The organism is uncultured Thiodictyon sp., from assembly GCF_903828115.1.
Taxonomy (GTDB): Bacteria; Pseudomonadota; Gammaproteobacteria; order Chromatiales; family Chromatiaceae; genus Thiodictyon.
Window position 1 is genome coordinate 1 of sequence record NZ_CAIKKU010000692.1, and the last position, 43,100, is coordinate 43,100.

33 protein-coding genes and 1 pseudogene are annotated in these 43,100 nt (G+C 65.4%); 18 read left to right on the forward strand and 16 right to left on the reverse strand.

Annotated elements, in window-relative coordinates:
- Window positions 1-116: 116 nt before the first annotated feature.
- The 3 genes from QZY48_RS26065 to QZY48_RS26075 all read right to left on the reverse strand — a co-directional run bounded on the left by QZY48_RS26065 (window position 117) and on the right by QZY48_RS26075 (window position 4,173).
- A complete protein-coding gene (locus QZY48_RS26065) occupies window positions 117-1,763 on the reverse strand; it encodes an ATP-binding protein (RefSeq protein WP_295436443.1) in 1,647 nt (548 codons plus the stop codon).
- A gap of 443 nt (window positions 1,764-2,206) precedes the next feature.
- Entirely contained in the window at window positions 2,207-2,881 is a 675-nt protein-coding gene (locus QZY48_RS26070; protein ID WP_295436445.1) for a hypothetical protein, read from the reverse strand.
- A 467-nt stretch (window positions 2,882-3,348) separates the two neighbouring features.
- A complete protein-coding gene (locus QZY48_RS26075; RefSeq protein ID WP_295436446.1) occupies window positions 3,349-4,173 on the reverse strand; it encodes a hypothetical protein in 825 nt (274 codons plus the stop codon).
- A gap of 679 nt (window positions 4,174-4,852) precedes the next feature.
- Between QZY48_RS26075 and QZY48_RS26080 the strand changes: the two genes are divergently transcribed.
- From QZY48_RS26080 to pnp, 8 genes are all read left to right on the forward strand, one after another.
- Window positions 4,853-5,068, forward strand: a complete 216-nt coding sequence (locus tag QZY48_RS26080; protein ID WP_295436447.1) for a hypothetical protein — start codon at window positions 4,853-4,855, stop codon at window positions 5,066-5,068.
- 167 nt (window positions 5,069-5,235) lie between these two features.
- A complete protein-coding gene (rimP, locus tag QZY48_RS26085; RefSeq protein WP_295436448.1) occupies window positions 5,236-5,727 on the forward strand; it encodes a ribosome maturation factor RimP in 492 nt (163 codons plus the stop codon).
- Window positions 5,728-5,788: 61 nt separating this feature from the next.
- Window positions 5,789-7,297, forward strand: a complete 1,509-nt coding sequence (gene nusA / locus QZY48_RS26090; protein WP_295436449.1) for a transcription termination factor NusA — start codon at window positions 5,789-5,791, stop codon at window positions 7,295-7,297.
- A 12-nt stretch (window positions 7,298-7,309) separates the two neighbouring features.
- Entirely contained in the window at window positions 7,310-10,210 is a 2,901-nt protein-coding gene (gene infB, locus QZY48_RS26095) for a translation initiation factor IF-2 (protein ID WP_295436450.1), read from the forward strand.
- Window positions 10,207-10,692, forward strand: a complete 486-nt coding sequence (rbfA, locus tag QZY48_RS26100) for a 30S ribosome-binding factor RbfA (RefSeq protein ID WP_295436451.1) — start codon at window positions 10,207-10,209, stop codon at window positions 10,690-10,692. The genes infB and rbfA overlap by 4 nt, the downstream gene beginning before the upstream one ends.
- A complete protein-coding gene (gene truB, locus QZY48_RS26105; RefSeq protein WP_295436452.1) occupies window positions 10,689-11,615 on the forward strand; it encodes a tRNA pseudouridine(55) synthase TruB in 927 nt (308 codons plus the stop codon). The genes rbfA and truB overlap by 4 nt, the downstream gene beginning before the upstream one ends.
- 292 nt (window positions 11,616-11,907) lie before the next feature.
- Window positions 11,908-12,177, forward strand: a complete 270-nt coding sequence (gene rpsO, locus QZY48_RS26110; RefSeq protein WP_295436453.1) for a 30S ribosomal protein S15 — start codon at window positions 11,908-11,910, stop codon at window positions 12,175-12,177.
- Between the two features lie 235 nt (window positions 12,178-12,412).
- Window positions 12,413-14,512, forward strand: coding sequence for a polyribonucleotide nucleotidyltransferase (pnp, locus tag QZY48_RS26115; protein ID WP_295436454.1), 2,100 nt, complete (start codon window positions 12,413-12,415; stop codon window positions 14,510-14,512).
- 424 nt (window positions 14,513-14,936) lie between these two features.
- On the opposite strand, the gene QZY48_RS26120 is transcribed toward pnp, so the two are convergent.
- On the reverse strand, window positions 14,937-17,063 hold the full coding sequence (locus QZY48_RS26120) for an AAA family ATPase (protein ID WP_295436455.1): 2,127 nt from the start codon (window positions 17,061-17,063) through the stop codon (window positions 14,937-14,939).
- The gene (locus QZY48_RS26125) at window positions 17,042-17,974 is read right to left on the reverse strand and encodes a hypothetical protein (protein WP_295436456.1); all 933 of its coding nucleotides are present in this window, start codon (window positions 17,972-17,974) and stop codon (window positions 17,042-17,044) included. The genes QZY48_RS26120 and QZY48_RS26125 overlap by 22 nt, the downstream gene beginning before the upstream one ends.
- A gap of 614 nt (window positions 17,975-18,588) precedes the next feature.
- Here QZY48_RS26125 and QZY48_RS26130 point away from each other — a divergent pair.
- The 3 genes from QZY48_RS26130 to QZY48_RS26140 all read left to right on the forward strand — a co-directional run bounded on the left by QZY48_RS26130 (window position 18,589) and on the right by QZY48_RS26140 (window position 19,626).
- Window positions 18,589-18,753: a hypothetical protein gene (locus QZY48_RS26130; RefSeq protein ID WP_295436457.1), complete on the forward strand. Its 165-nt coding sequence runs from the start codon at window positions 18,589-18,591 to the stop codon at window positions 18,751-18,753.
- A 311-nt stretch (window positions 18,754-19,064) separates the two neighbouring features.
- Complete coding sequence (locus QZY48_RS26135) at window positions 19,065-19,373, forward strand: BrnT family toxin (RefSeq protein ID WP_295436458.1); 309 nt, start codon at window positions 19,065-19,067, stop codon at window positions 19,371-19,373.
- The gene (locus QZY48_RS26140) at window positions 19,366-19,626 is read left to right on the forward strand and encodes a BrnA antitoxin family protein (protein ID WP_295436459.1); all 261 of its coding nucleotides are present in this window, start codon (window positions 19,366-19,368) and stop codon (window positions 19,624-19,626) included. The genes QZY48_RS26135 and QZY48_RS26140 overlap by 8 nt, the downstream gene beginning before the upstream one ends.
- A gap of 4 nt (window positions 19,627-19,630) precedes the next feature.
- Here the strand turns inward: QZY48_RS26140 and QZY48_RS26145 are convergent, their stop codons facing one another.
- Window positions 19,631-19,849 (reverse strand): AbrB/MazE/SpoVT family DNA-binding domain-containing protein, encoded by a 219-nt coding sequence (locus QZY48_RS26145; protein WP_295436460.1) that lies wholly within the window; start codon window positions 19,847-19,849, stop codon window positions 19,631-19,633.
- A 239-nt stretch (window positions 19,850-20,088) separates the two neighbouring features.
- Window positions 20,089-21,771, reverse strand: a complete 1,683-nt coding sequence (locus QZY48_RS26150) for a HAMP domain-containing sensor histidine kinase (RefSeq protein WP_295436461.1) — start codon at window positions 21,769-21,771, stop codon at window positions 20,089-20,091.
- A gap of 119 nt (window positions 21,772-21,890) precedes the next feature.
- Here QZY48_RS26150 and QZY48_RS26155 point away from each other — a divergent pair, with 119 nt between their 5' ends.
- The 5 genes and pseudogenes from QZY48_RS26155 to QZY48_RS26175 all read left to right on the forward strand — a co-directional run.
- Window positions 21,891-22,649, forward strand: a complete 759-nt coding sequence (locus tag QZY48_RS26155) for a response regulator (RefSeq protein ID WP_295436479.1) — start codon at window positions 21,891-21,893, stop codon at window positions 22,647-22,649.
- 195 nt (window positions 22,650-22,844) lie between these two features.
- Window positions 22,845-23,555, forward strand: coding sequence for a PEP-CTERM sorting domain-containing protein (locus tag QZY48_RS26160; RefSeq protein ID WP_295436462.1), 711 nt, complete (start codon window positions 22,845-22,847; stop codon window positions 23,553-23,555).
- Between the two features lie 61 nt (window positions 23,556-23,616).
- Window positions 23,617-30,339, forward strand: coding sequence for an RHS repeat-associated core domain-containing protein (locus tag QZY48_RS26165; protein ID WP_295436464.1), 6,723 nt, complete (start codon window positions 23,617-23,619; stop codon window positions 30,337-30,339).
- 106 nt (window positions 30,340-30,445) lie between these two features.
- Window positions 30,446-31,105, forward strand: coding sequence for a PEP-CTERM sorting domain-containing protein (locus QZY48_RS26170; RefSeq protein WP_295436465.1), 660 nt, complete (start codon window positions 30,446-30,448; stop codon window positions 31,103-31,105).
- A 71-nt stretch (window positions 31,106-31,176) separates the two neighbouring features.
- A pseudogene (locus tag QZY48_RS26175) lies at window positions 31,177-31,571 on the forward strand (KH domain-containing protein); the annotation flags it as partial.
- Window positions 31,572-31,625: 54 nt separating this feature from the next.
- Here QZY48_RS26175 and QZY48_RS26180 read toward each other — a convergent pair.
- From QZY48_RS26180 to QZY48_RS26215, 8 genes are all read right to left on the reverse strand, one after another.
- Window positions 31,626-33,074, reverse strand: coding sequence for a hypothetical protein (locus QZY48_RS26180; protein WP_295436466.1), 1,449 nt, complete (start codon window positions 33,072-33,074; stop codon window positions 31,626-31,628).
- Window positions 33,052-34,362 (reverse strand): ArsA-related P-loop ATPase, encoded by a 1,311-nt coding sequence (locus QZY48_RS26185; RefSeq protein ID WP_295436467.1) that lies wholly within the window; start codon window positions 34,360-34,362, stop codon window positions 33,052-33,054. The genes QZY48_RS26180 and QZY48_RS26185 overlap by 23 nt, the downstream gene beginning before the upstream one ends.
- A complete protein-coding gene (locus QZY48_RS26190; protein WP_295436468.1) occupies window positions 34,359-34,790 on the reverse strand; it encodes an SAM-dependent methyltransferase in 432 nt (143 codons plus the stop codon). Before QZY48_RS26190 ends, QZY48_RS26185 begins: the two co-directional genes overlap by 4 nt.
- Window positions 34,791-34,903: 113 nt before the next feature.
- Window positions 34,904-35,386, reverse strand: coding sequence for a Crp/Fnr family transcriptional regulator (locus QZY48_RS26195; RefSeq protein ID WP_295436469.1), 483 nt, complete (start codon window positions 35,384-35,386; stop codon window positions 34,904-34,906).
- Window positions 35,387-35,494: 108 nt separating this feature from the next.
- Window positions 35,495-37,003 (reverse strand): AAA family ATPase, encoded by a 1,509-nt coding sequence (locus tag QZY48_RS26200; protein ID WP_295436470.1) that lies wholly within the window; start codon window positions 37,001-37,003, stop codon window positions 35,495-35,497.
- Window positions 37,004-37,173: 170 nt separating this feature from the next.
- Window positions 37,174-37,467, reverse strand: a complete 294-nt coding sequence (locus tag QZY48_RS26205) for a hypothetical protein (RefSeq protein ID WP_295436471.1) — start codon at window positions 37,465-37,467, stop codon at window positions 37,174-37,176.
- Between the two features lie 204 nt (window positions 37,468-37,671).
- On the reverse strand, window positions 37,672-38,799 hold the full coding sequence (locus QZY48_RS26210; protein ID WP_295436472.1) for an FAD-dependent oxidoreductase: 1,128 nt from the start codon (window positions 38,797-38,799) through the stop codon (window positions 37,672-37,674).
- Window positions 38,800-38,913: 114 nt separating this feature from the next.
- Window positions 38,914-39,561 (reverse strand): arylesterase, encoded by a 648-nt coding sequence (locus QZY48_RS26215; RefSeq protein ID WP_295436473.1) that lies wholly within the window; start codon window positions 39,559-39,561, stop codon window positions 38,914-38,916.
- On the opposite strand from QZY48_RS26215, the gene QZY48_RS26220 reads away from it, so the two are divergent.
- Window positions 39,560-40,249 (forward strand): ABC transporter ATP-binding protein, encoded by a 690-nt coding sequence (locus QZY48_RS26220; RefSeq protein ID WP_295436474.1) that lies wholly within the window; start codon window positions 39,560-39,562, stop codon window positions 40,247-40,249. The two genes, QZY48_RS26215 and QZY48_RS26220, sit on opposite strands and share 2 nt — an antisense overlap.
- 211 nt (window positions 40,250-40,460) lie before the next feature.
- The gene (locus QZY48_RS26225; protein ID WP_295436475.1) at window positions 40,461-42,956 is read left to right on the forward strand and encodes an FtsX-like permease family protein; all 2,496 of its coding nucleotides are present in this window, start codon (window positions 40,461-40,463) and stop codon (window positions 42,954-42,956) included.
- Here the strand turns inward: QZY48_RS26225 and QZY48_RS26230 are convergent.
- Window positions 42,905-43,100, reverse strand: a 196-nt coding sequence (locus QZY48_RS26230; RefSeq protein ID WP_295436477.1) for a hypothetical protein, incomplete at its 5' end; no start/stop codon positions are given. The genes QZY48_RS26225 and QZY48_RS26230 overlap by 52 nt on opposite strands.

The window sequence follows — 43,100 nt, forward strand, 5'->3', positions numbered from 1 at the left end:
CGGCCCCCCGGCCGCGACGGGTTGCCGCAAGGGCGCGTGGCCGGAGTGATGATCAGGGCCCGTAATGGCCTCATCAGGGGATTACCAATGGTTCGCATGGGCTCGGTGGGCAGCCGTCAAGCCACCGCCGCCCAATCGGCCTGCACCAGATTGCGGGCCTGACTGTCGAACACCAGGCCGACCTCGAACAGGCCCTTGCCCGGCAGGCCGCGATATTTGGCGCTGTAGCCGCGGGCGCGGATCTGCGCCAGGGCGGGGTTGGCGCCCTGGCCTGGATCGGGGGCGCACTCACCCTCCGGTATCGCTTCGGCCGACGGCATCGGTCTGGACGGCTCGCGCGGGGCCTGACCGCGTATCAGCTTGATCTCGATTACATAGATGTAATCGGCCAGCTTGATGGTCAGGTCCACCTGGCCCTGGTTGCTGATGTCTTCCGGGATGATCTCGGCGTTGAGACTGGCGAAGAAGGCATAGAGCACGCTGGCGTAATAGCCCTCGGCCTCGGGCAGGCTGTTGCCGGTGAAATTGCGCCAGGGAATGCCGGCAAAAAGCCGACGGATCGCGTTGAACAGACCATCGACATCGCCCTGGCTGAGGCAATCATAGAGTGCATCCTGGGGCGCGTCGCGCCCACCCGGCAAGGTGCCCAGATAGCCGTCGATGAGGTGATCGGCCAGGGCCATCTTCACCTCCTGGTTGGGCAGCCGCAGCCGGTAGAGCCGGCGCGAACGGCGCCAGCGGGTGTCGGCAATGGTCAGATAGCCGGTCTGAAACAACAGCGTCACCGGGTCGATACGCTCGAGGTCGAAGGAGTCGAGGATCTCCTCGCTGGCCTCGATGCCGTCCAGCTCGGGCAGGAAGGCCCGGCGCTGTTGCAGCAGCTTGATCAGAAAGCTCGGGCTGCCGGTCTCGAACCAGTAGTTGCGGTACACCTGGCCCTTATCGATGAACAGCAGGATGTCGAAGGGGTTGTAGACCGGCTCGCCGAGAAAGTTGTAGCCGTTGTACCAGCGCTTGAGTTCATTCCAATCGACACCGGCCAGATGTCCGCCAAAGGTGGTCGTAAGGTCCGCCTGGGTGTAGCCGCAGAGGGTGGCGAAACGCTCATCGAGCGTCAGGTCGTTGAGTTGGTTCAACCCCGAAAACAGGCTGACCTTGCTGAATTTGGTCACGCCAGTCATGAGGACGAACTGGATGTGGGCATCCTGCGCCTTCATGGTCGAGTAGAGGTTCTTCAATCCCTCGCGCAACTCGGCCGCGCGCTCGATTTGATCGATGTTGTCGAGGATCGGCTTGTCGTACTCGTCGACCAGGATCGCCACGCGGCCCCCGTGGGCGGCCTGGGCGGCGCGGATCAGGTCGCCGAAACACCCGGGGATGTCGTTGTTGGTCCAGTCGCAGTCCACCCCGAGGCGTTCGGCATTCTCCCGCAGCAGCCGCCCGATGCGCAGGTCGAGCGCCGCGCGCGTCTGCACCACCCCGCCGGCGAAATCGAGCCGGATCACCGGATGGCGACGCGACCAGTCCCAGTGGGGGTGGATGGCGAGCCCGCGAAACAGGGCCTCGCGGCCCTCGAACAGGTCCTTGAGCGTATCCAGGAACAGGCTCTTGCCGAAGCGGCGCGGGCGCGACAGAAAATAGTATTTGCCCCCGTTCGCCAGGGCCAGGGCGTGCGCCGTCTTGTCGACGTAGGCGTAACCCTCATTGATGATTTCGCTGAAGGTCTGGATGCCGATCGGCAGTTTCTTGAGGGGCGGGCTCATGATATCTTTGACGCAACCGGGCGAAGGATGTCATGTCGCTTCCCGTAACGGCTCAAGTAACAGCCAGCATCCACAATCCAATATTCGAACGTGAATTGCCTCTGCATCGCGCTACCCCTAATTTCAGCTACAAAACCGTGAGTATCCCGTTTGCTCTACAATCCCTGACATCCAGGCCAAGCAGTGCGCGACCGCATGAAGCCTGCCGTTCGCGTATTCTCAATGTCAGGCTCCACATGGCCTCGGACCCCGGGGAGTACCGGCACCACTTCCCGCGGCGCGATACCGGTTGTCCCGGAGAGTCAAAGCCGTCGGCACTCACCCACCAAAATTTTCGGGGCTCAACACCCTCAGATCGGCTCAACCCGTTACCGTTCGCGCCGCAAGGCTCGATACTGGGCTCGTGCCTAGCGACTCCCCAGGTTAGATTTCTACCCACTAGACTACGCGACATTGCCAAGCCGCACTGGCAACTTTTCCTGCCTTGGGGACGAGGCGATTGCAACATAGGCATTGCCATTTGCCTGATGATGCGAGATGAAACAGAGAAAGTGAGTTCGGTTTGAAAATGACGCAATATGATGCTGACTCAAAAGGATCAAGAACTTCTGCCCCCAATCTAAAACCTTCTGAACTTGAGGTGGCTGCTTCGGGTTCGTTGAACTAAACATTCTTGACAAACTACCTCGATGTAGATGCTCACCACATTCATGGTAAAGATTCAGCAACTCGACCTTGGTCAAAAAACCGGATTCGATTCTATCGAGATGAATACTGCCTGGAGAAAATGTGCAGGCAATCGGATGGGGATAGAAATCAGGGTGAAGCCGTTCTAAACGAGTGATTATTTGGTCGGCGGCGTACTCCTTTTGCAGCTTCTTGCTGCCTGTCTCTTCGATATCACCGTGAGCAATCAGGCACCCAAGGGCGACGAGTTCGCACAGCATGCGCAATTGTATGTAGCCAAGTTCAGCAGTAAGCCACGGCGGCAAAGCTGCTGTTCCACTCACGATTGTATTGATGCCAAGAATTCGAGTTCGCGCCTCGTCAAGAATGTTGGCGTACGCCGTCATCGCAGCTTGTTGATCGTGGGAATGACCCCCTTGATGTATTTCCATGCAAGACCTTCGATTCGACCCGGTAGGTAGAAGCACCTAACGTAAAGGTGCATTGCAGCGACCGACGCTGGGTCAAAAGCCCCAGCCTGTACTTGATGTCAAGTTTACCGGAAGGTTAGGCATGTTGTTAAGCCCCAGCCTTCCACTATCGCCGACTCATAAATATGGACAACCGAACGTCGCTCGGCGTGATTTTTTCCTTATTTGTCAGGTTACTAGAAAAGGGTTGCCAACGTGACTGTCCGGATATCAAATAACTTGTCGATATCGTCGAGTCATGGCAGCATTTTCACAGTTTACTAAAAAATAAGGAACAATTTGTGCCGAGCGACTCTTCGATTCACTGAATTCGCGCCGCTACAATCTCATTCTTTCAGCTTTGAAATCGCCCTTTTCTCTCAAATAATCGTCAACCCGCCGCCCCGCAGCTCCAGCCTGTGGGCGCTAGTTGGCTTGCGTTCATTTGTTCATTTTGCGAAATTTTCTGGGGCGCTGCCAAATTGTGCTATAAGGCCATTCTGAACTACATACCAAATAGTGGCTCCATTCTTAGCCCATACTGCGGTACATTTCCCATCTTCTGTACAGTCAGCAAGTTCTGGTTTAGACTTGTCACATGTCAAATTCTCTGTTAGGCAATTACCATAAATTTCGTTATTGATAAATTTCTTGCCGTTGCTGGATAGCCGTCCCATCTTTATCAAAATTGGCCGCATTACCAAAGGCGCAGGAGTCCAGTGGAGACTTTCAACAACTCTTCGTGTCTCCTCGTAAGCTTTCCCTATGTTTTGCGGCGGTTCTGGCTGTTGCGATTTGCATTCGCCTTTATGGCAAATTGTATTGCTTCCGTCTTTGTTTTGAATAATATATTTGCCTTCCGTGTTCTTGCTAAATGCCTTTTCCAAATCAACAACATAGAAATCTCCTACTTCCTTTTCAGGATCAAACATACAGCGTCTTTCGTAAGCATCCTTAATTGCTACTATTTCCCCAGGTGAGGATACCGATGGTCTCAATACATCGTATACATATTTTACAATCCGACGAATTAATGCTTCACTTTCCTTCTTCTTCAGATTTTGGTTTATGGTCTGTTCAATCACGTAATCCACAGCACCTTGTTGTGACCGGACTCTTGCACCCCTCGCTTGGCTGCTATAAACATCAATCGAAAGTTGAATAAAGGTAGATCTAGCACTACATTCGGCCTGGTTTCGATTGGCGCCAATTTCTTGCTTAGATTGAGCCCCTACCTGATTACTTACCACCATTACGATGATCAGAATGGGCACCTTAAGCCTTACGATTGCCCGTCTTTGGAACATTACAAACCCCCCTATTCTACGTTTATCCGATGCCTAATTCTAGTGGCTCGTCCTGCGTTTCGGACAGCTCCCCCGGAAGTGACCAGGCGCAGGTGCGACGGCACCCGGCTGCGTATCGTAACCGAGGAATGACAAAAGATCTTTGCTTTCCTTTCGCCCCCGTTTGGCGAGGATTAGGCGCAGCCGTCCGAAACTTTTGTGGATCGCAGGTGATCGCGAGCGCAGGCTGCGGGCGACCTGTCCGCAATGACCGGTGAGCGCGGGCGCCTAGCCGCGGGCGACCATCGTCATCAACCCCCGACCACGCAGCAGCGGGGCTAGTGCACGGTCACATGCAGCCGCCCGCTGCGGCACTTGGGGCGCGGATAGCCGCCAAAGGTTGCGACGATCAAGATTTCTGTCCGGCATCTCAACTGTTACGTGGTTCTGTCGGCCTTCCGCTCGGTTCTAGGCAGGTCCATCAGTCCGCGATCGTCGTTCCGGCCGCAAGGAGACAGGAGGGCGAGCCCAGGATTCCGGCGGTCCCAGCAGGTTCGATCGCCCCCCGGCCGACGGGTGCGATCAGAACTGATGTGTTAACGTACATCTCGTAGGGTACGCATCGCGTACCCGCCAAGCTGCAGCGACCGCCGGCGCCGTGTACGCGATGCCTACCCTAACAGCTACCGGACGTTCCCACGGACCGGGTGTCGTTGTCGTTGTCGTTGTCGTAATCGTGGTCGGATTGTTCGACTACGACAACGACAGCGTACCCGGGTTCTCGGTCACGACATCAGTTCTGATCGCACCCCCTGCCGACAACGGCCTTGCACAATGGGCGCGAAGGACCTACACTTCCGGCGCTAAATCTGTGACGGACTAAGGCCCCCCAGGAAGGTTCGCGATCCTCGAGGTTCCCCGTCATGAACCCCGCACCCGGGGTTTTTTTGTACGTCACGAGGTAGGTCGCCGATCCGCGGTCAACCGTGAGATCGGCGCACCAACGCAGTGGGCCGCTGGCCCATTTTTTGTTTTTGGACGATTTTTTCCATGCAGCCGGTTGACAGCACCCTGACCCAGTTGGCGCGCCGCGTGGTCGAGCCCATGGGCTACGAACTGGTCGGGGTGGAGCATTTCCAGCGCGGCGGCGGTGCCTCCACCCTGCGCATCTACATCGACCACGCCAACGGCGTCACCCTGGATGACTGCACCCTGGTGAGTCACCAGTTGAGCGGCGTCCTGGACGTGGAGGACCCCCTGCCGGGGCACTATGACCTGGAGGTCTCTTCGCCCGGGCTGGATCGGCCCCTGGTGTTTGCGGAGCACTTCGTGCGCTTCGCCGGACAGCGGATCAAGGTCCGGCTGGCCGAGAAGGTCGAGGGCCGGCGCAACCTGGAAGGCGTGCTGCTCGGCCTGGGACCGGCGACGGGGGGAAACGCGGTGGTCCGACTGGAGGCGGAGGGCCGCACCTGGGACCTGCCCCTGGCGGCCCTCGAATCCGCCCGTCTGATCCCTGATCCTGCAGCGGGCGCGCACCCTTGAGCCGCGGTCACCGCCGACATCACTGCTGAAAATATGGCACAGCGCTTGAGTATGGGAAGGTATGAGCAAAGAGATCCTGCTGGTCGTTGAAGCCGTATCCAATGAGAAGGATGTCCCCGAAGATGTGATCTTCGAGGCCATCGAGGCCGCGCTTGCCTCGGCCACCCGCAAGAAGCACGGCGGTGAGATCGATGCCCGCGTGGTCATCGACCGCAAGACCGGGGACTATCGGACCTTCCGCCGCTGGGAGGTCATGGAGGACCCGCAGGCGGGCGTACTGGAGGCCCCGGAGCGCCAGATCACCCTCTCCGCCGCGGAGATGCTAGAGCCCGGGCTCAAGGCCGGGGACTTCATGGAAGAGGAGATCGACTCCGAACTCTTCGGGCGCATCGCCGCCCAGACCGCCAAGCAGGTCATCGTGCAGAAGGTGCGCGAGGCGGAGCGGACCAAGATCGTCGATACCTACACGGAGCGCAAGGGCGAATTGGTCACCGGCATCGTCAAGAAGGCCGATCGGGGCTCTATCCTCCTGGACTTGGGCAGCAATGCCGAGGCCCTGATCCCCCGCGAGCATGTAATCCCACGCGAATCGGTGCGCGCCGGCGACCGCATGCGCGGGTATCTGTTCGACGTGCGCGCCGAGGCCAAGGGGCCGCAACTGTTCGTCAGCCGGACCGCGCCGGAACTGCTGATCGAACTGTTCAAGCTCGAAGTCCCCGAGGTCGGCGAGGGCATGATCCAGATCCTGGGTGCCGCCCGTGACCCGGGTGCCCGGGCCAAGATCGCCGTGCGCACCAAGGACCCACGCATCGACCCGGTGGGCGCCTGCGTCGGCATGCGCGGCTCGCGCGTCCAGGCAGTCTCAAACGAACTCAACGGCGAACGGGTGGACATTATTCTTTACGACGACAACCCGGCCCAATACGTGATCAACGCCATGTCACCGGCGGACGTGGTCTCCATCGTCATCGACGAGGAGGCGCGCAGCATGGACGTGGCGGTCAAGGAGGAGAACCTCTCGCAGGCGATCGGCCGCGGCGGTCAGAACGTGCGACTCGCGAGCCAACTGACGGGCTGGGAGTTGAACGTCATGAATGAGGAAGAGGCGTCCGCCAAAAGCGAGCAGGAGGCCCACCGCTCGGTCCAGAGCTTTATGGACCAACTCGGGGTGGACGAGAATCTGGCCTCCATCCTGGTCGACGAGGGCTTCACCAGCGTCGATGAGGTGGCCTATGTGCCGCTCGCCGAGATGCAGGCGATCGATGAGCTGGACGACGCGACCATCAATGAGTTGCGTGAACGCGCCAAGGACATACTGCTCACGCGCGCCATCGCCACCGAAGAGGTGGTCGGCGGTGAGCCGGCGCAGGACCTGCTCGACATGGAGGGAATGGACGAGGGCCTGGCCTTGGCCCTGGCCGCCGCCGGGATGGCGACCGTGGAGGACCTGGCCGAACAGTCGGTCGATGAATTGATGGAGATCGCAGGCATGGACGCGGAGCGGGCGGCGCGCCTCATCATGAAGGCACGTGAGCCATGGTTTGCCGATGCGGGCGGGGAATCCCGTTAGGAGGTTCGTTACATGAGTGAAGTGACAGTGAAACAACTCGCCTCCACGGTCGGCATCCCAGTCGAACGTCTCCTGACCCAGCTCAGTGAGGCCGGCATCAGCGCCGGCGACGCCGATTCCACCCTGACCGAGCAGGAAAAGGTCCAACTCTTGACCTTCCTGCGCCGCAGCCACGGCCGCGGCGGGTCCGAGGGCGGCGCCGACCCCAGCCAGGTGACCTTGAAGCGCAAGAGCGTGAGCGAATTGCGTCAGCCGGCCGCGACCCCGCGGGTACCGGGCGCCGGGGGCGGAGGCGGGGGCGGGAGCAATTCCCGGCCGACACCGGCCGCACGCGCCAAGACCATCAGCGTCGAGGTCCGCCGCAAGCGCACCTATGTGAAGCGCGGTGACGAACCGGCGGCGGCACAAACGCCGACGCAGGCGCAGACGGAGGCCCCGACGGAAGCGGCAGCCACGACCGCGCCGCCGCCCGCCCCGGCGGTGAGGCCCGCCGCCCCGGCCTCACGTCGGCCCGCCGCACCACCGCCGCGCCCCGCCCGCGAACGCCAGACACTGCGCAGCAGCCCCATGGACGACGGGCGGCGGCGCATCGAACTGGCCTCCATGCGCGCCGAGCAGGAGGCACGCCGCCTGGGTGAACTGGAAGACCATGAGCGTCAGACCCGTGAGGCCGCCGAGCGGCAGCGCGAGGCCGAAGAGGCGCAACGCCGTGCGGAGACCGAGGCCGAGGCGAAACGCCTGGCCGATGAGGCCGCACGCCCGGTCGCGGAGCCGGACCTCAGCGAGGCCGAGGCGGTGGTCGAGACCGCCCCCGTCGCCGCGGCCGCGGCCGTGGTCCCCGCGCCCCTGGTGATGGTCGCCGATGAGGTGGAGGCGGTCGTGCGCCGTCGTGGCGAGGCCGCCAAGCCCGCCAAGAAGCCGCCGCCGGTCGTCGTCGCCGCCAAGAAGCCGCCGGAACTCTCCGAGAAGGAGAAATCGGTCAAGAAGGCCGGGCGCAAGGACTCACTGCGCGGCCGGGACCAGGAGGCCCCGCGGGTGGAATATGAAGAGGTGGACGGCGACGCGGCCGGCGGGCGGCCGCGCCGCAAGCGCAAGACCACCAAACCCCAACTGCAGGATAAGCACGTCTTCCAGCGGCCGACCATGCCGGTCATCCGCGAGGTGGCGCTGCCGGAGACCATCTCCGTCGGCGAACTGGCCAGCCGCATGTCAGTCAAGGCCGGCGACGTCGTCAAGGCCCTGTTCAAACAGGGGATGATGGTCACCATCAACCAGATGCTGGACCGTGACACCGCCGTCCTGATCGTCGAGGAGATGGGACACACGGCCGTCATCGCCGATCTGCGTACCACCGAGGACACGTTGATCGAGGAGGCCGACGAGCAGTCCGGCCTGGCCGAAGCCCAGCCGCGCGCCCCGGTGGTCACCATCATGGGTCATGTCGATCACGGCAAGACCTCGCTCCTGGACTATATCCGGCGCACCCGGGTCGCCTCCGGCGAGGCCGGCGGCATCACCCAGCACATCGGTGCCTACCATGTGGAGACCAACCGCGGGGTCATCTCCTTCCTGGACACCCCCGGTCATGCCGCCTTCTCCGCCATGCGGGCGCGCGGCGCCAAGGTCACGGACATCGTGGTGCTGGTGGTGGCGGCGGACGACGGCGTCATGCCCCAGACCATCGAGGCGATCGCCCACGCCCGCGCCTCCAAGGTGCCGATCGTGGTGGCCGTCAATAAGATGGATAAGCCCGATGCCAACCCGGACCGGGTCATGCAAGAGCTGTCCCAACACGAGGTGCTGACCGAGGCCTGGGGCGGCGACACCATGCTGGTCAAGGTCTCGGCCAAGACCGGCGAGGGGATCGACGACCTGCTCGATGCCATCCTGCTGCAGGCCGAGGTGCTGGAGCTCAAGGCCCCGGTGGACGGCCCCGCCCGCGGCACCATCGTCGAGTCGAGCCTGGACAAGGGCCGCGGCCCGGTGGCCACCATCCTGGTGCAGGCGGGCACGCTGCGGCGCGGTGACATGATCGTCAGCGGCGGCGAATACGGCCGGGTCCGCGCCATGTTCGACGAGGCCGGCAATCCGGTCGAGGCCGCCGGCCCCTCCATCCCGGTGCAGGTCCTGGGCCTCTCCGCCCCGCCCGATGCCGGTGACGATGTCCTGGCGGTGGTCGATGAGCGGCGCGCCCGTGAGGTCGCGGAGTTCCGTTCTTCGCGGATGCGCCGCTCCAAGCTCGACGAGAACCGGGGTGTGAGCCTGGATCAGATCTTCTCCCAACTCAAGGACGGGGAACTGAAATCGGTCAACCTGATCGTGAAGGCGGACGTGCAAGGCAGCTTGGAGGCCCTGCGCGAGAGCCTGCTCAAGCTCACCAACGACGAGGTCAAGGTCATCCTGGTGGCGACCGGGGTCGGCGGCATCACCGAGTCCGATGCCAACCTGGCGGTGACCTCCAGTGCCATCATCCTGGGCTTCAACGTCCGGGCGGACGCGGCGGCGCGGCGGGTGGTGGAGGAAAAGGCGCTCGATCTGCGTTACTACAGCATCATCTACGAGCTGATCGACGACGTGAAGAAGGCCATCTCGGGCCTGCTCAAGCCGGTCATCACCGAGGAGATCATCGGCATGGTGGAGGTGCGCGATGTGTTCCGCTCCTCCAAGTTCGGCGCCATCGCCGGCTGTATGGTGGTCGACGGAATGATCAAACGCAACAATCCGATCCGCGTCCTGCGCAACCACGTCGTGATCTACGAGGGCACGCTGGAGTCGTTGCGCCGCTACAAGGATGACGTGGCCGAGGTGCGGGCCGGCACCGACTGCGGCATCGGGGTGAAGAACTACAACGATGTCCAGGTCGGCGACCACATCGAGGTGTTCGAGCGCACCGAGCGGGCGCGGGTCCTGTGAAGGAATTCGACCGTACCGAGCGGATCGGCGCCGAGCTCAAGCGGGAGCTCTACGAGGTGCTGCGCGACGAGGTGCGGGACCCGCGCCTCGCCGATCTCACCATCCATGAGGTCCGCGTGGTCAAGGACCTGTCCCACGCCAAGGTCTTTTTCACCTGCCTGCCGACGGTGGGCGACGCCGCTGCCGGCCTCGACACCGGCGATGCTCACGGGGTTGCACAGACGCGGCTGCTCAATGGTCGGCTCGCCGGCTTTCTGCGCCATGCCCTGGCCCAGCGAGTGCGGTTGCGCACCATGCCGGAACTGCATTTTGTCTATGACGAGTCCATCGGTGCCGGGATGCGCCTGTCGGCCCTCATCGACCATGCGGTCGAAGGGCTCGCGGACCCGGCGGACGCCGACCTCGATGACGACACGGACGGCGGCGCGGATGAGCAGGGGGACGCACCGGCACCCGGAGCCGCCCCGGAGCAGCCGCGATGATGGGCGGCAAACGGCGCAATCCGGGACGTGACGTCACCGGTATACTGCTGTTGGACAAGCCGCTCGGGCTCACCTCCAACGACGCCTTGCAGCGCATCAAACGCCTGTATCGGGCCGCCAAGGCCGGGCATACGGGCAGCCTGGACCCTCTGGCGACCGGGCTCCTGCCGGTGTGTCTGGGGGCGGCCACCAAGTTCTCCGCCTTCCTGCTGGACGCGGACAAGCGTTATCGGGTGCGGGTACGGCTCGGTGTCACCACCACCACGGCCGATGCCGAGGGCGAGGTGGTGGAGACCAGGCCCGTGGTGGGGGTCGACGAGGCCCGGGTGCGCGCCGTCCTGGAGCAGTTCTTAGGCCTGATCGACCAGCTCCCGCCGATGTATTCGGCGATCAAGCAGGGGGGCGAGCGGCTCTATAAACTGGCCCGCCAAGGCGTGGAGGTGGAACGCGCCACGCGCCCCATCCATATCTTCTCCCTGGATTTGCTCGCCTGCGAGTGGCCGGAGATCGAGCTCGATGTGCACTGCTCCAAGGGCACCTATGTCCGCACGCTGGCCGAAGACATCGGCCGTGAACTCGGCTGCGGCGGCCATGTAAGCCGGTTGCGCCGTACCGGGGTCGGACCCTACGCGGAGAACGTGGTCGAGTTCATCACCCTGGATCAGGTGCGTGACCTGGCGGACCAGGAGGGCGCGGCGGCGCGGCTCGACGCCCTGCTGCTCCCGCTCGACTCGGCGCTCGGCCATTGGCCGGCGGTGCGCCTGAGCGCCGATGCCGCCTTCTACCTCCAGCAGGGCCAGGCCGTGCTGGTGCCCCAGGCGCCGACCGAGGGCCTGGTGCGGCTATACGACGTCTCCAAGCACTTCCTGGGCGTCGGCGAGATCCAGGACGACGGGAAGGTGCAGCCGAAGCGATTGGTATAATGATTGAGTGAGGGGTGAGGAGTGAGGAGTGAGGGGTGAGGGGTGAGGGGTGAGGGGTGAGGAGTTGTTAGCCCGGCAATGGGTTCCGCCTCGCCCCACCCGTCTTATCAACTTTTGACTCCTAACTCCTAACTCCTAACTCCTAACTCCTAACTCCTAACTCCTAACTCCTAACTCTTAACTAACCACGGCCCGATCCCCTGATGTCATTGTCGGGGCGGTCAGCGACGGCAGGTGCCGCCGCGCCAGGGCCCACACCCTCAAGTCCCCACTACGAATCAGGAGACCCGCAATGACTATGACTGCCGTCCAGAAGAAAGAAGTCGTCACGGCCTATGCCCGTGCCGAGAATGACACCGGTTCCCCCGAGGTGCAGGTCGCGCTCCTGACCGCCCGCATCCAGGGTCTGGCCGACCACTTCAGCACCCACAAGCACGACCACCACTCGCGCCGCGGCCTGGTGCGGATGGTCAACTCCCGGCGCAAGCTGCTCGACTATCTCAAGGGTGAGAACCTGGACCGCTATCGCGAACTGATCGCGCGTCTGGGCCTGCGTCGCTAAGGCGAGCCCCACGGACCGGCGACGGCGGTCGTCCGGTCCCGGGTCCCGCGGCGCGACGCGCCGCCCCGGGGCCCTACACCCTAGGTGCCGCCGCGAGGACGGCGCCCCCGAGATCCCGACGCACCAGGACGCTTGAAGCTGCGGTGACTCAACACCCGAGGCCCAAACCAGCGATCGACGGCCGGGGAACCGGACCGGCGATCCAGGCCCGAGGCACAGACCCGAGGTAAGACCCGTGATTCCCACGCCAATCGTAAAGCAATTCCAGTTCGGCAACCAGACCATGACCCTGGAGACCGGCGAGATCGCCCGCCAGGCGGACGGGGCCGTGCTGGTCAACATGGGCGGCACCGTAGTGCTCGTGACCGTGGTGGTGCAGAAAAAAGCCGGCCCGGAGCGTGACTTCCTGCCGCTGACCGTCGACTACCAGGAGAAGACCTACGCCGCCGGCCGCATCCCCGGCGGCTTCTTCCGCCGCGAGGGCCGTCCGAGCGAGAACGAGATCCTCACCTCGCGCCTGATCGACCGGCCGATCCGTCCCATGTTCGCCGATGGTTTCACCAACGAAGTCCAGATCATCGCCACGGTCAAGTCACTGAACCCGGCGGTGAACCCGGAGGTCCCGGCCCTCATCGGCGCCTCCGCCGCGCTGGCCGTCTCCGGCGCCCCCTTCAACGGACCCATCGCCGCCGCCCGGGTCGGCTACAAGGACGGCGAATACACCCTGAACCCCGCCGTCGTCGGCCTGGGACCGGACAGCGATCTCGACCTGATCGTGGCCGGCACCGAGCACGCCGTCCTGATGGTGGAGTCCGAGGCGCGCGGGCTCTCCGAGGAGATCATGCTCGGGGCCGTCCTGTATGGTCATGAGCAGATGCAGGTCGTTATCCAGGCGATCCGGGAACTGGCGGCGGCCGTCCACAAGGCGCCCATCGTCTTCAATCCGGTCAAGCCCGACCCCGCGCTGGAAGAGGCGGTCAACCGGTTCGGTACCAATCCGATCGCCGAGGTCTACACCATCAAGGACAAGATGGCCCGCTACGGCGTCCTGGACGCGGTGCGCGCCGATGTCGTCGAGCGCATCCGCGCCGTCGAGAACTGCCCCTGGAGCGAGGCGCAGGTCCAGGCCGCCATCGAGCGCATGGAGAGCCGCATCGTGCGCGGCAGCATCCTCGAAGGCCGCCCGCGCATCGACGGGCGCGACTCCAAGACGGTGCGCCCCATCACCATCCGTACCGGTGTCCTGCCCCGTACCCACGGCTCCGCGCTCTTCACCCGCGGCGAGACCCAGGCGCTCGTGATCACCACGCTCGGCACCGAGCGCGACAGCCAGATCATCGACGCCCTGGAGGGTGAGCGGCGCGAGCACTTCATGCTCCACTACAACTTCCCGCCCTTCTGCGTCGGGGAGATCGGGCGCGTCGGCAGCCCCAAGCGCCGCGAGATCGGCCACGGGCGCCTCGCCAAGCGCGGCGTACTGGCCGTCATGCCCGGCATCGAGGCCTTCCCCTATTCGGTGCGCGTCGTCTCCGAGATCACCGAATCCAATGGTTCAAGCTCCATGGCCAGCGTCTGCGGCACCAGCCTGTCGCTGATGGATGCCGGCGTCCCGATCAAGGGCGCGGTGGCCGGGGTCGCCATGGGCCTGATCAAGGAAGGCGACAAGTTCGTCGTCCTGACCGACATCATGGGTGATGAGGACCACCTGGGCGACATGGACTTCAAGGTCGCCGGTACCGCCGAGGGTATCAACGCCCTGCAGATGGACATCAAGATCGAGGGTATCACCCGCGAGATCATGGAGGTCGCGCTGGCCCAGGCCAAAGTCGGCCGGCTGCACATCTTAGGTGAGATGAACAAGGTCATCACGGTGCACCGCTCCGAGATGTCCGAGCACGCCCCGCGCATCATCGAGCTCAAGATCCACCCGGAGAAGATCCGCGACGTCATCGGCAAGGGCGGTTCCGTCATCCGCGCCATTACCGAGGAGACCGGCGCGACCATCGACATCAGCGACGACGGCATGGTCAAGATCTTCTCGGTCGAGAAGGCCGCCGGCGAAGAGGCCAAGCGCCGCATCCGGCTCATCACCGCCGACGTGGAAGTGGGCAAGATCTATGAGGGCAAGGTCGCCCGCATCATGGACTTCGGTGCCTTCGTCACCATCCTCCCCGGCCGCGACGGTCTGGTGCACATCTCCCAGATCTGCGAAGAGCGGGTGCAGTCCGTCACCGACAAGCTCAAGGAGGGCGACGTGGTCCGCGTCAAGGTGCTGGAGGTCGACAAGCAGGGGCGGATTCGGTTGAGCATGAAGGCGATTGAGTTGGGCGAGTGATTGCCTGATCGCCACAATTCCGGCCATTCGTGGCCGGCCGTACGAGAAGAGGGGGCCGAATGGCCCCTTTTTCTTTGGCACCGAGCCAGGATCGGCGAAGTGCGCGCCGGTTGCCACGAATGCGGCGAGTGCGGCGAGTGCGCTGAGTGTCCGTCGTCCCGGCCGGGATGCCGGGACCCAGGCCATGGACGGTAGATCGCCGATCCGCGCTACCCCGCTCTGGTTACGAAGCGCCGCTTTGTAACCCGCCTTCGCCCTCGTGACACCGCTCCAGAGCAGACATTTCGCCCAAGTCGGCCCCTGTGCACCCACCGACACGATGACGTGGAGATCGTCGACTATCACCTGATCGTCGCCGAACAGTCATTGAGCACCCGACTGGCCCAAGAGGTTCGGCCGCGCGCCGCTTGAATCCGACCCTTCCTCAAAGCTCCCGCATCAGAAAGGCCCCGAGCACCGGGATACCCAACCCGCCCGCCTCCGTGACCAGCCCGCGCCGCCGCAGATAGCGGCGCGTGGGCCGGTCCAGCGCCTCGAAGTCCACCGATTCGCCGCGCGCCAGCGTCTCCAGCACGCGCAGCGCCGGCGCGGGGGCCGCCTGGACCAACTGGCTCAGATACGCGGAGGCCGCGCGGTCCAGGACCTGGGGCTCCACCGCCGCGCAGTCGGCGACCTCGGCCTGGCGGCGCCCGGCATCATTCAGGCGCTCGACGATCAACTGACCGAACAGTTGGGTGAGATAGGGCTGGCCCAGGGTCCGCCCCCAGACCGCCTGCGCCACGGACTGCGGGAGCGCGTCCGCGGGGAAGCCCGGGCTCGGCCGGGTCAGGAGCCCCAGCGCCGCCGCCTGGTCCAGGTGACCGATGGTGATGGTGCGCAGGTTGACGAAGTGGTCGCTCCAGAGCCCGTCCAGTTCATCGAAGCGGGCGGCCCCGGAGACCAGGATGCGCACCCGCCGCCGGTGCTGGATGGTCGCGCGGATCAGCCCCAGGAACTGCAACAGGGCGCGCCGGTCCCCGGGGAACAGGGCCTCCCAGCGCTCGAACTCATCGAAGCAGAAGAGGATGCGCCCGATCGCCGTCAGCCCGTCGAGTCGCTCCAACCAACCCGCCAAGGCCTCCAGCGGCGCCCCCGCGGGCAACTCCGGCAGGACCAGCCGGCGGTCCCGGCGCGCCTGTTCCTGGGCCACCCGCACCAGGGCGGCGACCAGGGTGGCGGGCGAGTCGACCGGATGGGCCTGGACATCGAAGAAGACCACCTGCGCGTCCGGGAGCTTGAGCGGCAGCATCTTCAGCAGCGAGGTCTTGCCGCAGCGCCGCGCCCCGATCAGGGCCATGGATGCACCGCGGGCCGGGTCGCCCAGGATGGACTCGATCTCCGCCACCTGGGGCTCGCGCCCGCGAAAGACCTCGCGCCCGAACTCCAGGTCCAGGGGGTCGCCGGGGCGGAAGGGGTTGGGCAGTTCGCGGTCCGCCTCCGCCTGGGCCTCCCTGGTCAAGCGCTCGACCAGACGGCGCCAGGGTGCCAGGGCGGCGCGGTAGATGGGCGACTCCAGGTCCCGGCGGCCCAGCAGGGCATTGTCGAGACCGCGCAGGCGCTCCGCGGCGGCACCCAGTTGCTCCAGGCGCTGGCTCGCGATCAGGGTCAACTCGGCCGAGCGCAGGTAGCGCCCGACCTCCGCCAGGGCGGAGAAGGTGCCGTCCGCTGACGCGAGGTCAGGGAGCCAGTCGCCGCGCAGGTCGCGCAGGGATTGGAAGGCGTGTCGTTCGGCCAAGTCCTCGAGCTCCCGGGCACGCAGCAGGGCGAGTGCGCGACGGCCGGCGCGGCGCTGGCCGGGGGCGATGGCGCAGGCGTCGAGTGCGCGGCGGGCGAGGGCCTGATCGCGCGGGGCCGTGTCGAGGATATGCCGGGTGAGAGTCGGCAGGGGGACATAGCTCAACTCGTGGTGGAGCACTGGGGACTGGGCCAGGGTGATGCGGCCGGTTGTGCGCTGGATGGCGAAGGCGAGGAGTTGCCAGGGGAGTTCGATGGCGTAGATGGGCAAGCGCAGGTAGCCTGCGCTGCCGGCCACGCCGACGGCCACGCCCCTGGCCAGGCCGCTGACCACGCCGCTGACCACGCCGACGCCTACGCCGACGGGCACGCCGAAGGCCACGCCGCCGGCCACGCCGAGGGCCACGCCGAAGGCCATGCTGCCGGCCACGCCGAGGGCCACGCCGAAGGCCAGGCCGCCGGCCACGCTGAGGGCCACGCTACGGGCCACGCCGAAGGCCACGCCGGAGGCCACACGCCCCATGTCGATCTCGAATCCCGGCGCGGCCAGCAAGACGCTCGTCAGGGCGGCAAGGACCGGCGTGCCCAGGAACAGCAGGACCGCCATCCGCGCCAGATAGACGCGCTCGACCCGACTGCCCAGCAGGCGCCACGGCCGGGCGGCAGGGTCGATCCGAAGCCCCAGCAGCCGCCGATGCAGACTCACCGGCCGCATCAGCATCCACCACCCCAGGGCCCAGGTCCCGGGCAGTTCGTCTAGTGGGTCTCGTTCAGCCATTGCGTCAGCACCCGTGCAAAAGGCCGGTTGTCCTGGGTCAGCAGACCGCGCTCCCGCCACTCGGCGCCGTCCACGGACTCACCCGCGGCAGCACGGCGCAGCGCGGTGCGGGCGCCGTCGTCCAGCGCCGCCCACCAGGGCGCGAACTGCTGATTCACGGCCTCGTCGCGAAAGTGATCCAGCACCCGCTCGCGCGGCTCGCCATCCCCGCGGGCGTCATAGAGTCCGCGGGCCAGCAGGCTGAGATAGAAGGCCTGGGTCCCGGCCCAGTCCAGGAGCCAGTCGGGGTCGTCGTCCTGCCAGCGGTCGGCGCCGCGGGCGATCAGCCCCCGGGCGGACGCCTCGTCCAGCAGGGCGACGCGCCGCAGTTGCAGCGCATTGGCGAAGGGCGAGGTGCGGCCCTGCTCCGCATAGAGCGCCGGTAGGGTGCGGCCGGTGGCGACGGCGAGGGACAGTTCGCGCTCGGTGAGCAGCCCGCGCAGGCGCACCAGAAAGTCCCGCTCGCACCGGACCAGGAACGTATCCGCCTCGTCCAGCAGCAGGATCGGGCGCCGCCCGCCGCTCGCCGCCCGGGTGCCTCGGCACCAGTCGGCCAGCCGGTCCGCCGCCCCGTCCGGGGACTCGGGGAGCGCGCACTGCTCCGCGGCAGCGAGGCCGGACCCGGCACCCGCATCGACCGCGGGCCCGGCGATCACGGCCGCCGTGAATTCGCGATGGCCCAGCCGCTCCGGCCCCTGGCCCGAGAGCAACCGCACGGTGTAGCCCAACTCCGCGGCGCGCCCGGCCCAGGTGCAGAGCAGCGAGGTCTTGCCCATGCGCCGCTCCCCGACCAGCGACAACCCGAACCCCTCCAGCGCGGCGCGCTCCAACTCGCGCAGCAGGCCGGTCCGCCCGATGAAGGCCGGCGGCACGGCGGGGCCCAGGGGAGGAAGGGGTTGTCGGGGTCCGCAGCGCGGCCGGCGGACCCGGCGCCCGGGGGCGCATCCGGGGCAGCGACGGGAGGGCGAGGTCCGGCCGCGACGCCGCCCGCGAGGTCCCAGAGCTGACCCACTCAGGTCCGCGAACTCCTTCGGGTTCTTGCGCTTGAGGGCGTCCACCAAGGCCAGCACGGTGTCGCCTCGCGGCCGGTTGCCCTTATTGCGAATCCGGTCAAAGGTCCGCCGATTCACGCGCGCTTCAACGGCCCACTGGTCCCACGACCAGGCCGCGCGCCTGCACAAGGCTTCCAAGTCTTCAACTCTGAATCGCGCTGTCATGCCCGTTTCCCGTTGACCCTGATCCACGACGCCGGTGAATTGCCGCCCGAACGCCCGGCGCGCCGGCCAACCCGGGCACGAAGGCCCCGCGGTGCCGCGGCAATGCCGGGAGAATGCCGCCCCCTTCGCCGCCGGCCCGGAGTCGGGCCTCGATTGCACCCCCAAGGTGCCCATAAGCGGCCGTTTTCGCGCGTCTTTGCGTGCCGTGTGAAGGGCCGGCGGGCTGTTCCAGACTGTAGCTGTCTCCACCAGCACCCCCGAGGTCCGTCATGCTCTCACTTAGCATCATCAAGGTCATCTGCTATTTCGGCCTGGCCCTGGCCCATGGCCTGCCCCCGCGCCTGCCGGAGCACCAGCACCGGGTCCTCATCGCCCTGCTCTATCTGGGTGTGGCCATCGGGCTCTTGGGCGGCGCCTTGGTCGCACCTTGGTAACCGGCCCGGGTCCGCGTGGGCTGCAACGGGCTTGATCATCGTTCCGCCCGTAGGATGGACAAGCGCAGCGCAGTCCACCGAATTTGGCCTTGCCGCTTGTCCCTGATTGCCCCGCGCACGATGCGGTTCTTGCTGTCGGACAGCGACTGGGCGGCGGTCGGGCGATGGACGACATAAGTCTGACCAAGCGCAGGTTCTCTGGTTACGAAGCGCTGCTTCGTAACCGACCGCCCGGATCGTCCGCTTCACGATCTACAAAACGCATCTACATTTTGCTCGACATGCCGTAGCAACGCATCTACACTTTGCGAATGCTGACCTACGATGAAGCCAAGCGCGAGACGAATATCCGCACCCACGGGTTCGATTTCGTAGGCAGTGATGCCGTGTTCGCGGGCTTCACGATCACTCGCGAGGACGGGCGCGACGCCTATGGCGAGATGCGCTTGCAGACCCTGGGGCTCTGGAACGGCGTGGTGGTCTTCGTGGTGCACACGCCACGCGGTGACAGCGACCACCTACTCTCGATCCGAAAGGCAGAGAAACATGAAGAACATATCTACTGGAGAAACGCCCCCGGTCGACCGCACCGACTGGCCGCGCGTGCACGCCATGACTGACGCCGACATTTCTCACGACGAGGACAGCCCCCGCACCACGGCTGCCGATTGGGAGGGCGCCGTACTCAAGCAGGATGGCGTCGTCGTCGGGCGTGCCAAGACCCGCGGGCCAAACCGCCGACCGACCAAAGAACAGGTGGCGGTCCGCTATAGCCCGGAGGTGCTCGCCGCGTTCCGCGCCACCGGGCGCGGCTGGCAGACGCGCATGAACGAGGCGCTGAAGGATTGGCTCAAAGATCACAGTCCGGCGTAGTTCACTATCGGACCAGTGAGGTTCGCCACGCATCAATTCCCGCAGCGCCATGGTCGGGATAGTTCTCGAACCAGCCGACCCGGGCCGGTTTGACTGGACTGATGATGATTCGGCCATCCTCCACGGACAGCTCGATTTGATCCTTGATCTCACACTCCGCAAGCAATGGAGCGGGGATGATGATGGCGCGGTTGTGACCGATCCTATGTAGGGTGGATTTCATGGCATATCGTCCGTCCAAGATATTCGAGGTCGATGACCATCAGTGCGGCAGGCGGGGTGGCGACCCGCTCGGCGATGCGTCCGCTCCATCGACTGCGGCGACACCACCAGGCGCGAGGGGACGACGACATCCTCGGGAGTTGGGCGAATAGGCGACCGGTTCGCTTAAGCCCGGCTTTCCGCGGATGGCTGGGCAAGAACAAGGGGCCTTCGTGGCCCCTTCTTCTTGCGCCTTGATCGCTAGCGGATCGCGGCCGGCACCCACAATTCAAAGGAGACCTCGCTGTCGGTCGACAGATAGTGCAGCCGACCACCAAGGAGTCGCGCCAGACTGAACGCCAGGTACAGGCCGAGGCCCGAACCCGTTTTGCGGTGGGCCCCGGGGGCACGGTAATATTTCTGGAACACCCGGCGCTCATCGGGGAAGCCTGCCGACCCCACGGCATTCGTCACCGTGATCGCCACGCCGTGCTTACCGACGCGGGCCTTGGGGGAGGCGGCGATGCGCACGTCCTGTCCTGCTGCCCCGTATTTGCCGGCATTATCGATGAGGTTGCTCAGGACAACCCGTATGAGCGGGAGGTCGGTCTTGCACTCCGGAAGGTCGGAGACCTCCAGCACCGTCCGGTCCGCGAGCGCGCCGACTGCGCACAGCTCGCGCAGGACCGCCCCCAGATCGCAGCGCTGAAGGTCCAGCGACACGCGGCCGTGACGGAACCGATCGGCCAGCAGACAACGCTCGATGACGCCAGTCATATCCTCGACCGAACGCATCGCTTGCAGTCGCGCGGTGCGGTACATGGCCTCGGACCCGAGGGCCATGCGCAGCGCGGACAGGGGGGTCTTCAATTCGTGACTCAGCATCGCGATGAAGCGCCCCTGCTCGTCACGCTCACGGATGACCCTGGTGAGTATCACGGCCAGCATGACGATAACGATCTCGGCAAGCGCGGCGCTGAATGCGATCGGCCGGATGCGTTCGACCGCGCGGCGGCCCGCCAGGGTGTCGACCTCCGTCACCACCGCAACCCGGTGCTCGACGCGTGCCTCACTGACGAGTGCCGCGCCGGTCTGCAGGCGCCTGTCTTCATCCTGGTAGAGGGCCTGATAGGTGATACCGACCTCGCTGATGATCCCGACCGCCAGAATCACCACGGCACTCCATAGCAGCAGCAGGTTGTCGCGGGTCGCCGCGGTCGCACCCAGGAGATGGCCGCGCGCCTGGCCATAATCATCTCGCGCGGCCTGGAAGCGCTCGACCTCCATCCAGATGACGCAGACCGCTATCAGTGACGTCAGGACGATATACCAAAACACTGTCACCCAGGCCGTCGGGTTGGCGCCGCGATGTTCCACGGGCACTGGGGCGGCAGTCAGCAGAACCAGGCCGCGGACGCCCATCCAAACCGACAGCGCGGCAAACAGGACGCCAAGCACCGCGACCGGTACCCCGCCCGATTTCTGTATGAAAAATCGCCCCAGACGCAGGGCCGTGCGGCCGTTGACGGCCGTGATCGCGAAGGATAACAACACGGTTCGGTAGATGCCGTTGGGCTGCACCAGCCCCCAGTACCAGAACGGGACCGCGCTCAGTGCGACGATGGCCCACCCGCAGCGGTCCGGAGTCGGCGGGCGCTGCGCACAATACGCGGCAACGCCGGAGTGCAGGACCGCCACCGCCGCGATCAGCAGCAGATTGGTGCCCACGACCGTCCAACTGGGCAGTAAGGGGGCGTAACCGGCCGCGAACATGGCGACGGCCGCCATCAGAATCGCGGTGGCCGCGGCGCGGGTCACCAGGGTGGCCGGGCGCAGGTAGGAGAATGTCAATAGGGTCAGACTAAGGCTGAAGTTCAGTCCGGCGGCGATCACGTAAAATGTCTGGGTGTTCGGGTCCATGACGCGCAATTGAGCTATAGTCAAGTCTCGGGCAGTGATCGGAAGGTCCCGCTGCACCAGAATCCGGCGCCATGTTTCGGCGTCGCCCAGCGTCAGCGGCGGCCCCGCGGTCGATCCATCGCCAACGAGGTCAGTTGCCAGCCGTGACTTGCCGTTTGAGTGTCATCGTCATCGAAGACCACGACGATTTGCGCGCGGTCACCGTGGCCGCCTTGCGCGAACTGGGCCACAGCGCCCGCGGCCTGCCCGACGGGGAGGCGCTGGACGCCGAACTGCGGGCGGCGCGCACCGACCTGCTCGTGCTCGACCTCAACCTCCCGGGGGAGGATGGTATCAGTCTCGCCCGCCGCGCGCGCGGTGTCCAGCCCGATATCGGCATCATCATCGTCACGGTGCGCGAGCAGCTCAGTGACAAGATCGCGGGCTATGACAGTGGCGCCGATATCTATCTCACGAAGCCAACCTCGATCGAAGAGTTGGGTGCCGCTATCGCGGCCCTGGCGCGGCGCCTGCGTCCCCCCGGCACGGGCACCGAGCCGCCGGAATTGGACTTCGCCTCAGACGTCACCTCCAGCCGGGACAAGGTCCGCGCACTGCGTGATTACCTGATCGGCGTCACTGGCAAAGTGCCGACGCTCGCTGGACTCGCCGGTCAGTTCGGTCTCTCGCTGCGGCGGTGCAACGACGTCTTCACGCAGGAGTACGGCAGTTCCATCGCCGCATACGTCAGCGGGTATCGCCTGGAGCGGGCCAGGGAGGCCGTCCTGACGACCAATGTTCCCCTCAAGGTGATCGCCGAGCGCCTCGGCTACACCCATGTCAATCACTTCAATGCCGCGTTCAGCAGGCGCTTCGGCTACCCCCCGGGAGCTTTACGGAAAAATCGCAAGGAATCACTCTGAATGCCTGCGTGATTGCCGGAACGCGTATAAATCGGTCCGTTTCGCATATAAAGCTGGCGGTGGCGGGGCAGGATAGTCCGGCGCTCGTATAAATCGGGCGTTTTCGCGTATCGCGCGCGCGTTGCACGCCAACCGCCCCAGGCGGATAATCCCCAAGGCGGTACTCGCCGCACGCACAATCTTGAGGTTAAGATCATGACGCACGTCCGATTCTGTATTTATTCCCTGCTCGCCTTGCTGATCGGCGGCAATGCCCAGGCCTCCGTGATCAATTGGTGGGTATCGGGATTGAACCTGTCTAACGCCGCCAACTCCGGTGTTGGTATTTCCGGCACAAGCTACAATGGCAATTCATCGAAAGGGCTCATTTTCACTGCCGGCCAGGGCGGGCACAGCGTTGACACCATCGGCTTGAGGCTGATTGGCATTAACCCTTTCAACCAATCGTCCACACTGAAGCTGACAATCGCCGGTGTGAATCCGAACAACACATTGTCCAGCGTGCTGGCGACCGATATCGTGAGTTATATCTCCCCACCCGGCAGCGCTTTTGCAAGCTCCTTAGAATACACGTTTGGCCCGTCTGTCCTGACCAATATTGCCCAACTCAATTTCACTCCCGGCACCAAGTATGCCATGACCGTCTGGGGTGGCAATGCCTCAATCGCCACCTTGGCCTATTCCAGCACCTATCAAGCGAGCGTCTATACCGACTCCCAGACCGGCGACTTTGCATTCGCAGCGCTGGAGACTGCAGGTACTGTTACGACCAGTGCCAGTTATTTTCTGGCAATAGGAAAAACGCCGACGGACGTGCCCGAACCGGGTGTGCTGGCATTGATGCTGATTGGACTGGCAGGCGTGGGCTTGAGCCGGTCGAGCCGCAAGGCCGCGCTCTGGGCTTGAAGTCTGTTCCTAAGGACGCCCCGGGCGATGCCCCCCGTCATGATAAAAGAGGTCAATGATAATGAACAGATCCCTTCTGCGACGCATCATTCTCATCATCCCCGCGCTACCCATGGCGCTCCCCGTCGCCCTCGCCGACGGCAGCGGGTGGGGCCCGGTGTCCAACAGCACGGTCTCCATCGGCGGAGACCAGTTTTCGGTGGACCCCCGCGAGGGCGCGCTGAACTACGGCTACACCTTCTTCCAGGGCAATGTGAATTACGGCCAGACGCCCTTTTCCCTCGCCCTGCAGTATCAACAGGGGGCCGCCGGGACCTATGTCGGCACCTTCACCGACAGTAACAGCCATGCCCACCCCTTCGGCGCCAGCGCCTACCTGCCGACGGCCCTGCCGGAAACCACCCAGCCCAATTCCGGCAACAACGACGACGCGGGCGGCGTCTGGGACCTGAACCTGCCGGTGCTGTTCATCAACACGGCCTACGCCTCCGATTTCTACGGCAGCCACGCGGGGTCCAACGATTCCGATACGCACCCCTATGTCACCGCCGCCCTCAACCTGGGCGACACCACTTACCAATACCTGACCCCGATGGCCTGGTTCAGCACCGATACGGTCAGCCCCGTACCCTGGGATGTCTGGAGCCAATCCTTCGTCGGCCACGCCCGCCCGCTGTACAGCAAGGACACGGCGTTCCTGACGATTCAGGTCTTCAATCTCGCGGACTTGGGGAGCGGCGATCCGGCGACGGGCAAGCAGCAGGGCATCCTGGTGCAGGACAAGGACGGCACCACCTATTATTTCGCCCCGGCGGTACTCTACGGCTGGGAGGGCCACAACGTCTACAAACCGAGCTACAGCCCCAACAACAACTCCACCACCCCCAAGATGGACCAGGTGTTCGTCTACCGTATCGCCCGCATCGTCTACCCGACCGGGCTCTTCCTGAATTTCACCTATACGGACGATTTCAGCCACAACACCAGTCACACGGTGTCCATCACCGGCACCGACGGCAAGGCCATCGCCGAGGTGGCCTACAACGCGAGCGTCGGCACGGTGAAGGTCGCCGACGCCACGGATACCTTGCAAGACCTCTACCAGATCAATTTCACCGGCGCCGATTTCCGCGTGAAGTCGATCGTCAATCTGTCAAACAGCCGGCAGGTGGAATACAGTTACGTCACCAACCAGTCGGTGCCTTATGTCTGGAACAACCAGACTGTTCTCAGCAGCATTACCAACAAGTACACGGGCTATACCACGGCCATCGCGTACCAACAGTTCAACGCCCATGTCTACGATGCCGGCTGCAACAAGTTCCTGCTGGGCCAGGTGGCGGTGGACACCGTCAAGAACTACGACAATAACGGCACCGAGATCAGCAAGGCCAGCTACGACTTCGGCTTCAGCGACGACAGCAAGTCCAACTTCATCATTCCCCAGAAGTCGGGGGACAAGACCTATGGGTCCGGGCTCGCCCACTGGCTGGACGCCCTCTATTACCACGAGAACCACGACAGCAGCGGCTGTTCGTCCTCGGACACGGTCAAGCCGACCGGCCTGACCTATGGCACCACGATCACCACCACCTACCCGAATGCCGACCGCAACCGGACCCAGACCCTGGTCTACGACGCCTATGGCCGCACGCAAAGCGAAGCGGTGACCGCGAGCGGCGGGTGGAACAGTAGCCAGCCGATCACCCTGACCAGTTACAGTTACGCCCAAACCCCGGACCAGTTACAGGCGCTGGGCACCTATTCCGCCCTGCCGATGGCCTTCGCCTCGCCGGCCTCCACCGCCAGCGGCATGAACTTCTGCACGCTCAACGGCAGCCTGCTCTCCAATCCCACGGACACCCATGGCTGCATGATCAATCCCACCCAGAGCTGGGTCTACGACGCCGCCGGCAACCCCACCCAGGAAACCTCCCGCCTGGGGCAGTTGACCGAGTACAGCTACCTTCCGGCCAGCCAGACCAACCCGCCCAACGAACGCCTGGCGGTCACCTCGAAGCTGCACAGCATCGGCCTCGCCGGGGCGTCCTATGTCCTGCAGACCCAGCAGTTCCAGACTATCGCCGTAGCGCCGGCGGCCGGCAGCCTGCCCGGGGCGCTGACGCAGATGACGCTGCCGGTGTCCAATACGGAGGTACACTTCGACGCCAACCAGAGCAGCACCTATACCTACCGCACCGACACCATGGGCGGCTATGTCACCGGCAACACGGCCCAACCGGTGCTGAACGGCATCCTTACCCAGCGCACGCAGCAGGACAATACCGGCGTGTCCGACGTGGTGTCACTGACCACCCAATACGCACCAACCATGACCACCGCGGCCGGGGGCCAGGGCGTGCTGGCCGTGACCTCGACCCTGACCGGGCAGGCCCAGGGCGGCATCGGCGGCTACCGCAACCGCGGCGGCGCCCAGATCTCGTCCATGGGCTATCCCATTGCGGAAACGGACGGTCTCGGCCGCACCACCACCCACGCCTACGACGCCTACGGCCGCAGCGTCGCCCAAACCTATTTGCCGGGCACGTCCTACCAGCAGGCCAGCGCCACCACCTACGACGATGCCTTGAGCTTCACACCCCAGCCGATCGATAACCAGGCCGCGGCGGCGACGCTGTTCAGCGTGCGCACCACCGACCCCTACGGCAACGTCACCATCAAGACCTACGACGCCCGCCAGCGTCAGACCGGCACCTTCGAGCAGCGGGTCGGCTCGGCCATGGTGCAGACCGACGGCTATCGGTACGAGAGCAGCTCCGACGACCGGTTGGCCACGGCAGTGCGCTATGGCGACGGCTGGCAGAAACAGGAGGATTATTACTACGCCCACGGCGCCGCGCTGCAGGTCGCCACCGTGCCCGATGTCGGCCTGGCCGACGGCAAGCTCATCGACGGCATCAATGGCAACACCCTGACCTTCAAGTATGCCCCCGGGGCCACGCCGACCACTATCGGCACCATCTACGGCCCGGTGAAGATCGTCCACGCCGGCCTGCTCAACCATCTGGTCTTGGCCGAGGCACAGATCGACGCCGGTGCCGCCACCGCGGCGCTGGCCGGCGTCGACCTGGCCAACCTATTCGCCGGCGGGGGCATGGTCACCGACGACTACAACCTCTGGACGAGCAGCGGCAATGGGATCCCGGCGATCCTCGACCCGTTGTACACGGCCATCGGCAATCTCCCCGGCAATTCGATCACACCGGGCAATGCCGACAACCTGCTCGAATACACCAGCTACGGCTATGACGAGTGGAACCGGCAGGTTTCCAGCACCCTCTACACCTTCTTCAACGCCGGCACCGACCCCAACAACGCCGCCCAGGTGCTCTCGAAAACCACCACCGCCCGGACCTACAATACCGGGCAGCGTGCGGTGACCATCACCTATCCCCAGGGCCAGCAGGAAACCCGCACCTATAATCTGCTGAGCGGCCTGCAGAGCGCCCAATTGGCGGTCAACTACGCGGTCACCGATCTCGGCCGCCTCATCCATGACGGCCTGGGCCGCGTCGTGCAATACGACGATACTCTCAACGGCGGTACCAGCACGGCCACCTATGCAGCGGGCACCGGACTCCTGACCACGGCCACCGATGCCTATGGCAATCAGGCGGCCTACACCTATGATCCGAGCAGCTTCCTGCCGACCCAAACCGTGCTGACCCCCGCCGCGGGCGGGGCCGCGATTACGGTCAACCGCACCTATGACAACCATCTCAAGCCGACCGAGACCGCCGACAGCCAGGGTGCCATCTATGCGCGGTCCTATGCCGGCGACGGCTCATTGGTCACGGCGACCATGCAGTACATCAGCGGGACGCCCAACGGCAGCCGACTCTACTACGACGCCTACGGTGACCTGACTGCGTTCACGGATTCCTATCTGCCCCCCGTGCAAGGGGGTAATTGCGAGCAGCTCTGGCTCTCGCCGTCCTATTACGCGCTGAGCCGCGACGGCTTTGGGCGCCTCGCCAGCCTGTCCCTGCCGCCGGATGAGGGCAACTTCGGCAACGCCGGCTACTACGGCGTGGTGCGCAGCCGTACCTACGATGCCGTCACGGGGTTGCTCAGCGGGGAAACCAAGGCCCAACTGCCGAGTCAGCTGAACTGTGATCCGTACAATGTCGGCAACCTGAGCCTGACCACGGCCCTGCGCTATGACCAGAACCTGCGGCCCATTCTCAAGTCCGTGACCCGCAGCGACCTGGCCGGCACGGTCCCGGACCTGCCCGACGCCGTGGCCGATCTGGCCCTGACCGTGACCACCGCCACCAAGGCACTGACCAACAAGGATCTGAGCTACAGCATCACGGTCAAGAACAAGTCCCCGCGCTTCGGCGGCCGGCCCGCCACCGGTGTGACCTTGAGCTTCGTCCCCGCCGGGGCCGCCGCCGCGGGCCTGGCCTACACCAGCATCCCGGCGGGTTGCACCGCGGACGGCGGCGGCCTCTCATGCACCCTGCCGGACCTGAGCGGTGGCCAGCAGGTCCGCCTGACCCTCAAGGTGAGGCCCAGCACCACCGGGGGCCTGACCCCCACCATCCGCGCCCGTTCGGCGGCCCTCGACCCCAACGGGCGCAACCATGCCCTGACCGCGGCGGCCAAGGTCTGTGCCACCAGCACCTGCGCGCCCGGCGCCGGCATCGCCTATCTCACCGACAGCGGCACCGGCGGCAGCGGCCCGGTGGGGACCGCGGTCTTCGCCGTTACCTACGACGCGGCCAGCCACATCGCCCAGAGCACCCGCCAGGACTTCGCCGGCACCAGCCTGACCGAGAACTTCACCTACGACCTGCAGACCGGCGCGCTGGTGGGCTACGCCAACGACGGCGGCTCGGCGGTGCCCAGCACCCGCTGGCCGGGGCTCATGCCAGTGAACGCCGCCTCCTATACCTACGATCTCTACGGCAATCTGACGCAGAAGGTCTACGCCCTCATCGGCCTTTCCAACGGCGGCGTCTCCGTCACCCTTGCGCCCGATGCCGACAATCCCTTCCGGCTGGCAAGCGTGGTGGAGAACTGGTTCGACCCGGCCGGCGCGGGCGGCCCGACGGCGACGGAAGGCTTCGTGAACGGCAGCTACACCTACGACATCGCCGGCAACGTCACCGCCGACCCCTATGGCCGCACCTACAGCTACGACGCCCACGGCCTGCTCGGCAGCGTGACCCGCGCCGACGGCGGCTCGCAGGTCCTGCTGCGCGACGGGCTGGGGCACATCATCCAGCGGCAGGCCACCTGGCTCGCCGACAGCGTGCTCGATTACGGCCACGCCCGGTCGAGCAACCACCAGTGGCAGGTGGGCTTGAGCGCCGGCACCACCTATTTTCCGGATGAACTGTTCTTCGCGAACACCCAGCCCAACACCCTGGCCGTGACGGACCTGCTCGGGCGCCCGGTCAACACCCTGACCTACGGTACCAACCCCGCCGGTTTCGGCGTGCTGGCCAATACCAGTTACCTGCCAGAGGGCATCGCCACCAATCTCATCGCCGCCAGCGCCGGTTTCCCGGCCGGGATCGCCGACACCACCCGGTATCCCGAGGGAGCGATGGGCACGGCGCTCGGCATCGACGTCGGCACCGGGCTGGAATTCAAAGGCGGCTACCGCGCCTACGACCCCGCCGTCGGCCGTTTCCTGCAATGGGATTGGCTGTCGCCGCTGGGGCGCGGCGGTCTGCACGGCTACGCCTACGCGGGCAATGACCCGGTCAACTTCGATGATCCGACCGGTCAGTACCGGGAGGCCAAGACCCGCCGCTACGGCCCCAAGCCGCCCCATGCCCATCACGAGGGGTTCTGGCAGGGTCTGGCGGCGGGCTTGAAGGCCGGGGCCGAGTCGATCTACCTGGGGCCCTACCATTGGGGCAAGACGATGGAGCAGGACCTTGCCAAGGGCAACTGGGTCGGGCTCGGCAAGATGCAGGCCGGCCAGGACTTCGACTCGGCGGTCAGGGCGGCACTCGGACCCTACTCGATGGTGTTCTCCGAGTTTGTGAGCACCAACGGGTCGGCTCTCATGTCCGGCAAGGACCCCTTCAAGGCCCATGTGCCCTTCACGGGCAACTCCTATCAGATCGGCTATCAGTTGGGCGATCAAGGCGCCTCAGCGGCCGAAATGGCCGTGATCGCCTTGATCACGCTCGGGGCGGGCGCAGCGCTCGACGCCGCCGTCGTCGAGATCGAGTCCCTGAGCGTCGATGCCGACGTGGTCGCGGACGGCGCGCAGGCCGGGGATCCGATGCTCGGCTCGGAACGCGTCGCGGCGCAGGCCGAACAGATTTCGGTTAGGTCCGATAGCTCGATCACGTTGTTTGATGCCGACGACTTTTCGGATCTCGACTCCGACACCCCGAGTTCGGACCCCGCGAGTTCCGGCACCGGCAAGCCCGATACCATGAAGTATGGCGATCTGCGCCAATTGCGAATGGTGGTAGAGAAAGAGCAGGGGGCCATGAAGACATGGACCCAGGGCGAGCGCGGCAAGTTCAATGACCTGTTGAACACCAAGTACCGCGATCCGCTGTCGAGTAAGTTCGAGTTCCAAGGCTCAGGTAGGCGATTGGACTTCGCTTCGGCCATGGACAGCACCCCCAAGTCCGTCTATTACCTGAAGCCGGTGGAGATCCTGAGTCACTTCGCCTTAGAAATCCAGGAGTCCAACGTCGGGGACGCCCAGGCGGCACCAGGGCCCAACCCGAACGACGATGCGGCCTCACGCGCACCAGGGGCGGCGTCGCCGCCCGTGCCCTACCAATGAGTCCGCAGACGTAATCCGTGGTGCCGGGCCCGTGCGGCAGCCGTCCATGGCGGCCGACGGCCCGGCGCAGCCTTCCAACCGCCACCCAAGCGAAGACCTCCTGACCATGAAACCACAGTCTCATTTGGCGATCCTGTCCCTGCTCAGCGCCTGCGCCCTCGCCGCGACTGCCCAGGCCGGCGCACTCGTCGTGGACGGCGGTGAGCCGGACCAGTTAAGCGCCTTCCTGGCCGATTCCAGCCACGACTTCGCCGTCGCCGCGACCCGGTTCACGCTGGCGGATGCGGTCACGGTGAATCACCTGGAGTGGTGGGGCATCTACTTTCCCACCGGCGCGGTCGCGGTCACGGACGACTTCACGCTCGCGATCTACCCCGATGCCGGCGGCCTCCCCGGCGCTGCCCTAACCAGTGTCCACCTGGGCAATGTGCAGCGCGAGGCCACCGGCCAGACCGTCGTCCTCTGGCCGGAATACGCCTACACGGCCTTGTTCCCGGCGATCATCCTGGCCGCCGGCGACTATTTCCTGGGCCTCGGCAACGATCCCGCCGGCACCGAGCTCTGGGGCTGGGAGACCACTGCCGGGGGCTTGCAGGCCGGCGGTGTGTCCTACCATTCCGCGTCCGGCACCTGGCAGGAGGATGCCGCCGAAAACCTGGCCTTCCGCCTCTCCGTCCCCGCCCCCGGCAGTCTCGCCCTGCTCGCCATCGGTGGCGCCGGACTGGTCCGCAACCGCCGCCGGGCGCAAAGCGCGCGTAGCGCGTAGGACGGCGCGCTTGTGGTACTTCATGCCTCACCCGGTCTAGCCGCGAGGTCACTGGTCCGCACAGCGGACCCTACAAGTTCCCGCCCTTCTGCGTCGGGGAGATCGGGCGCGTCGGCAACCCCAAGCGGCGCGAGACCGGCTACGGGCGGCTCGCCAAGCGCAGCGTGCTGGCCGTCATGCCCGGCATCGAGGCCTTCCCTTATTCGGTGCGGGTCGTCTCCGAGATCACCGAGTCCAATGGCTCAAGCTCCATGGCGAGCGTCTGCGGCACCAGCCTGTCGCTGATGGATGCCGGGGTGCCGATCAAGGGCGCGGTGGCCGGGGTCGCCATGGGCCTGATCAAGGAAGGCGACCGGAGAAGATCCGCGACGTGATCGGCAAGGGCGGCTCGGTCATCCGTGCCATCACGGAGGAGACCGGCGCCACCATCGACATCAGCGACGCTGGCATGGTCAAGATCTTCTCAGTACCCCGAACTGGACGACGAAGACATCCGTCAAGCGCGGCGTGGTTCCGGGATTTACTTGAGCGGCTTGACGCCCCCACGCCGACCAAGCCCAAACCCGACCCGGTACAGGTCCGGCAAATTCACGCGGCCATCTCTCATCGTCTCAAAAATACCAAGCCGTTCAAGATCGTTGCGAACCCCAGGCCAACTGCGGTCGACATGTTGCGGCGGCAGTCTTTCGTCTGACGCGGATTTCAGACCACACGGGAAATGGTCGGCCCAACGCGATTCAATAACATCGAAGCTGCATGGTACGGTCAACCCCTGCAGCGGGTCCATGAGCCGCGTGACCCATGGATAGTCTTCGGCCATTTCCGCCACGCGGATTTCCGACGCCTTCTGCACGCCCCGCTTGATGCTCTCATAGTGGAGCGCATACAAATGGTCGGGATACTTCTCGAACGAATCCTCGGCCGCGGCGCGAATAGCAGCGAGAAAGGAACGGGGCGAGGTGCGCCCTCGCCCATCGGCCAGATGGCTCACCGACCAGACATAGGGAACCCCGCGGCGGCGGTCGCGGCCCATCCAAGGTCCGGACAGCGCCTCGAACAATCCGCGCTGTGTGACGCTGTCGCGCTTGACCTCCTCCGCGAGACGCCATACAGCCCCATACTCTGGCGGCGGCAAACCCACGACCTCCTGGTAGACTTCGCGCAGACGAGCGCCATGTTCACCGGGTGCATTGCAGAGCATTTGCCACATCAAGCCGTGGAGATCGTGTGGCGCCCAAGTCAGTTCAGCTTTGGTGGCAAGGAGCTTCGATGCATCGGGAAAATCAGTGATCGTGCGGGCCGATTGGTCCTCGCGCAGGAATACCTTTGCGTGCAAACAGGGGTAGGACTTGAGCCAGAGCACAACCCTGAGCAAGTCGCGCACGATGCTGTCCATCGTTCGCCAGTCACTACTCGTGCGATCGAGGGCGTCAAAAACAATCAGCCCGAAGCGCTTCTTGTCCAGGAAATAGCGGTTGGCCTGTTCCATCAACTCGGCGAGCCGCTCGGGATTCGCCCGGCCCCAGGAAACTGTATCGCTCCAAGTGTCTTTTGGAATACCCCCCCCGATGACGCTCATGAGCCAGCGGGCAACGACGGCGCGCCAGATGTCGTATGGCTCGCTACCGCCCTCTCTCAGTCGCGACAGCGACTCGCCGTCGGGAAAAGCTGCGATGTTCGGGGTAACGGCAAACCCGATATGGACATCCGTCCGTTCCAATTCGGGCACCGAGGTTCCGAGTGACGCACGCAGTTCGCTTGACCCGAGTGCAGCCGTCCAAAACGATTTTCCCACCCCGCGCGCACCAATGACCAGGTTGCACTCCAGTCGCAGCGCCTTGATATGCGCCGGCGGTACATACATGTGCCGCTGATTGGGTACTTCACCGTGGTTCGAGGTCGTGAGCGGTAGCGCCTCGATGATGGCCTGACGGACGTCCTGTAACTCACGCATGATTCGCTTCTCCATCACCGCACATGAGATCCAACACTCCCTCAACGACAGGACCGAAAATCGCTTCCACTTCTCTCGCATCGACGCTTTCGATGCGGTCATGCAACGAGCGCAAGGCCGCGAAACCGCGATGCCAGCGGATTGGCCAGGGGTAATGGGGTGCACCCTCGTCGGACTCGTCGAAGCTCCAAGTAGTGCCGACGGCCAACTCACCGGCAGCGACCTCGTCGTAAAGCTCCTCGGCAAAGACGTTCCAGGAACGTTCACGCAAGCCATCGAAATAGGCGGCCCCGTCCACATCGGGGATCATTGCGCCAACCAACTGCAGGCGTTCGCGAATGTCACGTACTACACCGGTGGTACGCCAATGCCGGAATAGGATTCGATAACCTGACCAAGTCTGATCGCCGTCAATGGCGCAGAGCAAGATCAGGTTCGCGCCGAGATCGGTTACGCAGGCCGACGCCACCTCGTCGATTCCGGCGCGGGAATCGATCAGGACCACGTCAGGCGTCCAGCGTGCTTGCAGTGCATCGAGCAGACGTTGCAGTCGTTGCGACCAGGACTCACGCCGACCATCGTTCGCGACCTTCGGCATCCAGGCACGACCGAGTTTCGCCACATACTCGCCGGGGTCTGCACCATGTGCCGGCACCACATAGATCTCGCCATCGTGAGACAGGGTACTGGTGGCAGCCATTTCATCAAACACGGCATCCCCGTTCTCCACCAAGTCTTCCACCAGCCAGTCGACGATACCGAAGGTAGGCCGGCGCTCATCCGGCAGCAAGGAGGACGACAGTCCAGGCGACTCTAAATCCAGGTCGAGCACCAAGACCCGCTTGCCCCGCTCGGCCAGGGCCCAGGCCGATGCGGCCAAGGCCGTCGATCGACCAACGCCGCCCTTGATCGAGAAGAATACGGTTCGCGGAATTCCTTTCGTTTCAGGAACGATCGACGACCAGTTCCCTTCGGTGGCAAGGCGATCGATCACCGACACATCCTTGACGCCATCGAGCGGAAAATGCGGAGCCCCCGCTATCATCGCGTCGATTTTTTCCTCGAACAGCACGGCTCGGTCCGGCGCGAAGGCATGCGGGTCGAGTCTGTCGTGCATCTCACGCGTGATCGCGTCGAGCGCCGTCAGCGCTGCTGCGTCTTCCTGCCATGTTTCCGCAACGATGAGCCGCACTCGACCATTCAGGTCGCGATTGACGATCATCGGTGCCATCCGTTTCACATTTTCCGCGTGTTTGCGAAAGATGATGCTGATTTCCGGAAGGACACGGTCGAAGGTGCTCATAGCAAACCCTCCACCGTGGCTTTCTTTATCAATGCGCTTACCATGCTTGCGCCATCACGATGCGGCTTCACGCCCGTTTCGTTGAAATCCCTTTGGTGTGCGTAGCGCTGGGCAACGTCCCAATCAAGAAAAGGGTTTGTCGCCGGCAAGCCATAACTCGCGCCTTGGTGATGCTTTGAGCGATAGGATTCGTAGCGGTCCCATGCATTGGTCTTCTTTTTGGTCTCCATCACATGGACCCAATTCTTCCCGTCCTGGGGGGTGCCGCCTGGAGCGAAGTCCATGCCGAAGGCATGCATCAATCGCTTCAAGCCACATTCGGCAGCGATCCCGTAAAGGTGGTCGGCATTGGCGAGGCGCCCGGCGCTGAAAAGCTGTTCGGCGTCCTCCCAGTGGCGGTGGTGTGCGTCGAGATAGTCAGCGTTCATCGGATTACCTGATTGTTCGGCGTGGCCGTTTATCGTCCAAGGCTGAAGCCTTGGCAAGCGCTGGAGCCTGGGAGCCGGATGCCGGGGGTTCCCGGACCAACGGTCCCCGGCGGTCAATAGCGTCCGCCGGTCTTCAACAGGTAATTGCGAAGCTCGCTGGTCTCTGAGTTAACGCGCACGAGGTTGGCGTGGGTGATGCGGAACAGGGCGCGCATGACCTTGTAGACGAGCCATGGATGGGTCTCGACCAGGGACTCGAAGGCGTCGGGTTCCAAGGTCAGCACCTGGCTGTCGCCGACTGAGCGCAGCCCGGCCTTGCGCGGCGACCCATCGACGAAGGCGCGCGTGCCGGCGCATTCGCCGACGCGCAACTGGTAGATGGTCTCCTCGGTGTCGCCGACGACCTTGACGACCTGGATGGCGCCCGCGGCGAGCAGTAACAGGGTACGGTGCTCATCGCCCTCGACGAGCAGCGTCTCACCATCGTGCAGCGTCATGACCCCCATCTGGTCCGCGAGCACTTGGATCTCGTCCGCGCCGAGTTCAGCCCCGAGCAGTGAGACCTTGAGCGTTTCCGACTTGTCTGCCTGATTCATCGATCGATCACCCCTGTCTGCTGCGTCAAGAATAGGACGGACGCTTGTCGTCCGCCCGGACCGGGGTCCGCGACCGCGGCCGCGGGCGCCCTCAGTGTAGCGCCACGCTCAGTCGAAACGCACCTTCGGGTTGGCGGAGGCCGGGGTGGCGCGGTCCCAGGCCCAGTCGCGGATGAAGCGGATCTGTTCGTTCATGGACTTGGACAGGGGCACCAGGCGGCGCGCCTGGACGGCGATGTGCTCGGTGCCGAAGGGGCCGCCGTCGCGCTCGGCGTCGATACGCGCGGCGATCACGATCTGTTCGATCTCGGCAGCGGTCCAGTCGCGGCTGTCGCGCACCAGGCGCTCCAGGTCAAAGGCAGCCGGGTCGCCGCGATTGTGGCGGATGTGAACGGCGAAGATCGCGGCGCGCTCCTCGTCGTTGGGCAGATCGAAGAAGAAGACCTCGTCGAAGCGGCCCTTGCGGATCATCTCCGCCGGCAGGGCCTCGATGCGGTTGGCGGTGGCGGCGACGAAGACCAGCGGCGGCTTCTCCTGCATCCAGGTCAGGAAGGCCGAGAGGATGTGGGAGGCGGCGTCGGCGCGGCCCTCGCCCCCGCCCAGGCCGTTCTCGATCTCGTCGATCCACAGCACCGCGGGGGCGACCGATTCGATGGTGCGCAGGGCCTTGTGGAAGGTCGCCTGGGGGTTGCCGTAGAGGTCGGCATAGATCAGGTTCATGTCCAGCCGGAACAGCGGCACGCGCCAGGCGTGGGCGATCAGCTTGGCGCACAGGCTCTTGCCGCACCCGCTGATGCCCATCAGCAGCAGCCCCTTGGGCACCGGCAGACCCGCGTCCACGGTGCGCTGATTAAACAGCGGGGCGCGGCGGACGATCCAGTCCTTGAGGACGGTGAGGCCGCCGATACGCTCCGGGTCCACCAGGTCCGGCACATAGTCGAGGAAGGCGGCACCGCTCACCGCCGCCTTCTTGGCCGCGCCGACCGCGGTCAGCATCGCGTCGCGGGTCAGGCGCCCGGTCGCCAGGACGCGGTGCATGACATGGCTCACCTCATCGAGTGTGAGCCCCTTCAGGGCCAGGGTCAGTTCGCCCAAGGCATCGTCCGGCAGGGGCTTAGCCGTATAGCCGACCCACACCGAGCGCACCCGCTCCCCGATCTCATCGACATCGGGCAGGGGCATCTCCAGCAACAGCACACTGGCGCGCAGCGCGGGCGGGATCAGTACCTCCGGAAAGACCATCAGGAGTGCCCCGCCCGGCCGCCCCATCAGGGCCGCATGGGCGTCGCGCAGCGCCCGTGCCACCTCGGGCCGCGCAAGGAAGGGGGTCAGGTCATGAAAGAGATAGAAGCCGGGCCCCGGCGCCGCGGCGACCGCCTGGATGGCGGCGACCGGGTCGCGGGTGTCGCTCGCCGCCGACGGGGCGGCGGGGGCGGCGGACCCGCCGGCCGCGGGCTGCAGTCCCCGGGTGCAGGTCCATGTCCAGCGCGCGCTCCCCGGGGCGACCTCGGCGGCCAGGCGCCACAACCGCTGCGCGACCCGCACCTCCTCGGCGCAGTGGATGTAGATCAGCGGGTGTCGGCCCTCGATGGCGGCGCGCAGCGGGTCTACAGACACGTCATCCTCCTGTCGAGCGGTTGGCGGATGCGGCGGCCTGGATCATCGTTGCGGCCGGCGCTGCGCAGTTGGCGTCCAAGGCTTCAGCCTTGGCCTGCCGATCCAAGGCTGAAGCCTTGGACTCCAGCCGGCCAGTGCCGCGGCTGGCCGGAAGCATGGGCCGACGCGGCTCAGGCGCCGGCCCCTTCCTCGAGCCGCTGGACCCGGACCTTCAGGTCCGAGACATCCTCCTCCAGTCGCTCCACATGGTGTGAGTGGAAGCGCTCATGCTTGGCCTGATCCAAGGCAATGCGGCGCATGAAGGTACCCAGGTCCTGCAGCCCGATCTCCACGCGCTCCAGCCGGGCCTTGCTTTGATCCAGCCGCGCGTTGGTCTGGTCCAGCCGCTCGTTGAAGTCCTGACGCATCTCCCGGATGCTGTCGCGGATCTCCCGCAGGATTTCGATGGTGAGGTCGGTGGTCATGGTGTTGGAATCCAGCCTTTGGAATGGTTCACCAATAAGTCAAATAAGTTCATATGGGAAATGCCTTTCGCGTCGTTGTCGTTGTCGTAATCGAGCTTATCGTATCACCCCGGGTTCCCTCGCACGCCGAGTTGCAGCGATTCTCCGATTACGATTACGACAACGACAACGACAACGACAACGACGGCATCTTGGCGGCACCGCTTACCGATACTGCCGCAGATACCACCACTCGAAGGCGCGCTTCATCCAGTGGAAAATGCGCAGGGCGGGCAGGACGATATTGTGCTTCTCGTTGCGCGCGACCAACATGCCCCGGTCGTTGGCGTCCACGATACAGAGCAGTTCCACCCGAAAGGTCTCGGTGGGTTCGCGTCCCTGCAACTCGGCGACCAGGTTGTGGACGGCGGCGCGCGCCTGCAGGTCCGCCATGTGCGCCTGCTTGGGCATCCAATCCGGCCCCGGAAAACTGCCCGCGTCGCCGGCCACATAGACTCGCGGGAAGCCCGGTACCCGACACTGGGCATCGCCCTGGAGCAGCCCGCCCGGGGAGCGCGGCAGTTGGGTGTTGTCGAACCAGGTGTCGCCGGTCATGCCAGGCATGAAGATGATCAGGTCCGCGTCGAAGCTGCCGGCCTCGGTCGTGACCTGGCGCTCGCTGAAGCCCTTGAGCTTGGAGCCCAAGTGGGTCTCGATGTCGAGTCGGGCCATCTCCCGCAACAGGCTGCCGACGGCCTTGGGGCCCAGGCGGTTGCCGGGCTTGTCGGCCGGGGTGAAGAACACCAGCTTGAAGCGCTCGCGCCGCCCCTCGCGGCGCAACTGGGTGTCCATCCCGAACAGAAACTCGAAGACGGGCCCGCCCCGCATGGAACTGGGTTCATTGGGGTTGCCGGCGAAGCCCATGGCGATGGTGCCCCCATCCATGGCCCGCACCCGGTCGCGGATGGCCTGTGCCGCGGCGATGCCCTCGCAGGGGGTGATGGCGTGCTCGATCCCGGGAAGCTTCTTGATGAAGCGCCCGCCGCTGGCGATGATCAGCCCGTCGTTGTCGAGCGGCCGGGCGCTGGTCTCCAGGGTCCGGCCGCCGTTGGTGAGCCCGGTCGCCTCGGCCGCGACGTGAGTGACCCCCATCCGCTTGAAAAACTGCCTCAAATTGATGCGCAGGTCATCGCCCGTGCGCAGCCCGCTCGGGACCCAGATCAGGCCGGGATAATAGACGAACTCGGGCCGGCGGCTGACCAGTGTCAGGTCCGCACTCAGGCCCGACTCGCGCAGCCTGGTGACGGCGTTCAAGGCACCGAAACCCGCGCCGACGATGGTGATGCGATGCATAAGCGACTCCGTGGGCGGATGGGACCCGACCGGTGCACCGGTCGGGTCCCCGGATTGTAACGCCTTCCCGGCCACTGAATGCGTGGCGGACGACGCGGTGACTGGAACGGCCGATCAGTTGCCCGCCGATGGGTCCGTCACCAGCAGCGGCTCCAGCACCGGCCAGACGTTATCAAGGATGCGCGGTTGGGCCGCCGCGCCCGGATGGACCCCGTCGGCCTGCATCAGGACGCGGTCCTCGGCCACCCCGGCGAGGAGCCCGGGCACCAGCGGCACCCCCTGGGCCGCCGCCAGGTCCTGGAACACGGCTTGAAAGGCCTGGTTGTAAGCCGCACCGTAGTTGGGGGGCAATTGGATACCGGTGAGCAGGACCCGGCTGCCGGCCGCCCGCCCCGCCTGGATGATCCGGGCCAGATTGTCCCGGACCACCGTCGGCTTCAGACCGCGCAGGCCGTCATTCGCGCCAAGCTCGACGATCAGGATCGCCGGGCGGTGGCGCTTGAGAAGTTCCGGCAGGCGCGTCAGGCCCCCGGCCGTGGTGTCGCCGGAGAGGCCGGCATTGACCACCCGCCAGTCCAGGCCGCGCTCGCGCAGGCGGCCCTGGAGCAGGGCGACCCAACCGTCCGCAAGCGCAATCCCATAGGCGGCGCTCAGGCTATCCCCCAGGACCAGGATCACGGGCGGCGCGGCGTCGGCGCGCGCCGCGGGCGGCAGTCCGAGCACGGACACACTGAGAAAGGCAATCCACAGCAGGCGCATCATGACAGTCAATCCGGTCGAAGTCGTAGCCAGGGCCCAGGGGCTCGGCAAGCATATCAGCGCTCCGAGCGGCGAGTTGACCATTTTGGACGGGCTCGACCTCCAGATCCAGGCCGGTGAGGCGGTGGCCATCCTGGGCGCCTCCGGCTCCGGCAAGTCGACCCTGCTCGGGCTCCTGGCCGGGCTCGACAGCGCGAGCCGCGGCGCGGTCTGGCTCTGCGGCCGGGACCTGGCGGGGCTGGACGAGGACGGGCGGGCGGCGCTGCGCGCCGGGCGCGTCGGCTTCGTGTTCCAGAGTTTCCAACTCCTGCCCACCCTCACCGCCCGCGAGAATGTCCTGCTCCCGCTGGAGCTCACCGGCAATAGCGACGCCGAGGTGCGCGCCGACGAGGCCCTGGAGCGGGTGGGTCTGACCCCGCGCGCCGGTCACTATCCGCGCCAACTCTCCGGCGGGGAACAGCAGCGGGTCGCCATCGCCCGCGCCTATGCCCCGCGCCCGCGGGTCCTGTTCGCGGACGAACCCACCGGCAACCTGGACGAGGCGACCGGCGAGCACATCATCGACCTGCTGCTCGACCTGCGGCGCGAATCCGGCGCCGCCCTGGTGCTGGTGACCCATGACCCGCGCCTGGCCGAGCGCTGCGACCGGCGGCTGCGGATGCACGACGGGGCCTTGTCGGCGATGGAGTGAATCCGGGGAGACTATTAAACACAAACACAATCGTTGTCGTTGTCGTTGTCGGTGTCGTAATCGGAATCGGAGCAACGATGCAAATTTGGGTGCGAGAAAATCCAGGGCGCGACGATAACCTCGATTACGACAACGACAACGACGCTGCCTAATGGCTTATCAGCGAACCGTTCCTCATTGTCCGCAACCGACTCCGCATCAGGTATTCGTTATGACCCCATCGACCTGGCGAATCACCCGGCGCTTCCTGCGCCAGGATTGGCGCAGCGGCGAGCTCTATATGCTCGGCGCCGCCCTGGTCCTGACGGTGGCGGCCATCACCGCGGTCGGCTTCTTCACCGAGCGCATCGAGTCGTCCATGACCCGCCAGGGCGGGGAGCTGATCGCCGCGGACCTGGCCATCGACGGTTCCGCGGCCCCGCCGGCCGACTACCTGGGACAGGCAACCCGGCTGGGATTGGTCAGCGCCCGCACGCTCGAGTTCCCTAGTGTGGTCATGGGCGCGCAGGGGCCCCAACTGGTGCAGGTCAAGGCGGTGGACGCGCCCTACCCCCTGCGCGGCCGCTTGCGGGTGCAGGACGGCTTCACCAACCCGGAGCGCATCGTCGAACAGGGGCCGCCGCCCGGCGAGGTCTGGGTGGAGGCGCGCCTGCTGCGACTCCTGGAGGCGCCGCTCGAAAGCGAGGTCGGCCTGGGAGAGACGCGACTGCGCATCGGCGCCATCCTGAGCTATGAACCCGACCGCGGCGGGGGCCTCTTCCAACTCGCCCCCCGGCTGCTGATGAACGCCGCGGACCTGCCGGCCACCGGCCTGGTCAGCCCGGCGAGCCGCGTCAAGCACCGCCTGCTGCTCGCCGGTGAGCCCGCCGCGGTGGACACCTATACCAGTTGGCTCAAGCCGCGGTTGCCGGTCAACTTCAACCTGGTGGACGGGCGCACCGCCCGCCCCGAGTTTGAGTCGGCGCTGGACCGCGCCTCCCGCTTCCTGCATTTGGCGACCCTGGTGACCCTGCTGGTCGCCGGCAGCGCCATCGCGCTCGCCAGCCGCCGCCTGGTGGAGCGCCAGATCGACGCGGTGGCGATCATGCGCTGTCTCGGCGCCCCGCGGCACCTGCTGATGCGGGTCTTCCTGCTGCGCCTCACCCTGTTCGGGCTGGGGGCGAGCCTGGTCGGCTGTCTGGCCGGTTGGCTCGGTCAGCTCGGCCTGGTGGCGGCCCTGGCGGACTGGTTCGGCGCGGACCTGCCCGCCGCGTCGCTGCGGCCGGTGGCGGTCGGGGTCGCGACCGGCCTGATTGCGCTGCTGGGGTTCGCGGTCCCGCCGCTGCTGCAACTGACGCGGGTGTCGCCGCTGCGGGCGCTGCGCCGTGACCTGGGGACGCCGCGCGCCTCGACCGCGCTCGCCGCGCTGGGGGCACTGCTGGCACTGGCCCTGCTGATCCTGTGGCAGGCGGGTGACCCGGACCTGGCCTGGAAGCTCCTGGGCGGGGTGGCCCTGGCCCTGGTAACCCTGGTCCTGGCGGTGCTGGGGCTGGTGCGCCTCGCGGGGGGCCTCGCCGGGCGCGCCCGCGGGGTCTGGCGGCTGGGGCTCGCGGCCCTGACCCGGCGGCCCACCTTTGCCGTGCTGCAGATCGCCGGCTTCGGGCTCGGCATCCTCGCCCTGCTGCTGCTCGCCGTGGTGCGGGTGGATCTGCTCAAGACCTGGCGCGAGGGGCTGCCCGCGGGCGCCCCCAACCACTTCCTGATCAATATCCAACCCCAGGAGGTGGAGCCCCTGCGCGCCTTCCTGCACGGTCACGGGATCGCCCAGGCCGAGATCTTCCCGATGATCCGCGGGCGCCTGATCCGCATCGGCGAGCACCAGGTCAACCCGTCCGATTACGAGAACCCCCGCGCCGAGAGTCTGGCCGCCCGGGAGTTCAACCTGAGCTTCGCCGACCGGCCCCAGGCCGACAACCGCATCAGCGCCGGGCAGTGGTGGGGCACGCCCGCCGCCGCCCCGCAGTTCTCGGTGGAACAGGGCCTAGCCGAGACCCTGGGCATCAAACTGGGCGACCGCCTGACCTTCTTCGTCTCCGGTCACGAGGTGACGGCCCCGGTGACCAGCCTGCGCGAGGTCCGCTGGGACAGCTTCAACGTGAATTTCTTCGTCGTCTCCCCGCCCGGCCTCCTGGGCACCGAGTCGGCCACCTACATCACGAGCTTCCACCTGCCGCGGGCGGGTGAGTCGATGATCCCCGAACTGGTGCAGCACTTCCCCAGCGTCACCCTGCTCGATGTCGATGCCCTGCTCAAACAGGTGCGGGCGGTGGTGGACCGGGGGGTGTTGGCGGTGGAATATGTCTTCCTCTTCACCCTGGCCGCCGGGCTGCTGGTGATGTTCGCCGGCATCCAGGCGAGCCTGGCGGAGCGGCGCACCGAGCACGGCATCCTGCGCACCCTGGGCGCCGGCCGCCGGGCCCTGCTCGGCAGCCTGGCGGTCGAGTTCACCGCCACCGGCCTGCTGGCGGGCCTGCTCGCCTCCATCTTCGCGGAACTGACCGGCTGGCTCATCGCCGAGCGGCTGTTTGGGCTCCAATTCAGCTTCAACCCGCTGCTCTGGGTCACCGGCGTCCTGGGCTCGGGCCTGCTGATCGGCCTGGCCGGGACCCTGGCCACCTACCCGCTGCTGATCCGGCCGCCGTTGCAGACCTTGCGGCGGGCGGGGTAAGGCACGCGCATCGCAACGGGGCGGGTGCGATCAGAACTGATGTGGTGACCGAGATCCCGGGTACGTTGTCGTTGTCGTTGTCGTTGTCGTCGTTGTCGTTGTCGTTGTCGTTGTCGTAATCGAACAATCCGACCACGATTACGA

What these genes read in the sequence shown, in the direction of transcription:
- rimP (WP_295436448.1), top strand. Translation starts at nt 5,236, where the DNA reads ATGCAGCCGGTTGACAGCACCCTGACCCAGTTGGCGCGCCGCGTGGTC.
- QZY48_RS26220 (WP_295436474.1), top strand. Translation starts at nt 39,560, where the DNA reads ATGACAGTCAATCCGGTCGAAGTCGTAGCCAGGGCCCAGGGGCTCGGC.
- QZY48_RS26160 (WP_295436462.1), top strand. Translation starts at nt 22,845, where the DNA reads ATGACGCACGTCCGATTCTGTATTTATTCCCTGCTCGCCTTGCTGATC.
- QZY48_RS26130 (WP_295436457.1), top strand. Translation starts at nt 18,589, where the DNA reads ATGCTCTCACTTAGCATCATCAAGGTCATCTGCTATTTCGGCCTGGCC.
- infB (WP_295436450.1), top strand. Translation starts at nt 7,310, where the DNA reads ATGAGTGAAGTGACAGTGAAACAACTCGCCTCCACGGTCGGCATCCCA.
- QZY48_RS26145 (WP_295436460.1), bottom strand. Translation starts at nt 19,849, where the DNA reads ATGAAATCCACCCTACATAGGATCGGTCACAACCGCGCCATCATCATC.
- QZY48_RS26180 (WP_295436466.1), bottom strand. Translation starts at nt 33,074, where the DNA reads ATGGAGAAGCGAATCATGCGTGAGTTACAGGACGTCCGTCAGGCCATC.
- QZY48_RS26170 (WP_295436465.1), top strand. Translation starts at nt 30,446, where the DNA reads ATGAAACCACAGTCTCATTTGGCGATCCTGTCCCTGCTCAGCGCCTGC.
- QZY48_RS26140 (WP_295436459.1), top strand. Translation starts at nt 19,366, where the DNA reads ATGACTGACGCCGACATTTCTCACGACGAGGACAGCCCCCGCACCACG.
- nusA (WP_295436449.1), top strand. Translation starts at nt 5,789, where the DNA reads ATGAGCAAAGAGATCCTGCTGGTCGTTGAAGCCGTATCCAATGAGAAG.
- QZY48_RS26210 (WP_295436472.1), bottom strand. Translation starts at nt 38,799, where the DNA reads ATGCATCGCATCACCATCGTCGGCGCGGGTTTCGGTGCCTTGAACGCC.
- QZY48_RS26205 (WP_295436471.1), bottom strand. Translation starts at nt 37,467, where the DNA reads ATGACCACCGACCTCACCATCGAAATCCTGCGGGAGATCCGCGACAGC.
- QZY48_RS26120 (WP_295436455.1), bottom strand. Translation starts at nt 17,063, where the DNA reads ATGGCTGAACGAGACCCACTAGACGAACTGCCCGGGACCTGGGCCCTG.
- rpsO (WP_295436453.1), top strand. Translation starts at nt 11,908, where the DNA reads ATGACTATGACTGCCGTCCAGAAGAAAGAAGTCGTCACGGCCTATGCC.
- QZY48_RS26185 (WP_295436467.1), bottom strand. Translation starts at nt 34,362, where the DNA reads ATGAGCACCTTCGACCGTGTCCTTCCGGAAATCAGCATCATCTTTCGC.
- QZY48_RS26135 (WP_295436458.1), top strand. Translation starts at nt 19,065, where the DNA reads ATGCTGACCTACGATGAAGCCAAGCGCGAGACGAATATCCGCACCCAC.
- truB (WP_295436452.1), top strand. Translation starts at nt 10,689, where the DNA reads ATGATGGGCGGCAAACGGCGCAATCCGGGACGTGACGTCACCGGTATA.
- QZY48_RS26065 (WP_295436443.1), bottom strand. Translation starts at nt 1,763, where the DNA reads ATGAGCCCGCCCCTCAAGAAACTGCCGATCGGCATCCAGACCTTCAGC.
- QZY48_RS26080 (WP_295436447.1), top strand. Translation starts at nt 4,853, where the DNA reads ATGCCTACCCTAACAGCTACCGGACGTTCCCACGGACCGGGTGTCGTT.
- QZY48_RS26225 (WP_295436475.1), top strand. Translation starts at nt 40,461, where the DNA reads ATGACCCCATCGACCTGGCGAATCACCCGGCGCTTCCTGCGCCAGGAT.
- QZY48_RS26195 (WP_295436469.1), bottom strand. Translation starts at nt 35,386, where the DNA reads ATGAATCAGGCAGACAAGTCGGAAACGCTCAAGGTCTCACTGCTCGGG.
- QZY48_RS26165 (WP_295436464.1), top strand. Translation starts at nt 23,617, where the DNA reads ATGAACAGATCCCTTCTGCGACGCATCATTCTCATCATCCCCGCGCTA.
- QZY48_RS26070 (WP_295436445.1), bottom strand. Translation starts at nt 2,881, where the DNA reads ATGGAAATACATCAAGGGGGTCATTCCCACGATCAACAAGCTGCGATG.
- QZY48_RS26190 (WP_295436468.1), bottom strand. Translation starts at nt 34,790, where the DNA reads ATGAACGCTGACTATCTCGACGCACACCACCGCCACTGGGAGGACGCC.
- QZY48_RS26215 (WP_295436473.1), bottom strand. Translation starts at nt 39,561, where the DNA reads ATGATGCGCCTGCTGTGGATTGCCTTTCTCAGTGTGTCCGTGCTCGGA.